This window comes from Bacteroidota bacterium (assembly GCA_016718825.1).
In the GTDB taxonomy this organism is placed as follows: Bacteria; Bacteroidota; Bacteroidia; order J057; family JADKCL01; genus JADKCL01.
Window position 1 is genome coordinate 1 of record JADKCL010000034.1, and the last position, 57,671, is coordinate 57,671.

The window sequence follows — 57,671 nt, forward strand, 5'->3', positions numbered from 1 at the left end:
ATCAATACCCGCCCGCCTGAACGCCCTGAAATCTTGAAATTGGTCACACAGCTTCCCAATCCTGGAACCGGTGCGGCTGGCGGTGTGCGGGTGGAAATCAACCAGTATCCCGAAACCGCAGGCATTACAAAGTTTCGGGTTTATCGGGCAACCGATTTTTCCAAGGCTCAGCATGTCCGTACCATGCAGGAAGCCATTGAGTCTGCCATCGGGAATTCGGCATTGGATACCTTCTCTGATCTGGCCTTCCCGCCGTATTCAGAGACCCTGTATTACCGCGTGGTGGCGTTGCGTGAGGTGAAGAATGAGCAAGGTGCCCCTGAGTGGATTCCCTCGCAGCCATCCAACCTGGTTCTTTCAAGCATGATCGATACGGTGAATCCCCCGGCGCCATCCATCACGCACTCCGTGGCAAACACCTTGAGCAGCCCAGCAAGGTTCCAATACGTTACGCTGACCTGGAATATGACGGCATGGAATGCGAAGTATTACCTGTACAAGATGAACACCAAGGGGAATTGGAACAAAATCTTCGAGATCAAGTCCAATGATCCGATGGATCTGATCTATCCTCCACAAGGAAATTTCGGCCTTCCGTTCTACCAGGAGACGGCCTTCCTTCTGAAGGAGGACGATGATGGGAACCCGATCTATCATCGGTTCAAGGTGGTGGCTGAAAATGCTTCTGGATTGCTTACCCTGAGGGATGAGGAGTTGACAATCTGAAAGGTAGTTAAATGTGGTCCAAAACCTTAGATTGATATCTCAAAGCAACAATGCTCATAAAGAGCTATGTTACCCCATTTATCCTGATTGTCCTTGGAGCGATCAAGTGTGAGGCGCGAAGGGAATAATGGGTTTTTGATTATTTGGAGTCAAACAGGCGGCCACCTCGGGGCGCGAGGTTTGTGGTGGGCTTCGTTAACCGGAGACTGCCACCGTCCAGCTTCCGCTTCGCGGAACGCGGTACCGATAGACGGCCCGTTCCCAGCGAACCTTGGATGCATTTTTTGGAATGCCCGTTTATCCGTCAGGATGCCCATTCGTCCGGAGTTGGTACCGTTCGTCCGCATACGGTATGGGTACCGGGCAAGGGCGTGAATTCAGTGTGCGTTCGAGCGCGCGTGAGGAGGGGTTTGGCTGCGCCAAATTAGCTCCCCTCTCCGCGATTTTTCCGCTAGGAAAAGTCGTGGAGAGCGGGCTGGGGGTGAGGCGATAGAAAGAGCAGGTAACGGCGCATCCGTGGTTTCAGAAGGAACATGGGTTCAAAACCAAGCGTTTGGATCGTGGAGATTTGAATGCTTGCCCGTTCATCCGGCAGGATGCCCGTTCGTCCAGAATTGGTACCGTTCGTCCAAAAGGGGTGCGCGCAAGGGCATACGGTGTGAAAGGACGAAAATGAGCCGGTTTCAGTGTGAGTTCGAGTGTGCGTGAGGAGGAGTTGGGCAGAGCCCAACGTGCCCGTTGGATAAATAGATGTGCCACTTCGTCCTTCCAGAGTGCCCGTTCGTCCATTCTTGCTGCGCGGGGTTTTGAGATGTTGTATTATTGAAACATGTTGCCCGGAGTCTGCCAGGCGGGTCCGGAAACATCATGCTGTAATACTCTTGCTAACAACTGGCTGCCACCCGAAATACTGAGGGTGGTGCGTTCTTCCGCTTCGGGTGTTATGTATCTGGAGTGACGGGTCAAACCTAGTTTGCCCATGAGCAAAATGACCTATCAAAAGGCAATGTTTTGACCACAATCATTGCGCCGTTTTACGGTGCAAAGGAGAATATTTATTATGGTCAAAATGGGTTGATATACAGTGGCATAGGCCGATCAGGAGAGGTGTGTTATTGCGGGAAAATTGAGGTGAAAAAAAATTAAAAAATATTTTCGTTTTGATGTACCATAATTGAATTCTTGGCGTATAGATTTGCAAAGAATGAATTTGAAGAAATAAACTGTTGCTGTTCTGAACTCTGGCCACTAAGGCACGAAGAACTTTTTGCCACTAAGGCACCAAGACACCAAGGTGATTTTAGCCACTAAGGCACGAAGAAAAATTGACGATATTGTGGTTTAATTAGGAAAGGAGTAAGACATGTAAATCATTGCTGGCTTCAGAACTTGCACTCCCTCTTGTAACAGCCGTTAGCCGCTCCATGTCGGCGTGATGTGGGGCATAAAAAACCAAGTTTTTTGCCAGTCGCCTTGTGTGATTCGAGCGGAATTGCTCTGTGCGTATTGGTGTTTTACTTTACCCATAAACAATTTTCATATGGGAAAGCAATTTGGAGTTGTCCATTTGAGCGGACAGTACGGTAACGTCCGCATGGTCATCGACCAAGGCAAGGGCCGCGCCCATTTGTCGGATGTTGTGACCAAGGATCGAATCATGACGGAGGAGGCATTTGCCCCGACGCGTGAAAACATGTCGGAATTCACTGGCGCAGCTTTGGCCGCGAGTGCATTGCGCAAGTGCCTTGGAAACCAAGCTACGGGATTTGGTGAGCGCTATTTGACTTCGCGAATGCAAGGCTTGATGCGCAGGATTGTGTCTCAAAGCAGTGGCATCGGCGGGGAACGTTCGGTCGAAATTGCAGCCAATGCAGCTATGGCCTACGATTTCGACCTGAACCGGGAAGAGCCATTTGCGGGAAGGTTCAAGGCAGACTATGATCTGCTGCCGAATGTGGACCGCAATATGGTGCAGTTGGATGTGCCTGTGTTTGACACGCGTCTTGACTTGGCGAAACCGCAAGGCGCAACGCATTTTCGCGTCTACCTTGTTGCCGGCCTTCTTGCAGACTACCAGTTTGTGGGCGGCACGATTCCTTATCAACCTGTCAATGCCGCGCTGAATGGATTGAAGGCATCGGACCAAACGGCGGTATTGCCTCTGCGCGGCCTGCTTGTGCCGACGAGCATTCAGCTGACTGCGACGATCGCGAACTCGCCGGTCGTGCCTGTGGACGTGAGCCTGGTCGTCGGGCTCGGCATTGAGTTCTACCGACAAATCGGCGGTACCAATACGCTGATGGGTTCGGGCAATGCCATGCGAATTGAGCGTTTGTTTTAAGCGCTGAAGAATTGGTTTTTTGCCGCTTGGCTGGCGGCTGGGTCCCGTTACCGCAAGGTGGCGGGACTTTTTCTTGAGCAGAATTTACGGAATTTGGCAGAATCAGGGTTGGTGTTGAATTGGAAGCAGGGTCTGAATCAGAATTTACGGGATTTGCAGAATTTTCGGAATTGTGTCCATTTGTATCACTGTTCATCACTTCACCACGGCAGATCTTTGATCGGCTGCCCTACTGGATTTGATGTGTTTGATCAACTTTCATTCGATCTTCATGGCAGATCTTTGATCGGCTGAAATGTTCCATTGGATGGGTTTGATCACCTTTCATTTGGATGGGTTTGATCACCTTTCATTCGAACATCACGGCAGATCTTTGATCGGCTGACTTCTTCCATTTCTTGATATTCCCCCCCCTGCGTTCCAAGGGCATTTCCCTGAATTTTGCCCAGCTCCCGCCAAACCACAGCCCGGCAATTTTGGAATCCAACAAACCCAGCAACTGCCTGAATTCCTGCTGTTCGGCGGGACTTTGGGCTTCCATCAGGTCCAGAATCTGTTGCGGCACGTTAAAATCTGCCGGCGTTGCTGCCCAATAAGCTTTGTCGCCTCCTTCGGGGGCTTGCAATGCCGGGATCAGGGTTTCACAGGCGGCCTCAAGGGCGGCGCGCTGTGCGGGGGTTACTTCAAAAGCCATTCGTCCAGAGATTATTCTGCGAATCTAAGGGAATACACATCGGAAAGGTAGTTGCTGAGGACGCTCCAGTTTTCGCCGCGATCTTCCGAGTAAAATACGTTGCCGGTGGTGCTGCCAAAGGCCAAGGTATCGGCGGTGATGTCCATGGCGTGGCGGTAGACCAAGTCGTAAGAATGCGCTTGGGGAAGGCCTTTGCGTTGTTGGGACCAAGTTTTGCCGCCATCGGTGGTATGGCAGACGCAAAGGGCCCGGTCAATCGTCACACGCATCACATCGCTGATCGCAGGTACAACCCAGGCCTCGTCGAGGTTCTTTTCGTCGGCAATGATTCCAAATCCGAAGTTTGCCGGGCCGTCTTTTTGAGAGATGTTTTCCCAAGTTGCAGCACCGTCGGTGGTGCGGTAGATCCCACAATGGTTTTGCTGCCACATGACTTCAAACTGCCCGGGATGGGCGGCGACCAAATGCGGATCCTGCCCTACTTCAATGGTCGGATCGGGCAAAAAATCGGCACTCAGGCCTTTGTTGCGCGGTTGCCAAGTTTGGCCGCCGTCAAGGGTTTCAAAAGTTCCCGCACAAGAAATGCTGATATGGACATGGTTTTCATCCGCCGGATTCACGAGGATCGAATGAATCGCTGCATAGGTGCGGCCGCCTCCAAACCAGCCCTTTTTCCGGGTCGGATGGTTCCAAAGCCCTTCATTGAGTTCCCATGTCAAGCCATCGTCATCGGAATGAAAAAGGCCGCCGGGTTCGGTTCCTGCATACAATCTGCCAGGTTGGGAATCCAATCCCGGGGTGAGCACCCAGATGTATTTGAGTGCTGCGGGTTTGTCGTCGTCGATTTCGGCACCCTCCGGGTATTGTGGAGCCGGTACCTCGACCCAACTCTTGCCACGGTCTGCAGTGAAATGGAGTTTGCAGCCCCAATGCCCATGGTCGAGGCAGGCCCACCATTTGCCCGTGCGCGGATCGGCCATCGCGTAACTGACGGGGACGCCAAGGTGGTGCTCGCTTTCAAATTCCCAGGAATTTCCAACGCGGCGGTACACAATGAGACCACGTCGCGTACCAATCAGGAGGGTGTTTTTTTTCATATCGATCGAGAGAGGTTAACCACCGGAAAGGGCTTGCAGGATGTAAACTTCGTCTTGCGGACTGATGGCATCTGCCAAATGCGTTCGGTCCCAAATCAATTCGCCACGGACGTAGACATTGACGTGCTCACGCAAGGCACCTTGGTCGTCAACGAGGTAGGATTTGATTCCAGGATGCAGCTCCTCAATGGCTTCCATCAACTCGGCCACCGAATCAGCCTCAACATTTGCCGGTGCAAGATCCGGGAAGAAGCGTTTGAGATTGGGTGTGAATCTGACCTGCGGCATTGGGGGTACTTGGACGGGTTCAAAATCAAAATAAGCAGCATTGGCAAGCCGCAGTGCTCGGGATGGAAAATAGGGAATTTTTGGAAACGCGGTGAGGTTGATGGAAAATTTGGTTGTTGCCAATTGGGATTCAACAAGTAAGAAAACCGGAATAATTCAGTTGCTGGGTGCTCAGGAAATGGAAATCAGGAACATAAAACAGAAGGAAACGAACACGGCGTGCGTCCAGAATAGCAATTCGCGGCCATCGCTTTCAATTCGGAGCAATCTGGGGAGGTGGATGAAGACGGTGGCAAGCATCGGGTAGGCTAGAAAAATCATCATCGGGATCACCCAATCGTCGAAGCAAAATCCTAAAAGGTCGGCGTCGGAACGGTAAATGCCGGTTTTCAATTCGAAGTCAAAAAAGATGAGATCGTGTTGATAGCCACGATAATAGTATAGAATTGAGCCTTTAATGGCCGTCGCAACTGTCAAAAGGAAAACGAGAGCGTTGGAGCCGTGAAGGAATACGGCACTGGTGGCTGGAGTAAGTGGACTTTCGGGATGCATCTTGCCCGAAGGTCGGGGGAATTTGCTCCGTGGAGGGTGGCAAACGGAGGGGATGTTGCCGAGAATGACCATTGGTGCTTAGGTGGATTGCTTCATCCCCTCGTCATATCGGTGGTTCTCAGGTTCGCAAGCCGGAGGCTTGCTGCAGGATCAGCGTGCGGCCGGAGGCCGCCGCTTCATCATTGGCCGCCGCTTCAAAAGCCTTATTGCGCAATCGTAGTAGCGCTTTTGGTCAGGATGGCGTGGAAGGGGACGGGTTTTGCACCTTGGGTCCATTCGCCCCAGAGTTCTGCGCCTTTGTCTACCGCCTTCACGGTTCTGAGGGTCATGGCCAATTTGCCTTTGTCGCTTTGGGAGGCCCAGTAGCTTTGGTCTTCGTTCAAATAGGCGCCGTAGACGATCATGCCGGCGTTGCTGGGACGGGTGCCGAAGTTCACGACGAAGGCTTTCCATCCGTCGGGGCCATCGTACAAGGTGCTGCCACTTTGGACGAATTCGACTTCATCGGGCATCGTGGCCAAAATTCCATTCGCGAAGAGGACAATGCTCTCACGGCTCAGGATTTGATCCAACCAATCGGGCAGCGTTCCTGAGGCGGAGGAGAGGTTTGTTGTGCTCAACTTCAGGCCTTTCTCGACGGTTTGGGTGACCTTCTTTCCGAAAATGCTGTCTGGCAAGTTGTTGACGGGGAAATTCTGCGGTTCGACTTTGACCACCTGCGGGGTATCGATCGAATCCTTGGTTTTGTCGCCGTCTTGGGTGCCACCACCGCAGCCTGATGTCCAAACGAGCATTCCGGCCAAGGCAAAAGTGGTGAGCAACACGCGTACTTGAGTCAGTTTCATTTCTTCGAATTTATTTCTGCCCGAATTTAGTCCATTCGCCCGTTTTTAAGAAAAATCCGGAAAAATTTTCGAGGCCCGTTAAACCTTCGTCTATCCTTCCCGTCTATCCTCCAAAATCCACAAAGAAGGACAATTTGAAAAGACGTTACCCAAGAACACATACGGTGGCCACCCAAGGTTCTGATGTTTGACTTCAAGATATTCACCTAGAAAAAACTAGAACTGGTATGAAAAAGCACATTTTGAAATTCGCAGCCCTCGCCACATTGATGCTTCTTTTCGTGACGTCCTGCCAAAAGGACTCCGTCGAAAGCGATGATACCCAAATCTCGGCAAGCCAAACATCGTCGGATGCAGGTGGCATGATCGAACAAATCGAAGACGAAGCCGCTTACCGGATGTCTCCTTCGACGGCCGTCACAGGGTGCCCAACGGTGACTTGGTCCGCAGACCGCAGCACCTTCCCCAACACTTGCACGATTGACTACGGCACAGGCTGCATCGACCGCCATGGTCGCGAAGTCTCCGGTCAGATCACCGTCGATGTCAGTGCACCCTATTTTGAAGCCGGTTCGGTCCGCGTCACGCATACCGAGAACCTGACGGTGGACGGCAACAGCATTGCCTTTACCCGCACGGTCACGAATCAAGGCTTGAACAGCAGCAATCAGATGTACTGGACGGTGGTGGTCAATGGCACCCGCGTCAAGGCAAGCGACAGCACCGAAGCCACTTGGTCTGCCAACCGGGTCCGTACGATGACGGCCGGATTGGAAACCGAAGACAATCTGGAAGACGATGTCCATGAAATCACGGGCACTGCGACGGGCGTTTGCCACCGCGGCAATACCTTTACAAGCACGATTACAACGCCTTTGGTCAAGCGTGGCGACTGTCAGTGGATCGTGAGCGGCGTTGAAGTCACCACCGCCGAAGGTCGCCGTGGCGAACGCACCCTCGACTTTGGCGACGGCAGCTGCGACGACAAAGGCACGATCACCCTCCGCAACGGGGATACCCGCGAAATCACTTTGCACAGGCCCAGAAGGTAAGTTCGAAGTCTGCGGAAAGTTGGAGGGGTTGGATAAACGATGGATGATTCAGAGAGCGTAGCGTTATTGAAAAACGGCCCTGCCATTGGCGGGGCTGTTTTGTTTGGGGGTGGACCGTACCGCAGGTGGTATCGCTGTCAGGGATACTCAGCGCGACGAATTGTCGCTTGAATTTCTTTCAATACGGTTTGGGCAAGTTTGTCTGGAAGGGCATTGGATGCTGCAAGTGCCCGAATTTGATCCTGCAATGCGGACCGGCCTGCGCCAGCAAAAGGTGCGTCCTTGCGCGTGCGCTCGAGCAGCAATTCCTTGCATTTGCGCAATAGGGCTTCGTTGCCACTGGCGATCGCACTGCGCAAATCCAATGCATCTCTTGTCACTTTGTCATAGATGTCTTTCCGGGATTTGATCCACGAGGAATTGTTCAAATCAAAGACCACTATAGAAACTTCGGCACGCAACCACCGCATTCCGTTGGAATTCCATTGCGTCACAAAATCGGCGGCAGGGTTGGGCCTTTCGGCAAAGGCCGGTGTAATTTCTCCAATGGGGTTGATGGCGAGGCTCTCTACATCTTCGATGACGGACGGGTCAAGGAGGATGGCGAATTCGGCAAGGTAGTCTTCGGAGGGGTCTTGAATTCTTTGCGCGCCCTTCAATACCGGGAAAATCGAACCTTTGGAGCCCTGCATGTTGACCGAGGCAGAAGACAATCGGTAATTGCTGGCTTTGAATCTCAACCAAGGGTAACCTTCGCCGGCCTCCTCCAAAAATGGCTCGATTGCTGCAAGAATCCCCTTTTTTCGGAGGTCATTGCGGTGCGTGGTGGTCAGTGAACTGAGTTTCATCTTGGGCCTGAAGTGCTCGACCTCCCGATCGCCTTTGCCCCCGATGGGCTGCTCGGAATACCAACATTTGCCTCCACCCAGACCATTGGTGCCCACGTACTGATGCGCTTCTAGCCAATCAAACAATGAAGTCCAATCACCGTCACTGTGTTGTACTTTGGCAAGGAATCGCGCCAAATCGACGTGGTTTGCCAAATCCGGATGCGGAAATCGAATGTAAATCATGGCAGGATGCTGGAGGAGGAATTGTTCATTTCTGCCAGAAGCCGGTCCACCATTTCCTTCATTTCATCGTCGGAGGGTGAGGATTCTGCAACGAGGCTGCGAAAAGTCTGACGTTCAGCAACCATGTCCAAAAACCGCTGGTAAAGCGGGTCTGTGAGACTGTCATCGTAAGACAAAGCGCCGAGTTTCTGCGTGAGAAAGGCAAACCGCTGTTCTTCCTCCGGATTCAATTCGGAGGATGCCGCCTTCCTGCTCAATGTTGCATGTTCCTTGACCGCCGCGATTGCGACTTCGCCAAAGGTGGATTGTGTCCCAAACACGTCGCGCAAAATGCCTTCGGCTCCGACCCAAAAGAGGTCTTCCTTGGGATGCCTGATGGATCGTTTTCCTTGTTCGTCTGCCTCCAGAATATACACCTGTTCGGCGTCGAGGTCCTTCAGCAGCATTGGCGAATGGGTACTCACGATAAACTGTACCTTGGGGAAGGCCTCCGACAACCGTTTCAAGGTTGCGGCTTGCAACTCGGGATGCAAGTGAATGCCAAATTCGTCGATCAAGACCACGCCTGGAACTTCCAAATTGGCAGTGGGGCCCAGATGTTTGTTGAGCAAAACGGCACGCATGCTTAACTCGGCGGCCATCAGGCAGAGGTATTGGTAGCCGTCGCTGAGTTGGTCGAAGAGGCGGATGGTTCCATCTTCAAACCGAAATGCCAAAACCCTTGCGTTGCCCTTTTTGGTGGAACTCGCTGTGATCCACTCAAAAGAATGCAAACTCGGAAGCAAGAGGCCCAAGACGTTTCGGAAAACTCCCAAAGCGGCTTGGGGAATTTGACCAAACATCGACTTGGCTATTTCGGAGGTTTGGCTTTCCTGCGCACGGCTTGCCATCCTTTCAAACCAATTGAGCAGGAAGGGTTCGATGGATTTTCCGCTCAAACAGCCATCATAGCCGAGCAATGCCTGAAAATCCTCCCCAAAACTGCTGGTATCCGTCAAGGCAACATGGACGTATTCCGTTCCGAAATAGGCGATCATCGGCAGGCGTCCCACGTTGTGCTCGGTGACCGACTTGTACATTTCCGCGGCGAGCCGATCCAAGCTTTCAAGATTTTCATTGCCGGCAGAATTCCCGGAAGTCGAATGCCAGCGTTTCCAAACCAAAGCAATTTCCTGATTCTCAATGGATCGCGTGGTGGCCTCCATTGCAAGTTCACAGATTTGGGCAATGTCAGCGATCGGATTTATCCCGACAATCCGGTGATCTTCCCTTTCAATGGACAAATCAAGACCATTGATTGCCGCCACAAACGACGACAAGCCGATGCGGATTGCCTGAAAGATCGCCGACTTCCCAGCCATGTTCTCTGCCACCAGGACATGCATGTTGAATTCGGGATTGAAAACGATCTCGAATTCATCGAAACAACGGAAATTCTTCAGTCCAAGTCGATCTATGCGCATGCAGGAAACTTTTCTCAAATATAAGGCTTTGAGCTATTTTGCAGCCATGGTAAAATTCCGCCCGAGTACCGATCATTTCATTACGAGCATCAAGTCCTTGCAGGCGTTTTTGGCGCAGGGAACGAGTTTGGCGTATTGCACCTTGCAGGATTTGGACTTTCGGGAGAATGCCATCGATTGGATGCAGATTCGGATTGACCATACCACCTTTTTGGGTTGCGAATTGAAGTCGTCTGACGAATTGATTCTTCGCGAAAAAGGAGCCTTCATCTATCCGCGGCATCCTGATTTGCCTTACAATCCCTACCGTCGGGAGCTTTATACCTGGCAGGAGTTGATGGAGGGGTATTCACCCGAATTTGACAACAGCCTCGACCTTGCGATCTACCGTCATTTTGCAGCCTGCCGCTACAATCCGAGCATCAACGAGGCGCTGAGCCAACGGATTCATGACCATGCGATTGACGAAGCCTTGCGCAGTCTGATGCGGTTTGATGCGGAGGGCATGACGGAGAAAAAATGCATCGGGATGATGGGCGGCCATGGCACGAAACGCACCGACGAATGTTATTTAAAAGTCGCGAAAACAGCCAAACTGCTCACGGAAGCGGGCTTTTTCATTGTCTCAGGCGGCGGACCGGGCATCATGGAAGCTGCCAATCTCGGGGCTTGGATGGCTGGTCGGCCGATGGAAGACCTCGGAAAGGCGTTGGCGATCCTCGGGCGCGCACCGCATTACAGGGACCAAGGCTATTTTGAAGCCGCAAAGGAGGTTTTGGCGCATTATCCGGATGGAATGGCAAGCCTGGCGATTCCGACCTGGTTTTACGGCCACGAACCGAGCAATTTGTTTGCGACGGCGATTGCCAAGTACTTCAGCAACAGCATTCGGGAGGATACTTTGTTGGCGGTGAGTTTGCACGGGGTTGTCTTTGCGCCTGGGAGCGCGGGTACCACGCAGGAGATTTTTATGGAGGCGACCCAAAATCATTATTGCACCTTCAATTATTACAGTCCGATGGTGTTTTTGGGCAGCCAACGGTATGAGATTGAGACGATGATTTATCCGTTGGTAAGGCAATTGTCATTCGGGCAAGCCTACCATGACTTGCTGCATTTGGCCGATACGCCGGAGGAGGTTTTGGCGTTTTTGAAGGTAAATGGACCACGGAAGAAGGTAGTTTGAGCTGCAACCTTCGCTGAGCCCTGAACATGGTTTTCGGAAAAAGTACGGTGTTGTGGGCTTGAATTTCAGGGGCGTTTTGCTTATTTTTGAACTAGAGGCAAGGATTTTCGTGCTTGGTATTCATTTTTAGCATGCAATTGTATGTCCACCAAAGAATTGAAATCAAAAATACAAGTGCTGATGGCATTCAATGAAAACGAGGATCTACTCTTCCGTTTTTACCAAAGTCTTTTGGAAGATGCCAAGCGAAATGAAGGCGGAGATTGGTGGGAAAACCTGACAGATGAACAGAAATCAAGGGTCGAAGCAAGTCGTGCATCTATCGCCACGGGAAAAACATATTCCAATGCCGAGGCCTTCGAAGAATCAAAGAAATGGCTTATTCAGCATTCCTAAAACAATGCCATTAAACTAGGCTTGGTACGAGGTTTGAAATTCCCTTGGTATTTGGCCCGGAGGGCCTAAACAATAGTAGCCGTGGACGAAGTCCATGGTTGAAAATACGGTTCGATTCACAAGGCCGAAGGCCTTGAACTTGTCCTCCTCGTTCAATCGTTCGCTTAAATTCAAGACCTTCGGCCTTGAAACATCGTTGGGCACACCAACCACGGACTTCGTCCGCGGCTATCGTTGTTTAAGTCCTCCGGACTATTCAGTGGTAGCCTCCAACCTTAACCTTGAAACTGAACCCCAAACCTGCCCCCCTCAATCCTGATCCCCAATCTCCACATCGTCCAAATGCAAGACGTGCATCATACGGTGCACCAGCGGCGCCAAGAGTACCGCTGCTGTGGTGAGGAAGGCAATGCCGCTGTAAAGGGCATAAAATGAGGAGAATATCTTCGCGCCATCGGAGGCCATCGGATCGACAGGACCCATGCCGGTCAAGATCATGCTGGCATTGTAAAATCCGCAGACCAGGGTGAGTCCGCCAAAGTAGCTGTAACCGAATGTGCCGATGAGCAAGGAGATTGAGACAATCGTTGTCGAATACAGAAAATACCGCAGCTGCCGCGACAAAAACTGCCGCTTCGACAGCAGGGGCTGCTTACGATGCTCCCAGCGGGTCTCGAAAAATGTGCGTTTCAATGGCTTCATTCTGCGAATATCATGACCTTTTTCCGCATTCGCAGGCCTTTCATTTCCAGCTTGAGGAGGTACAAACCACCGCTCAAGCCATTCACAGAAATTTCCGTCTGCAATTCACCTGCACATTTCCCGGCGATCTCGTCCAACACGCGTCCCTGCAAGTCGCAAAGCGTCAGCACATACGCCCCCGCAGGCAATCCCAAAGCATTCACCCGCAAATCCTCCCCCCGCTGAAAGGTAGACATCCCACACCCTTGCCCACACCCAAACCCGTCAGCGGTGCCCGCCGGTCCGACGACGACCTGCAGCAAACTCGTATCCCCTGCTGCATCCAAGTGACTGAACGCTCGCGCCGTAATCGTGCGCAATCCCAAGGTTTGCCATTGAATGTCAATGCTGTTGCTGTTGGGATTCGAAGAAACGACCGTCCCGCCATTCACCGTCCAGCACCAATGATAGCCGGGTTGCGCAGGGACAGTATAGGTCTCAATCGCATTCGGATAGGAATAGCCGATGCCCGTGATGGGACCCGTTTCCGGCTTGAGAAAATGCCAGAGAAATTCCTCGATGTCCACCAAAATCGGATCCCAATATTGTGTCGGTCCGCCAACGAAGTTGTTGGCAACGACCGTTCCCCAAACGTTGTGGCCTTCGCCGGGGAAGGGAATAAATTCGTTGTAGATGCCCAAATGGTCGAGGCGCGGGGCGATCAACGACGAACCGTAAACCTGTGGCAAGGTGAAAAGGGCGGTGAAGGGGAAGCCATATCCATACGGCACGACAGGATCAAGGTCGCCATGGAAGGAAATCATGGGTACATTTTCATTCGAAGCGATCCAGGAAGTGTCCCCGATGGCTCCCCAAGCATTGATGAGGGCCTTTACTTTGCTCGAATGGGCGTAGGAATTTCCGCTGCAATCCTTGCAACCCAAATCCGGTGCCGGGAAGGGCAATCCGGAGGCGAAACTGCTGGCTGGGCGCTCGGCTTCCGACATGTACTGACAATGCATCGCCGAAATGCTGCCTGCACTGACACCACCGGCAAAGACCCAATTGGTGTCGATGCGCAGGCTGTCTGACTTTTCCTTGAGGTAACGAATGGCCGCGCTCCAATCCTGTACGGCCCGGTAAACCGCTCTTTCTCCCGAATTGGCATCGGAGATGTTCATGCCGAGGCGGTAGTTGATGCTCGCGGTCACAAATCCCTTTCGGGCGAAGGAATCGCACAAGGCGCGCGCATCTTCATCCTCCTTGGCTCCGATCAAAAATCCGCCGCCGAAGGCAAACATCATCAAGGGCCGGCGTGCAAGCGTATCCCCGACCGGCTGATAAATGTCCATTTTCAGGTCTTGGGCGATCGTCACATTTTCGTTGATGTACACGGCCGGCATCGCGGGGGCATTGCCATAAACCACATCCGCCGACTTCTGAACCTGAAAAATGGCGGTTCGGTAGCGAAGGGTATCACATTGCTGTGCCTTCGAAGGGTCGGGAAGGATCAGCCAGAGGAACAACAAAAAGGCAAACGAACTTTTGCGCATAATTCGATGGATTGAATCGAAAATTAGCAAACTCTGGAATCAAAACACCTTTTTAACCAGCCAAGCGATGATTCCATTTTTTCCTGCCCTACCGATCAGCCAATTGAGCAACCAAGGCCGGTCGGCAATCAGTTTTTGGGCCCAATACTTTTGCCGGAGTTCTTTGGCCAGCTTCGAATGCAGTTCCTTGGAATATTCGCTGAGTGCTGCGGCGCTGAAATTTTGGGATTGAAAGGCCTTGATGGCATGTTTTGCGGCCATTTGGGCGCTCCACATGGCATTGCCGATGCCTTCGCCGGTGGCAGGATCGATCAAGGAAGCGGCATCGCCACAAAGCAAAAATCCATCGCCGCTGTTGGTCATCCACCGCGAACCGAGCGGAAGGCCAAACCCCAGCACTTTTCCTTGCATTTTGGCGCCTTCGAATCGTTTTGCAAGTGCGGGCGTTTTGCTGATGATCTCCGTCAAGGCCGGACGAAGGGCGATTTTGCGTTCGGCGATATGCTTGCTGAGCATTCCGAAGCCGACGTTGCATTCGTGTGCGTTGACCGGGAAAATCCAGAAATAACCCGGCAAGCCGTCCTTGACCAGATGGATTTCCATCGTGTCGGGCTGCAAGTCGGCCACGCCTTGAAAATAGGCCCGCACCGCCGCGCAGTGGTGGTTCGGATCCAATTCGAATGCGCCGAGTTGCTTGGACGTGACGCCATTGGCGCCGTCACAGCCGATGATGAGCTTGGCAGACAATACTTGGGCGGTGGTTTGAATGCGCCAGATCTGACCTTCCCGGGTGATGTTTTCGACGGCTTGGCCGGGGAAAAACTGCAATTCGGGATTGGCTGTGGCCGCATTCACCAGAAAGGCATCAAAATCGATTCGCCGCGCACAATAACCGGGAATGGCAAAATGGTAGGTGAATTGTTGGCCATTCGGCGCCACGACGCTGCAGGCGCGGATCGTGGTTTTGGGTGGAAATTCAGCGAATTGCTGCGCAACCTCGGGTGCAATTTCGCGCAGCACGCGTACCGCACGCGCCGGAATGGCATCGCCGCAGACCTTGTCGCGCGGGAAGCTCGACTTGTCGATCAAGGCCACGCGCAAGCCCGCGTCGCGCAACGCAAGCGCACAGGTAGCACCCGCAGGTCCCGCGCCGATGATCGCGATGTCGAAGTGTTGCACGGTGCAAGTTAATGGAGAATGGACGATTGATCATGGACGATTGATGATTGGCCGCCCTTTGTCATTCCGAAGCGTCCCTTGTCATTCCGAAGCGAAGCGAGGAATCTGCAAGCAAAGTAACACCGACCGCTTAGTTGCTCTGTTCGGCAGTGGCTTGTTACCCGGCCCGTAGATTCCTCGGTCGCTGCGCTCCCTCGGAATGACGATTGGGCTGCGCTCCCTCGGAATGACGATTGGGCTGCGCTCCCTCGGAATGACAATTGGACTGCGCTCCCTCTGGATGATCCATCCCCCATTTTGCCATCCGCCCAACCCTTTGTAATTTTTGGGCATGAAGCACCGCCTCCTCCTTTTTGCGATTTTGAGCGTCTGTCTGCTCTTTTCCTGCAATTCGCCCGATGATCATTCGGCGCCGACGACTATCGAACGGCCGGCTCCGGCAAGCATTGGGCTGTTTTCGCCGATTCAATTGCAGGCAGACTCGACGGTGATTTACCTGGAGGACTATTTCCCGAATGGGGAATGGCCGGATTCAATCGCAATGGATGCCAATCTGACCTTTGTGACCGATTCGGCGCGCAATGTCGTCAAGGTTGAAAAAGCTGGCGAAGGCTTGCCTTGGTTGTCGACCTTGGACCTTTTTTACGGCAAGCATGTTTACAATATCCTCGTTCGGCGGGCGCGGGAGGCGGATGTCACGATCACATTCGATCCCAGGGGGAAAACCTACCAAACCGTCCAAGTCGCTGGCGAAATCAATGGCTGGAACCCCGCGAATGGGCCGATGACCTTCGACGGAAAAAATTGGTCGGTCACCTTGCGCCTCAATCCCGGCCGCTACCAATACCAAATCGTCGTGGACGACAAATGGATGCTCGACCCGGGCAATCCGGTCAAAGTCCCCAATGGCATCGGCGGCGTCAATTCGGAGTTGGTCGTCGGGGAAAAGCTGGGCCGGACCGTCGAAAAAGTCACCCTGCGCTGCGGATTGGGACAAGCCGGAGGCATTTCGATTTTGCCCATTGTGACAGATTCCATCGTACATCCGTTGCCGATTGAGGACGTTTTTGCATTCTGGGAGAATGAACGTATTTCAATTTTTGAACCAAAAGACCATTCGAAGGACAACAACCTCCTGAAAATCCCCGAAGCTGCCAAGTCCATGAAACGCAGCTACATCAGGGTTTTTGCCGCGAATCGTCAATTCTGGACCAACGACGTGCTGATTCCGCTGGAGAATGGAAAACCTGTCCTCGACGCTGCCGCCTTGACGGAGTCCGATCAGCAGAAGAATGTGATCTATTTTATGATGGTCGACCGCTTCCTCAACGGCGACACCACCAACGACGCCCCGCTCAACGATCCGCGCGTGGATGCCAAGGCAGATTTCCACGGGGGCGACATCGCAGGATTGAAACAAAAAATCGAGGATGGTTATTTTGATTCGCTGGGCGTGACGATGCTCTGGATTTCGCCGATTGTGCAGAATCCCGAAGGTGCCTACCAAGAATATCCGGAGCCACGGCGCTGGTTTTCAGGCTACCACGGCTATTGGCCGGTGTCGAGCACGCATGTCGATCACCGCTTCGGGACGGATCAGGAATTGATCGACATGGTCAAGGCGGCGCATGCGCACGGCATCAAAGTCATCCTCGACTATGTCGCCAACCATTTGCACGAGGAGCATCCGATGATCAAAGCCCATCCGGAATGGAAAACCGAATTGTACCTGAAAGACAGCGTCTTGAACGTGCGCCTTTGGGACACCCACCGCATCGGCACTTGGTTTGATACCTTCATGCCGAGCTTGGACTATTCCAAGCCTGAGGTCGTCGAATTCCAGACGGATTCTGCCTTGTATTGGGTGCAACATTTTGGCTTAGATGGCTTCCGGCAGGATGCCACCAAACATATCCCGACGCATTTTTGGAGACGGTTGACCCAGAAAATGAAGCAACAATACATGCTGCCCAACGGCAAGCAGCTGTATCAAATCGGGGAAACCTTCGGCAGCCGCGAACTGATCGGCGAATATGTCGGTTCGGGTTTGTTGGACGGCCAATTTGACTTCAATTATTACTGGACGCTCAAGGGTGTCTTTTCCGGCGGCGAAAAGAACCTGCAGCGCCTGCCCGAGAGCATGGCCGCGAGCGAAACCGCCTACGGCAGCCATTCGCTGATGGGCAATATCACGGGCAACCACGACATGCCGCGCTTCATTTCCTACGCGGGCGAAGCGATCACGAACGGCGAAGACCCCAAGGAAGCGGGATGGAACCGCGACGTGCAAATCAAAAACAAGCAAGGCTACCAACGCCTGCAATTGTTGCAAGCTTGGCTGCTGATGGGTCCGGGTGTGCCGGTCATTTACTACGGCGACGAAATCGGCATGGTCGGCGCAGGCGATCCCGACAACCGCCGGGACATGAAATTCAGCGGACTGAGTCCAGAGGAGGCCGAAACGAAGGCCATCGTGAGCAAATTGGCGAATATCCGTAAAAGCAGCATGGCGGTGCTGTACGGCACCACGCAGGTTTATGTGCAAGGAAATGTCGTGGCGATGCGCCGTCAATACCTCGGCAAGCCGATTTGGCTTGTGGCGAATCTTGCTCCAAGGCCTGCAACGTTCCAATTTCCGGAGTTGACGGGGCTGTCGGAAGCCAAGATGTACTTCGGGAAAGGGATCTTGGGCGAAGGCGAGGTGCTGAAGCTGCCGGGGCTGGGCTTTGAGGTGGTGGAGTGAGGGGGAAAAATCAAATTCATTGGCTTACCCTCCCAACCCAAAAAACTTCGCGATCTTCTCGAGCAACGACGGCCCCTTCCCTTCTTTTCGCTTTGCACGGATCTCGTGCAAAAATGCGGGGGTGATGACGCTGACGCCTTGTGCCTTGGCCGCATCCACGCAGCCCGAAAGCACGGTTTTCAGAAATACACGCGGCACCCCAGCCAATTCGGCGCAGGCTGCAGGTTCCCATGTCACTGCGGGATCAATGCGGTTGGCTTGCCATAACACGGCATCGGTGGTGACGCCGTGCCCCTTGGGGACGTCGACGGGATAGGGCTTGCGGCCCTTGGTGAACCAGAAATGTAGGCTGTCCCGGTATCCGTAGTCGACGGGCAGCCTGGGAAATTCGCCGCCTTCTTGCAAGGCTTCCTTCCATTCTGCCTGCATGATGATTTTGTCGATGCGCAGGAGATAATGGTGTTCCAATCCGTTGACTTCATGCGGATGGCTGCTGTCCCAAGTGCATTCGAAGACCTGCACGGCTTCCATCACGATTTGTGGCAACGGCTGATCCGACACGCGGTGCGAAGGGCCCAAGGTAAAAATGCTATGTTCCATTTTCTCCGCGGTGGACTCTCCCGGAAAACCCAACAAGACAATTCTCCATGAAGTCCCGGTCGTCGGGGATGAAATTCAGCGTCGCCAAACCAGTCCGGCGAATGTTGTTGGCAGTATTGCTGTTTCCACGCGCAATCAGCATCATGGAGTGCTTTCCAGAAATGATATGCGGGAAACAGAGCGAATAGGGCCCCAAATTCGTCTGCCCATCTTCAGCCAAAGTGCCAACAAGCACGACCGGCATCGGAAAAAAGCTGGAAGTCTGGTAGAAGTTGTCCAACAGTGGGACGTCTTCGAAGGTATCGACGGGAGTAGTCATCGGGCAAATTCAGTTTCGCTTTCCCTTGAACATTCGCTCGGGAAAAAAAAGCACTGCGAGAATCACGATGCGCGCGCGCGTATGCGGAGGCTCACGCCTTGCCATCTGTACTCACGCCTCGACCTGCGCCAATGCGCGGGCAGCCATCGCCTTGGCCATGTGGGGACAGCCCGCTGCGACGGCGGCTTGCATGACCTCCTCGGGCACAGCCTCGGTCACCGGCTTGCGCCGATAGGAAACCCAGGTTTCTGTCGGACGGTTTGCACCCAGGTCGCGGCGCAACTGCGGATCAGGCGTTTCCAAGGTCAGGTCAAACGCCTGCAACAACAGCGCCGAAATGGTCAAAATCTCATTCAAGGCGAAGTTCATCCCCGGGCATTTGTGCACCCCGCCGCCAAAGCCGATGATGGCATTTTTGTGGTCCTTGTGGGTGCATTGCTCGGAAGAAAATCGCTCAGGATTGTATTTTTCGGGTTCAGGGAAGACATCGGGAAGGAAATGGGAGACTTCGGCAGTAATGAAGACCGGGGCTCCTTTGGGAATACAGAATCCGCCGACTTCCATGTCTTCGTCGGCGACCCTGATCATGATGTCAGCGGTCGGACGCATGCGCGAGGTCTCGTCAATCGCCCATTTGAGCTGTTTGAGGGAGGCCATGGTGCGGGAATTGATGTGTGCACCATGCGGGAAATGCGTTTGGAGTTCGGATTGAACCTTGGCGAGGTAATCGGGGTTTTGCAGCAGGTGGATGAGGGTCCAAGAGGCTTGGCCGGCCGTGGTTTCATGCCCTGCAAACAGCAGCGAAATGATCAGACCCAGCAATTCTTCGTCAGAGGCGGCGGTGCCGTCGGCCTTCGGAGTATTGATGAAGTCCTGCAAAAAATCCTGATGGCGGTCGGGATGGGCACGGCGCTCGTCGAGAATGGGTTGAAGCGTTGCGGCCATGCGTTTGCGGGCGCGGTCTCTGCGAATGAACTTGGGCAGCGGCCAATTGGAAGGAATGATCGGGTCCAAGGCTTTGCCGACCACGTTGTAGTTGGCCCAGAAGTCCTTCCCGGCCTTTTCCATGAAGTCGTCGCCGACGATGGCGCGACCGGCAACTTCCTGCACGAGGTTGTTCATCGTGTCGACGAGTTCAAATCGGCCTTCATCGGGCAGGGTTGCGACCCATCGGCGAACGGTTTCGTCCATGATCTCGAGGTAGCGCACCATCTTTTCGCGTTGGAAGGGCTCATATAAGACAGGGCGCTGATTCAAGTAGGTCTCGTGGCTCGCCACGAAGGCGACGTTGCCCAAGATTGGCTTCAGGAATTGATAAGGCTTGGACATGTCTAACGCCTTGTCTGTTTCCTTGAAAAACAAGGTCGCGAATTCCGGGCCGACCAAGATCACAGCTGCCTTGTTGGCAAGCTTGATGGAAAAAATGTTGCCGAGTTCGGCATATCCGCGTTTGAGCAGGGTGCCGCGATCTTTGGCAAATTCCAAGGCATGGCCAAGTATCGGGAAACGCTTGGAGAGCATCGGAGGAGGAAGCAAGGCTGGGGATGAAGACTGTACTTTGATCATGACCCAAAACTGAGCGGATTGCTTCCGGAAATCGACCTCCCCAACGATGCTGTACAACTAAATCAGGGGTTGGACGTCCAACTCGTTTGGAGGGTGATCAGGGGAAAAAACCCTCCGAAAATCAAAAAATTCGCGACTTATACGTCCATTCCATGCGGATTGTACTTGGACAGTGGCTTGGTCGGTTGCACCACGCGCTCAAAATAGGTAAGATTGCCCCCTTCAAACGCGTTGCAATTAAAGTCAGTTCGGTCAGGGTGGATGCCATTCTCCATATCAGCATAGCGCAATTTGTCTTTGCAGGTTTGCTTGCCGTCACAAAATCCAAGCGGCAAATGAGCGACTACGTCTTGGCGTGTTGGTTTGGGTTGATGACCATTTTCATGGTGCTCTCCCTGCTGAAAACCAAAATGCCGGATTCGATATGGGCGCAGTTGCAGTTGTTTCCCTTCTTTTTTGCCCTAGGACCCTTTTTGTTTCTTTATGTACGCGCACTGACGCAGCCCAAACCCAAACTGGAGTTCCTGGACGGCCTGCACTTGCTTCCGTTTATCGTGTTTAGCGTTTCGGCGATCACCAACGAGGCCAATGTGGACGAAGACATGCTGATCGGCAAGGCATTTCATTGGAACCGCATTACGTACGCCTTGGCCTGCTTGGTTTCGGTGGCTGTTTATATCCCACTGACGGTGGGGCTGTTACGTAGGCACCGCGACAACTTGATGGAGTACTTTTCCTACGAATCAGATCGCATCAGCTTGGGTTGGCTGCGCATGGTCACGATCGGGTTCACCGTGATGCTGTTGCTGACCTTCTTTTCGGCAGTTGTCAATGTTTTTACGGGCGAAATCACCATTCACCCCGGCGTATTCCTTTTCCTTGGATTTGCCCTTTTCGCCTTTGCCTTTACGTTTTTTGGCATTCAGCAGCCGGCCATTTTCTCCCGCAAGCCCGACGAACGTTTTGTAGATGAGATGGCGGAAGTCAACGGAGCGCAACCGACGACAACGGCCGAGGTGGACCAAACCGAACGCTACGCCCATAGTAGCCTCACCAAGGAAAATGCCGAACGGTACCTGGAGCAACTCACGGCCTACCTAGGAAACGGGCAACCCTACTTGCATCGCGACTTGACCTTGCAGGATGTGGCGCAAGACCTCGGCATTCCCCCGCACCACTTGACGCAGACCATCAACGAGTTGCTGCAAAAGAATTTCTACACCCTCATCAACGAATACCGCATCGAAGAAGTCAAGCTCCGTTTGTTGGATCCGAAGTTTGCCCATTACAACATCCTCGCCATCGCGCACGATGCCGGATTCAACAGTAAATCTGCCTTCAACATGATCTTCAAGAAGCATGTCGGGGTCACGCCGAGTCAGTACCGCAAAGAAGTCGGGGAGTAATTCGGGGCTGTCTAGGGTGTTCAATCCTCCGGCTTGAATTCCCATACGATTTGGCCTGTCTTTTCACTGACCGCCACGATGAATGTCTGGGGATCCAACAAGATGGTCTGATCGCCACGGGTGGTCACCTGCATTCCACCATAGGGATTGTCAGCGAAATTGAGCTTCAAATTCCACGATTTTTGCCCATTTGCTTTCATTGACCGGAGTTCAAACACCTTGGGGTCATCGGTTGGCAACTGCAACATGGCCCGCGAGCTGTCTTGCGAGACCAATTTGGCATCGACCAGATAGTCCTCGGGTGTGAGGCATTTGAAGTGAAAGGTTGCGGGATTGGAGGTCGATTGGTAATAAGCAAGCCGCTCCTCGGTAACCTGATACCGATTGGAAGCGAGGTCATTGAGCACATGCACCCCATCGAGCGGGCGATCACCTTCCACAAATCCTACGGAGATTCCTGCTTCGGGTGCTGCCGAATCGGTTTTCAAATGCCATAACTTGGTCCGCGCCGAACCTGATGCTTTGGAAACAAGGAAAAACGAGCCGGAAATCGGATCTTCATTCCCCCAGGGACAATTTCCCTCCTCCAATTTCTCCGTTGCAGCATCAAAACAGGCATATTCATTGAATTTGTTCCGCAGGGATAGTTTCGAACCTCTAAACCCGGAGATCGGCACATAACCTTCCAAGGGTTTCAAGCTGACCGAATCAAATTTGCCGTCTGCAGACAATGTAAAACGCTTCAAAAAGCTCGAAGCTTGGGTATTGTCGAGTGCCTGCACCACCCAAACATCGCCATCGAGCCCCAAATACAGGCTCGGATTGCTCGGCAAAAAGTCCAAATCATTGTCCATATAAGTTTTGGACAGCTCCTTCCCCGATTGCGGATCATGGCTGCGCAACTCATAGCCCTCCAGGCTCGTCCCATCGTCTTCGGAGGAATATTCCTCTACCCAAAGACTTACCACAACCAATTTCCCTTCGGTTTCGACCAAATCCATCGCCACAAAGCGTTGGTCATGGAAAAGGCGTGGAAATGCAACAATAAACCCAATCATTGCCCCAATAGCCAAAACCATCGAGCCGATGATCAACCAAGTTCGGATGACCCTTTTCTTGAATGCTGCATTCGCCTCCTCTACCTCGCGTGATACCGTCGCTTGTGTCGTGCCCTTTGCCATCTCTGAAATTTTTGATTCTAGGTCGAAGATAGTCATCGAAGCGGTTTTGTAACCGCTTTTTGAATCACAAGGCAAAAAGTGGGCAAATCCGAAGACCTTGGGTCAGTGCCAAGGTGAATTCCGATTCGAATGCGGGCCAAATGCCCAATTGGACGGATTCTGCAGGGTGCAACAAAATTCTTTTTTCATTCGCAGGCTCCCGACCTACATTTGCACCCGGTCGGCAATCGCTGACCAATGTCGAATGAGTTTTGCGAGGGAAACGATCGCCCTGATTAAAAAGGAAATGCTGCTCGAATGGAAGCAGAAATATGCCCTCAACGGCATGTTGCTCTACTCGTTGAGCATGGTTTTTGTGGTTTCGATCGGCCTGCAACGCAACCTTCCGGCTCAAGCCTGGAACGTCGTTTTCTGGATCATTTTGCTGTTTGTCTCGGTGAATGCCGTCGCAAAAAGCTTCATGGGTGAGCGTACCGGGCAATTGCTGTACCTCTACAACCTTGCCGGAGCGCGGGCCATCATTGTCGCCAAAATCATTTACAATTGCCTGCTGCTGACGGGAATTGCCTTGGTGACCTTGGTTTTCTTCCTGCTGCTGAGTGGAACCGGCAAGATCGCCGATCCGCTGCAATATGGATTGATCGTTGTCATCGGCAGTTTGGCATTTGCAGCGAATCTGACCTTGGTGTCGGCCATTGCCTCCAAGGCACAAAATCAGGCAACTTTGCTGGCTGTGCTCAGCTTCCCGATCCTCGTTCCAGAGATGCTTGTCGGCATCACCGCCTCGGGCAAGGCCATTCAAGGCTTGCCCATTGGCGCATCCATGAGCGAAATCATCTTTTCGGTGACGTTTGTTGTGATAATCGCCGCCATCTCTGTTATTTTGTTTCCGTTTCTTTGGAGGGATTAGAAGATGGATTGGAACTCAAAATCGATTGCAAGGATACTACTGGGAATCACCACAGTAGCTTGCATGTTTTACGCCATCTACGGTGGATTGAGTGCAAAAGTCCCCTATCAAAATCCGATGAATGAGCAGACGGCGCGGAATTTTTTCTTCCACGTGCCACTCTGGTTTGCTGGAATGCTCATGGGGTATACCTCGGTGGTCTACAGCATTCTCTTCCTCAGAAAACAGAATCTAAAATGGGACATCCTGGCGCATGAATCCGCCAAGCTAATGCTCCTTTTCGGCCTTCTGGGCCTGTTGACGGGTATTCTGTGGTCGCGTGTGACTTGGGGCGGCGACAAAAGCGATTGGGATCCGCAAGCTTGGTGGCCTTGGGACCCCAAGCAAACGAGCGCCATGATCTGCGTATTGATCTATGCTGGTTATATGGTCTTGCGCACGTCGTTTGACGAGCCGGGCCAAAGGGCAAAAATTGCGGGCGTTTACAACATTTTTGCGGCGGCCTCCATTTACCCGCTGTTTTATGCCATTCCGAAGGCCATGGGCGGTCAACATCCCAATACCGGTTCCGACCAAACCGCACTCAAAGGGCTCAGTTCGGCACAATTCGGGATCTTTTGGATAGCCGTACTTGGGCTGATCTGCCTGTCGATCTGGATTTTGGACATGCGCGTACGGTACCGCAAAGCCCAACTCGCATTGGAAAACCTGGAAGATGAACAATAGCCCAACACAGAAAACAGCATGATTCGCACCCAAATATCCCGTTTCAAGCGCATTCTACTGGGAATGCTGCTTTTGCTTGGCGTTTCGGCAGGCAACCTTGCCGCCACCAACTTTGCCTTGGTGGTCACCGACAGCTTTGGCAAGCCGATGGAGGGCAAACCGATCGAATTGATGATCGAGCTCACGACAGGAACCATTGACGGTCAGGCACAATATGCCGAAATGCAGAGCATTTCGACGGACGCGGCCGGCTTGGCAACCTTCGACATCGGAGCCGGAAAGCCGACGGATGCGAAGTACGTCTTTGACAACTTTGACATCGGCCAAGGAAACAACTTTCTCCGCGTCTCGCTCAAGGAGGCAAGTGGATGGCGCTTGTTGCTCAAGAGTCAGGTTCCCAACGTGCCCAAAATCAGGAAATGGCTGTTTGCGGACGAGAAAAGCAATACAGTGATCTCAGTCATGATCGTCGTCTGGCTGGGAATAGTCGTATATTTGCTGTTGTCTGGGCGCAAGCTCCGAAAACTGGAAAAACAATTGGCCGAGCTGAAACAGCGGCGCGGTCATGTGAGTTAAAAGATAAAGGATGAGCGACCTATTGGGCCGTTCGCAACCAAAAGGCTTATGAAAAGCGTGAATATTGGACTGCTCATCGGAATCGCCATTGTGGCGATGATCGGCATCGTAGTATTTTCTACTTGGGGCTCAAGTGCGAGCGTGACACAGTACGCATCCTTTGCCGAAGCCAAAAAATCGGGCTTGGATGTGCACGTGGTGGGTAAATGGGTGATGCAGGACCGTGCAAAGTATGACAATGCCGACGACCTGTTTACCTTTTACATGCAAGACACAACTGGCGAAACCGCCTTGGTCAACTATTACGATCCGATGCCGGCCAACTTCAAGTCAGCTGAAAAGATTGCAATTCAAGGCAAATACGACGGAAACGTCTTTGTCGCAGACAAGATTTTAATGAAATGCCCTTCCAAATATGGGGACGATATGCCGACTGAGCTTGAAACAGCGGCCATTCGATAAGTCGTTCTCAATGCTCAAATTCACTTCGCAGCCCCAATACGCATGATCGGTGGACAAGTCGGAATGGTCTTTGCTGCGCTCTCATTTACGGGAGCGCTTCAGGCCGCAATCGCGCTATACAAGGCTGCACAAGGCCCGGAACTAGGCCGTAAAAGTTGGCGACGCATCGGTGTTGCCTCTTGGATGATGCACTTGATCAGTGTGCTCGGCATCATAGCTACACTTTTTTACCTCATTTACACCCACGACTACCGCTTTCACTACGTGTGGAGCCATAGCTCCAACGAGTTGCCGGTGGAATACATGATTTCCTGCTTTTGGGAAGGGCAAGAAGGCAGCTTCCTGCTTTGGACCTTCTGGCACGCGATTTTGGGGACCATTGTGCTTTTTACCGCAAAAAAATGGAGCGAAATCGTCGTTTCCATCATCGCCGCAGTGAATTTGATCCTCGCTTCGATGATTTTGGGCGTCTATGTCCCCGAATGGCTGGCTAAAGTCTTCTTTTCCTTGGCCTTGTTGGTGCCTGCCGGGTACCTCGCGCTGCGATTTTATCGCAAAGAGGACAGCCTTGGCAGCAAGGGCATTTTGCCGCTCGGCGGCGTGGTGCTTGCGCTGATTTCCCTCCTCATCGTTTGGACGGACAAGGCGGGCTTTGCCAAGGATGGCCTCAAGCAGGTTTTGAGCGAAGGCGCAATTGGTCACAAGGCAGCCTTCCTGTTTGCAATTCTCGCCATTGGAACCGTCGTCGGATTTGTCATCCGGCACTTTGCCCGGACCGACAAGCAGTCGGGCGACCGCAAGGAAATCTTGTCCTTGTTTGTTTTGACGACCCTCGGACTCGTTGCGATGATGGCCGAATTTGGAACCTGGAAAATCGGATCGTCGCCCTTTCTTTCCCTCAAGGATGCCTTTCCAGATGCACCTATCTTCCAAAATGATGCGAATTTCATGCCTGCCAACGGCAAAGGCCTGAATTCGCTGCTGCAGAACTATTGGATGGTGATTCACCCTCCCACGCTTTTCTTGGGGTTTGCCTCCACAGCAGTGCCGTTTGCGTTTGTGATCGCCGGCGTTATGAAAGGAAAATACACCGAATGGATCCGCCCGGCATCGGTTTGGATGATCTTTTCCGTCGCCATTTTGGGCGTAGGCATCATCATGGGCGGTTACTGGGCTTACGAAACGCTGAACTTCGGCGGATATTGGAACTGGGACCCCGTGGAAAACTCCAGCTTCGTGCCTTGGATTTTTGGCATTGCTGCATTGCATGGCGTGATTGCCTACCGCAAAAGCAAGGCATTCCTTGGCTTTTCCATGGTGCTGATTGTCTCTGTGTTCCTGATGGTGCTTTACAGTACCTTCCTGACGCGCAGCGGTATCCTCGGCGAAACATCGGTTCACACCTTCACCGACCTCGGCCTCAGCGGTCAATTGCTGGTCTTGTTGCTGGCATTTGTCTTTGACATCAGCGCCTTGTTTACAGCACGCAACAAGGAAATACCGCGTTCTGTGAAGGTGATCCCCTTCAAATCAGCCGAATTCATGCTGTTTTTGGGTGTTTTGGCCTTGCTCTTCGCGGGTGTCGTCATCACCAACTTTACTTCGGTTCCGGTGCTGAACAAGATTCTCGGCACAAAATGGGCTCCCCCGGCGCATACAGGCTTCTTTTACTATCGCTGGACCGTGTTTTTTGCGATTGGCGTGGCGATCCTCTCCGGCATCGGGCAGTTTATGTTCTGGCGCAAGATTCGGAAAGCAAGCAAATGGAATTCGTTGCTGCGACCTTATACCTTGGCCATCGGCGTGGCGATCGTCATTTTGTTTGGCATCGCGCTGTTCACCGATTGGACCTTCTCCCTTGACGACCAACTCACCGAATGGAAAGCGCAAGCAGATGCCGAAACCAGCAGCCTGGCCGCCGGTATGCGCTACATCGGATGGGCCATTTTTGTCTTCGCGGACGAAATCCTGCTGTTTGCCTCGGTGTTCATGGTGCTCGCCAATCTGGACATCCTCATTGGCTTGCTCATGCGCAACAAACGCTCGCGTTTGGTCACGGGTGGCTCGATTGCCCACGTCGGGTTTGGCCTCATGTTGATGGGCATCTTCTTTTCCAGCGGCTATGAACAGGTGTTGACCCAGAATAGCAATCCCAACGAACTCGCAGCCCTTTCTGCCGACTCCCGCAACGACAACGTGCTCTTGCAGAAGGGATTGGCCAGAAATATCAAAGACTTTCAAGTCACGTACGTCGGCAAAAAAGAGGCCAAAGGCCCCATTTCCAAACTGCGGGTCATTCAAGAGGAATCCACTTCGTTTAAGGTTCGCTTTGAGGATGTCACCGGCGATGTTTTTGCCTTTGTTCTTCCCAAGGATGTGTTTACCGCGGCAGACGGGACGATCAACCTCGACGTTGTCACTTCCTTCTTGAATGACAAACTTGAATTCCTCAAGCCTTCGCATATCAACGAGCGCACGTTGTACGGCCTAAAATTCGTGCCGCGTCAGCGGGATTTGGTCACCAAGCAGGATTTTCTCTGGGAAAATGATGCCTTTACGGTTTACCCCGAGGCAGAAGTGAATCCGAGCATGGGATTGTTGGCACACCCTTCGCGCAAAATCTACCTCGACCGCGACGTTTATGTGCACGTTTCGACGGTCGTCAAAGAAGACGAGGAACCGAAATTCCAGTTCTACAACTTCAACCTTACTGTCGGCGACACTGCGCAGACAGGCAGGACCAAGCTGGTATTTGACCGCATCACATCCGACCCGATTGAAGGCACGGAATACGAATTGATCGCGAAGGCGCACATCCGGTTGGTGACGGATATTGGCACGGTGGTGAATGCCACGCCGATTTACCGCATCGACAAGGAAAATCGCGTGACCATCAAGGACCACTACATCGACGAATTGCATACCTCCGTGGCATTTGTCGGGGTCAATACCGAGGCAGGAACGGTCAATATCCAGGTTCAGGAGCAAGTCAATCCGCCGGATGACATCGTGGTGATTCAAGCGATTCAGAAGCCATGGATCAACCTGCTTTGGCTCGGAACCTTTGTGCTGACCTTCGGATTTGGAATGGCGATGTGGCGTCGGATCAAGGAAAACCGCGCTGGCAGGACCACAAAACCGGAGGAAGGTGACGAAGAAACCGCCTCCGAAGCCGACCCGATGGATGCCGAATCCGCTGAAAAACAAGGCGATGCCTAATATGAAACTTGCCCTGATCGGTGCGGGCAATCTCGCATGGAACCTTGCGGCGGTGCTCAAGGATTCACCGTATGAAATCGTGCAGGTTTTTTCCCGCCACATTGATTCAGCGTTTAAGATTTCGCGGGATTTTCCCGCCATCGAGGCAGCCTTTGCGCCTTCGCAACTGCGTCAAGACTTGGATTTGGTCATCGTGGCGAGCAGCGACCACGGAATCGGAGAAATTGCCGAGGCTTACTGTTCCTACAAAGCAGACCATACCGTTGTGGCGCATACCGCGGGATCGATTCCGCTCGATGTTTTGGCCCCTTTCGGACCGAATACAGGTGTTTTTTATCCCTTGCAGACATTTACCAAGGGTCACAAGGCAGATTTCCATGAAATTCCGGTGTTTTTGGAAGGCGATGAAAAGGCGCTGTCATGTTTACTCCCTTTGGCCCATCATTTGACGCGTCGCGTCAGCATTCTGGATTCGGCGCAGCGGCTTCAAGTGCATTTGGGGGCAGTATTTGCCAGCAACTTTGCCAATTTCATGTGGCTCGTAGCCGAAGACACACTCAAGGGAATCGGCCAACCCGGACTTGCTGTTTATGAACCACTGATCCGCGAATGCATGGAAAAGGCCTTGCGTTACGGGCCCGCAAGCGCACAGACGGGACCGGCGCGGCGTGGGGATGAGGTCACGATGCAAAAACATCTTCAACTGCTTGCGGAACGCGATCCCCGTCTCGAGGAATTGTACCGCGAAATGTCAGCCATGATTGCAGCGAGGTTCCATTCGCCGGAGTGAGGTTCCTCATTTCATGACGTCAACAAGGTAAATGGCAATCGCGCTCGATGTTGCTAGAAAAAACCCGAAGAGTTTTTCGATATTTACAAACCGTTGTTTTTGGCCAAAAGCCCAAGTTGCAAGATGCAGGCACCTCAAAACTTATTCGTCGCCGGAATAGACTTCTGGAACCCCTCGCTCAATGCCTTGGGGGTGGCAGCCCGATTTGCCACCCAATTCAATGGGCGCGTGCTTGCAGTTCATATCATTGAGAAGCAACATCAATACCCCGACGAACTTGCCATTGATTCCGACACGTTGGAGGAGGACCTTCAAAATGCACTACACAATCTCGTTCAACCTTTAAGCGACAACGGAGTTCAAGTCGAAATTGAAATTCGGCGCGGGGACATGTTGCGTCAAATGACGCAATTGCTGCACGATCACGAGGCCAATGCCGTTTTTCTCGGCCTTCGCAAAGGCAAGGTATTGGAAGACATCTTCATTGGTTCCAACACCTTACACATGCTCAAACACGCCGAAGTCCCTGTGGTCGTGGTTGAATCAGCTCCCGATTCCGCATCTATTACCGAACTGGTCATTCCGTGGAACCGCAGCATCGGCCTCAAAAAAGCTGTCGGATTTTTGCGTTCCCTTCAGAGTCAAATGAATGCCTCAGCGCTGTTGATTACCGGAGTATTACCTGGAGAAACTGAAGATGAGGTCCATGCTGCTGCTAACCTGCTTGCCGATGACCTCCTGCCCATGGGGGTCTCTGACGTAGAACTAGAAATCGTAGAATGCGAGGATCTTTACACGGGAATCCTCACGCAAATCAAAATGGAATCCGGTGAAAATGGCGTGGTCCTGCTGGAGCAGCCTGATTTTGCCTCTGCCGGACAATTTACCTTGGGGAGTTTCGTCGAAGATGTTTTGACGCGAGGCCGCATGCCTGTTGTTTGCCTGCCGATCAGTCGCTAGTCGCAATTTCCCAAAACCATCTGTTTTTTGCTCATTTTTTGCTCATTCACAGTGCAGATGTTGATAGTTTGCCTTGGTCGCAAAGGTAGGCTGGGTTAATTTTGACCCTTATTTTCTGCCTTTGGACATGAACGAAACTGAAAACGACGAAAACGAGATGCAGGATGGCACCATGCAAGAGGTGTTGCCTGTTTCCGGACTCTACCAAAACTGGTTTTTGGAGTACGCCAGTTATGTGATTCTGGATCGCGCGGTTCCGTACATTGAAGACGGACTCAAGCCTGTGCAACGCCGAATCTTGCATTCGATGTACGAATTGGACGACGGACGCTTCAACAAGGTGGCCAATGTGATTGGGTACACGATGCAGTATCACCCGCACGGCGACGCCGCAATCGGGGATGCGATCGTGAACCTCGGCCAAAAAGACCTTCTGATCGAGACCCAGGGAAACTGGGGAAATATCCACACGGGCGACGGCGCAGCTGCACCACGTTACATCGAAGCGCGCCTCACCAAGTTTGCGCTAGAGGTCGCATTCAACCCCAAAACCACCTATTGGCAGTTGAGCTATGATGGCCGCAAAAACGAGCCGATCACGCTGCCGATGAAGTTTCCGCTTGTCTTGGCACAAGGCGTGGAGGGCATTGCAGTCGGTCTGAGCACCAAAATTCTGCCGCACAACTTCCGCGAATTGATCGAGGCAAGCATCGCCTACCTCAAAGGTCGGTCGTTCAAGCTTTATCCCGATTTCCCGACGGGCGGCATGATCGATGTCGAGAATTACAATGCCGGCAAACGCGGGGGTAAAGTCAGGGTTCGCGCCAAAATCGACGAACTCGACAAGAAGACCTTGGTCATCACCGACATTCCCTACGGTCAAACCACGGCTTCGGTGATCGACAGCATCTTGAAAGCCAATGAAAAAGGCAAACTCAAGATTCGCAAGGTCGAGGACAACACCGCAGCCAATGTCGAAATCGTGGTACACCTGCCTGTGGGCGTGAGCACGAACATGGCCATTGATGCACTCTACGCGTTCACCTCCTGCGAGGTGCCGATTTCGCCCAACTGCTGCATCATCATTGCGGAAAAGCCTGTCTTCACGGATGTTCGCGAGGTTTTGAAGCTGAGCACTGAGCGTACCAAGGAACTGCTCCGAAGGGAATTGGAGATCAAAAAAGGCGAATTGGAAGACCGTTGGCACATGTCTTCGCTGGAAAAGATCTTCATTGAAAACCGCATCTACCGCGACATCGAGGAAGAGGAAACCTGGGAAGGCGTGATCAAAGCCATCGATTCCGGCCTTGATCCGTTCAAACACCTACTTTTCCGCGAGGTGGTCGAAGAAGACATTCTGCGCCTGACGGAAATCAAAATCAAGCGAATTTCCAAATTTGACAGCTTCAAGGCCGACGAAGCGATCAAAAAGCTGGAGGAAGACTTGGCGCAAGTCAAGTACGACCTCGAACACCTGAACGACTTTGCGATTGCCTATTTTGAGCACTTGCTCGACAAATACGGCAAAGGCCGCGAACGCCGGACGGAGATCCGCACATTCGATCAAATCGATGCCACACAGGTCGTGATCGCCAACAAAAAACTCTACGTCGACTACGAAGAGGGCTTTATCGGCATCGGGACATCGCTCAAAAGCGCGACGTACGTTAGCGACTGTTCCGACATGGACGACATGATTGTCTTCCTGAAAACGGGTGCGATGAAGGTGCTCAAGGTGGCGGACAAGGTTTTTGTCGGGAAGGGGATCATCCATGCCGGCATTTGGAAAAAAGGTGATGAGCGCACGACCTACCACCTGATTTACACCGACAAAAAGGATACCCGCACGTATGCCAAGCGCTTCCATGTGCAAGGCATCACCCGCGACAAGGAGTATTTTCTCACGAAAAGCGAGCAGCCGGGCAAGGTGCATTACTTTTCAGTGATGCCCAATGGCGAAGGCGAGACCGTGACCGTTAAGATGAAAACCGACAACAAGTTGCGCAAGCCAGTCTTTGACTTTGACTTTGCCGAGGTCGGCATCAAAGGCAGAAGCGCGGGCGGCAACTTGCTGACGAAATTCCCGGTGAACAAAGTCGAATTCAAAAGCAAGGGTGTTTCCACACTTGGCGGCATTGACATTCACTATGACGACGTCGTCAAGCGCCTCAATACCGATGGCCAAGGCGAATATGTCGGCAACTTCAAGGGCTCGGATAAGATTCTGGTGCTGTATGCCGAGGGTTGCTACGAATTGCGGACGTTTGAGGTGACCAATCGCTGGGAAGGACGGGGCAAAATCCTCGAAATGTGCAAACTTGACTTCGAAACGGTGATCACGGCCGTGCATCAAGATGGCGAAACAGGCCGCACATTTGTCAAGCGTTTCCATGTGGAAACGAGCAGCATTGATCAAAAATTCACCTTTATCAACGATGGCGAAGGCTCCAAGTTGTTGTTTGCGACGATGAAAGAAGCGCCGATCGTCGAGATCAAGTTTACCAAAAAGTCCGTGGACGACTTGGTCTTGAACCTCGAGGAATTCATCGACGTGAAGGGTTGGAAGGCAACGGGCAATAAACTCACGGATGAGAAGATCAAAAAGATCGACATGCTGAGTTTCCGCGCGCCGGAAAAAGTCAAAGCGGTCACCGCCGAACCGGCAGACGGCGACGATGACGGCGATGGGGACGACTTTGAAGGCAAAGATCCCAACGATATCCCCTTCGAAATCGTGGATGCCCGCGAGGAGGACGATGACTCGGAGGAGGACAAGTCCAAGAAGAAGCCCAAAGGCAAGGACAAGGACAACGATCAGATGTCGTTGTTTTAACCGCATATCATGGATGGTTGATCCCGAACCTTCTCCATCATGGGGAGCGTTCGGGATCATGCTTTTTGTGGCATCACGTACGATTGGGAAGCACGGCAAAAAATTGTCATTGCTTCGGGCTGGGAATAGAAGATAATTTTTGTAGCTTGGCCTTATAATTCATTCCGGCTCTAAGAAACCTATTTTCGATTGCCAGACTTTTTTTCTTTTACTGAAAACAACTTTATACACAAAGTTCCATTTCAAATGGGCTTTGCGTTTTGCATGCTCATCTCACTTTCATCATTCTCCCATGCGGCCTCGGTTCAGGGATCGCCTCGGACTTTAACTATCCAGTTGGGCCTCATTGCCAGAATGGTCCAAACGTCTTGCCAAATTCTGTTCGAGTCCTGGACAAGGCGTTTATTCGAAGCCGTCAGGGAATATCGTTTTTGCCAACAATGTTACGGGGAGATCAACATGGCAGCAAGCATCCCTGGAACTTGGGTGGTTCAGCGCCAGGTCTGAAATGATTCCAGCAGCCGGAATTTGACACTTGCCTTTCGCAGAAGATGCAAGCTTCGATTTCCTGCCTGACACGGCCTGCATCGGAACTCCCAACCCACTTCTTCCAATTGTAACAGGTGGGTCTGGCGGCACATTTTACGGGTCGTCGGCTTCCCTTGTCATCGATTCTATGACAGGAGCGATTGACCTCATCAATACCACAATGGGATTGTATTTCATTTCCTACACAGTATCTGGACAATGCCCTGATACAAAACACGACACCCTCATGATCCACGGCTATCCCGACCCCTTCTTTTCCTTTGGGGCGGATCAATATTGTATGGTCAATGGCTCGATTGTTCCAGATACCATCTCCCTGCCATCGGCAGGTTACTATTCCTACACGGGCGGTACGACGTTGGTGATCGATCCCAACACCGCTCAAATTCAACTCGCGCAATCCGCGCCGGGCATTTATTACATCGGGCACTATCTTTTGGGCGGCTGCCCGACGCAACATTTTGATACGCTGGAGATTGTTGCACCATTCACGACGGCCTTGTTTGAATATGCGGATTCGATTCATTGCCTTGCCGACCCAACATTTTTGCCAATCATCGTGGCCCCGAACAGCGTTACCTTTTCCGGTTCCGGAATCCTGATCAACAATCCAGCAAATGGCGCGATCAATCCTGCGGACAATACGGTGGGCACTTTTGTCGTCACAGCATACCATTCGGGTGTTTGTGCAGAATCTTGGAGCCAAACCATTCAATTGGTGGATTCGTCCCAAGTCACCTTGACTGCGAGTGGCGACAGCTTGTTGGCACCCGGCCCGGGAAGCAACTATCAGTGGTATTTGAACGGAGTAGCCATTTCCGGTGCCAATGATTCCACATATTTTGCAGCGACCTCGGGCAATTACGAAGTGCGCTATCACCGCGTCGGCGATGAATGCGGCACGATCGGCAGCCTCAACTACGTTGGCGTCGCCCAAGCAAATACTGGGTTCAGCAGCAGCAAATTCTTCCCCAATCCCTCCAACGGCCAAATCAAGTATGAAATTGGCTTGCAGCGCGCCGGAAAATTGGAATGGGAACTGCGCAATGCCCTTGGTAATCTGGTCACCACTGGCGCTTTCGAAGGAAATGCGCGTCAATTTGCTGGTCAATTCGACTTCAGCAGCTTGCCTTCAGGTACCTACCTCCTTCGCTTGAAGTCAAAAGAAGGCGTAGTCAGCGAGAAAATCGTCCTGCAGCATTGATTTGACCGAAATTATATGGGGGCAACAAGGGCGATTCCGTTCTTGTTGTCCCCTTTGATTTGCCGGAAAACAGCTTTCAATGGATCATTCCCCGAGTTGCTGCCAATTCAAATCCACCTCCGCGACAACACGCGCATTAAGCCAATCAAGGTCTGCTTGCGAAAATTCATTGGCGAGCTCGGGATTGTCTTCCCAAAAGGATTCGAAGGCGTCGGCGATGAAGGCCTCCTTCACTTCCTTGACCCGCTGTGAGTCTGCATTTTTCAGGCCTCCGATCTTGGAGATCGTGCTTTGCAAACGATTCGCAGTCAGGTAACGCCGCAATTCGGGAACCAAAAAAAGCAGCCTTTCCGAGGCGGAAGCTCCCTCATGGCGGTAACTCCAGGCTTGGGATTCGTGAAATTGCTCCTCCGCAAATTCCTTGTTTTTGATCTTGAAAATGGGGCGCATCGTGCCCTTTGAGGACTGGACGACAATGTTACGGTTGGGCTTCACGACGATCCCTTCGACCAAATTGGGCACGAATTCAGGCAATCCCAGCATGGCGGGCACTTTGGAATTGAAACGCGTATCAAAAAACAGCGCCTGATTCAACTTGCCGACCATCAGTGGCCGGGCGTACGGAATCCCGCAAGCCTCAAAAAAGGAAACGGCTTCGTTGTAATCGAGGTAATAGCGGTCTTGCTCACCATTTGCGGGGGAGATCGCAATGTCAAAAGCAGCAAATTCAACCGTCGGCGAATAATAAATCCCTGTTTGAATCGCTTGCACGCGCACGTCAGGCGCCACCGCGGAATGCGGATAATGCCCACCAAACAATTCGCCGTAGACCGTGGCCGAATGAAAGTCGTGATCGCGGCGAATGCGCTCAAACAGCTGCATGATCGCCTGATCGAGCCGCTCGGCAACAATTTGAAAACCAAAAAAGTCATCGGTCCAGCGTAGCAATTCCTTGCGTTTGGCATATTTCAATTCATCGCCCGAGAAGACGAAACTGAAATTGGCCCCGTGGATTTTTTCGGTTACGACCCAATCGACGGTGTCGAGGAGTTTGGTGTCGGCGAGGTCGAGCCCCAGTTTGCGGATGCTGTCGGGCATCTTTTCATACCCTTGAAAGTCGTTCATTGCTTTTGTTTCTTGGTTCGCAAAAATACGGCGCCCCCGCCTTCAATCCTTGCCATTCAAGCGTGAAATGGATGCGTTCAGGGACGAAACCATACAAATCCCTTGATTTTGCCTAGTTTTGGGCCATGGAAACGCGCCGCGACATTGCATTCGACCGAACGATCACCTTCATCCAATACCTGCTCCAATTGCCGGAATTGACTTGGGTTTGGGACCGCGAAAAACAGAAATTGAACGGGAATCTGGGCGGGCAAACATGGTCCTTTCGAATGCCCTTGCCTTGGCCGAATGCTGACAAGTCCGTTGGCCTTTTGCAGTATCTTGACAACCTTCCATCCGTTCCTCTCCCCTACTTTCTCATCATCATGCAAGCCGGCCACAGCGCCTTGGCCTACTTTGAAGATGGCGAAATGCGGCATCACAAGGTGATCAAAAAGTACATGGTGCGCGGAAATGGCAAGGCGCAGGTCGGCTATTTGCAGACAAGGGGTAAATCCAAGGCCGGTTCGCGGATTCGGTTGGCCAATACGGTCAGCTTTTTTGAAGACATCAATGAAAAACTCACTGAATGGGACGTTGCCGATGAAGCCGCACGAATTTTGGTGAGCTGCCCGATTTCGCTGCAATCACTTTGGTTTGAAAGCCGCATTCAACCCCCGTTTTCCAAAGATGATCCGCGGTTGCTCAAAGTACCGGTCGACGTGCACCGCCCGGATTTGGAGGAACTGGAACGCGTGAACAGAATCATCCAACGCGGACGATGGGAAGGTCCGGTAGCGGTGGTTGACAACTTTTTCAGCGCCCAACGCCTCGAAAAAGACGAATTCGAAGAGGACTAACGCAGCAACATCAAAGATTGGGTATCCTGTCGCAAATCAAGGTTGTTTCCTTGGTAACGAACCGTCACATAATACACACCTTCCGGGCAATCGGCTCCATTAAGCTTGCCGTCCCAACCCAGATCCAAATTTTTGGTTTGGAAGATTCGTTTTCCCCAACGGTCAAAAATGGTGATTTCCGCCTCACGGATCGACTGAAACGTCGCGGGTTTGAAAACATCGTTGATGCCGTCTCCGTTGGGCGAAAACACATTGGCCATCTCCAAATCAGGCGGGCATGGATTGACAGTGACAGCAACGGTGGCCGTTGCCGCACAAGTATCCTGATAAATTGTCACGGAATAATTCCCACCCTCCTTTACGGCAATCGAGGCAGAATTTTGGCCTGTCGACCAGCGTAGACTGTCGTAGCAAACCAGGCCCTGTGGTTGCAAAATCGCAGAATCTCCCAGGCAAATGGTTTGCTCACCACCCAAATCCGCCGTCAAACAAACTGGAGAGACCGAAACATCGTCCAGAAAGTAATAGGCACCGTAGGTGCCGGGTTGCCCTGACGCCGTTGGATTTGCAACCCGATTGACGGAATCGTCAGGAAAGAAGTTGCCGATGGTCAGGTATTCAAAGGCTTGATCCGCCTCGATGATACCGGAAATGCGCGTCCACCCTTGCACGTCCGTGACGAAACCCGTTGCTTGGATTTGGGGCTGCAAGGGCAAAACGCCGTACAGCGGCATCGATGTTGGCGTCACAGACAGGTTGGCACCGAGCCGATCGACCGCATACTCCTGGAAATCGCCCAACGAAACATAAAATGCGACTTCATACCTACGGCAAGGAATCAGCGGCGAACTCAGCCGCACTTGGACGTATTCCCGTTGATTTTGCCCTTGAATCGTAAAAAAGCCATACCCCGCCATCGTGGTTCCTGTTCTTGGCAACTGTGTACCCTTCAACCCGATCGGGCCGGGATAGGTGGAATTGGGTTGGAACAGAAAGCAACTTTGAGGAATGATCGTTGAATAAACATCAGGCGTTGCATCTGTGGGAGAATACCAATCCTGCTCAATCAAGGCCATTTCGCCCGTGATCATGATGTCACAAGGCAACATCAACAAATTTTCAAAACTCGGGTTGGGAACCAAATTCTGGGCGGGCAATGCCACATTGCCAAAAAGCAAAAGCAACAAAACCGACAACAACAACCTTCTCATTTCCAATTGATTCTTCTCCCCAAAACTACGAAATAACGGAAAAAATCCAATTTAGCATCCACTACGCATTCCTTCACATTTCATCAGTGTTGCGAGTCGCCGGAGAAGCCCAGGACTAAGTTTCAACCTCCATACTGGCAATTGATAAACTTTCAAGCGGGAATTCGGAGGCAACCGCTTATCTTTTGGCCCGTGCGCTTTCAGGGACGTCATATCGCTTTGTTTTTTTGCATCGCCTGCTTTGGCGTTTTGCCATTTGTTTTCTCCGGCCAATTACTTGATCCTGCGCGGTATCCGCAAATGGTAGTGCTTTGTGTCGGTATCGCCGCATTACTGTTGCCTTTGGCAAAACCCACGGTAGGCCAATCGGATGCGCCATCGGCGGCAGTTTCCAAAGTCTCTTTTCTGATGCTGGCATTGGCCCTGTGGACCGGATTGTCCATGTTTTGGGCGCTCAACAAAGCGGAAGCCTGGTTTTCCTTTCTGCAATTGAGTTTGGGATTCGCCTTCTTCCACCTTTCCCGAAAGGCCATTCGATATCTTCCCAATCTGCTGGAAACGGTCGTCAAAACGCTCCTCGTTTCCATGGGATTGTTGGCCATGATTGGATTGTTGCAGCGAATCGGAATTGATCCTTTGGGCCTGAGCGACAAATTGTTTACGCCCAATGCGACGATGACCAATCCTAACTTCTATGCGGATGCATTGTTGTTGGGCCTCCCATTTTGCATTTATGGCATCTTCAAACTCGACAGCCGCGTTTGGCGGATGCTTGCAGGGCTCACGATTGGATTGATTTTGGCGGGGATTGCCATTTCAAAGGCGCGGTCTAGTTTGATTCCTTTGCTTTTGGCAGCGATTTTCTTCCCACCCGTGATCATTTGGCAAAAATGGAAGGGAAAAACCCGTTGGATGGCGCTTCTTTCCTGGGCTTTATTGCTCGCGATCGCACTTTGGACGACGAATTTCATCTTTCGGAAGAAAGAAGGCACCTATAACTTCCGCTACATCTGGGAAAACGGGCATGCCATTACCCCAACCACGAGTAGCGTCGACTTCAGGTTCATCACTTGGAACCACACGCTCAACCTCGCAGTTGAAAAACCCATTCAAGGATGCGGCGCAGGCAACTGGAAAATGGAAATTCAGCGACTGGGGGTCAAAGGCTACGACGAAAATGACGGTTACGGCCTTCGCGTGCCGCTCCAACCACACAATGAATTTCTCGGCGTCTTGTCAGAGCTGGGTTTTCCCGGCTTGTTGTTGGTGCTTGCCATCGGCGGAATGGGCATCTTTGGCGCAGGACGAATGGCGTTTGATCAAACCGGAAAGCAAGACAAAGTACTGGGAACCATTTTATTGCTGGGGCTATTTTTCTTCTTTTTTGATGCGAATTTTAGCTTCCCGATGGAACGGCCGTTTCAAGCGATGATGCTCATGTGGCTGCTCGCGCTTGCTTTGCCGATGGAGAATGCGAAGACAAAAAGTGCAAGCCATTGGGTAGGAAGAATTGGATGGGCGTTGTGTCTTATCGTGTTGGTTGGCGGTGTTGCAACCCTCATTAGCCGCATCCAAGCAGATCGCGCGATGTTGCAACTGCGGCAACAAAAGGATGCCCATCAACCGCAAAAAATGCTCAAGACCGCGGAAGCTGCTGAAAATTGGAGCACGCAGCTGGACGCAGCCTCCGCGATGCCCGTCGATTGGTACCGCGCCATGGCATTCGCGGAGCTCGGCCAACTGCCCCAAGCCATTCAAGCCATCGAATCCGCCTTAAAAATCGCGCCGCACCAATTGGGCGTTCGCAGCACATACGCCAGCCTGCTCGACATGAACGGACGGTTTCAGGAAGGGATCAATGTTCTTGATGAACTCCTGAAAACCTTTCCCGACTACGACGAAGGATGGCTGAACCTTAGCATAATGTTCATCCACGCTAACCAAATGTCGACCGCCAGAAAGGCATTGAGCCGCGTTTCAATGGCATTCGATCCGGGCAAAGTTGCCCAAGTCGACCAAGCACTGAAAGCCGCTGGATACTGAATCGTACATCAATTCTTTCCTCCACATGTGATTTTGTTCTATATTGCCTCCCAAATTGCATTCTTAGATGAGTATTGATATCCGGTCGCTGTCGCCCATTGCTGTTTGGAACCATTTTGCTGACTTGAACGCCGTGCCACGGCCTTCCAAAAAGGAAGCACGCGCCATTGCCTTCATGAAAAACTTCGGCGAGCGCCTCGGCTTGCCAACGATGGTGGATCAAGTGGGGAATGTTATTATTAGCAAGCCAGCAACCGCAGGCTTGGAAGACCGGCAGACGGTGGTCATGCAAGGCCACCTCGACATGGTGCACCAAAAGAATGCCGACACCATCTTTGATTTTGACGCGCAAGGCATCGACATGTTTGTCGAAGGCGACTGGGTTCGTGCCAAAGGCACCACGCTCGGCGCCGACAACGGCATCGGTGTAGCGTCCATCATGGCCATTTTGTCTTCCACCGACATCGCGCACCCAGCCATCGAGGCCTTGTTTACGATCGATGAAGAAACGGGCATGACTGGCGCCATTGCGCTCCAAGGCGGACTTTTGCATGGCAGCATCATGCTCAACCTCGATACCGAAGACGACCGCGAACTGACCATCGGCTGCGCCGGTGGCATCGATGTTACGGGTACCGGCAGCTATGCAGCCGAATCCGTCAGTGGTTTGGCAGGCTATAAAATCACCGTCAACGGCCTTACAGGCGGCCACTCCGGTATGGACATCCACCTCGGACGCGGCAACGCCAACAAGCTCATGAATCGCATCCTGCTCCAGGGCGCGACGCAATTTGGACTGCGCATTCATTCGATCGACGGTGGGAGCTTGCGCAATGCAATTCCCCGCGAATCGGTTGCAGTCGTGGGTATTCCATCAGATCAAAAAGCTGGATTCGAAGCATTTTTTGCCCAAGAAGCCGCTACCCTCAAGGCTGAGTACAAAACCACGGATCCCAATTTGTCAGCAACTGCGGTCGCAGGCGATGGGCCATCCAATGCGCTGTCAGCAGATTTCCAGACGAAATTGTTGGCCGTGCTCGCGGCTTGCCCGAATGGCATTTACCGTATGAGCCCCGACATCGCGGGTTTGGTGCAGACGAGCAACAACCTTTCGCGCGTGCTCATCAAAGACGGCAACTATTCGCTGCAATGCCTGACCCGCAGTTCGGTGGATTCCGAGAAAATGGATTTGGCAAGAACGATCACGGCGACCATGCAAGTGTGCGGTGCCAACGTCGCTACAGCGGGCAATTATCCCGGATGGACGCCCAAACCGGAGGCTGACATCGTAAAACTGATGACGGACCTCTACAATGAGACCTTTGGTCACCAACCGCATGTGAATGCCTGCCACGCGGGCTTGGAATGTGGCATTCTCGGCCAAAACTATCCGACGATGGAAATGATCTCCTTCGGACCCAATATCACCGGCGCTCACAGCCCCGACGAAAGGGTACAGATCAGTTCCGTGCAGAAGTTCTGGGGATTGCTGCTCAAGACCTTGGAGCGAATCCCGGGGAAGTGAAAAGTGAAAAGTTATTAGTGAAAAGTGAAAAGTCCCTTTGGGGGCTTGTTTTCTTTTGCTTCGAATCGGCTTCCTAATTGTATTAACGCATGTCGATTTCTGATTTGCAGAAGGAATCATTCTGTTGATGCTTCGTACTTGCGCGATTCAGGAAATCCATATGGCTTCGTTAAAACAAAAACACCGCCCTCAGAGTGGAGTGGCGGTGTCTTTTTCCCGTGAAAAATCTAAAGAACGGACTCAAAATTCTTGAGGTGGATTCCCGGCGGACTTAAACTTGCGCTGCCGCCATGGAATTTGTTCACCTTATGAGTGGAGGACCGCTGCAACCGCCGAAGCAGGAGCAGTCCTCCGGGGGCTTTCTTTAATTCGTGACCGTGATCTGCGTTGCGCCAACCCAGTCTTTGAATTCGGCAGTGTAGTAGAGATAGGCGCTCGAAGCCGGGGCCGTGTATTGGCCTGGGATTTCGGCTTTGAGGTCCAGGTTGATCTCGCGCACTTCGCCGGGAGTCATTTGGCGATAGTAGCAAACCACATTGTTGCCGGTGATTTCATAGAAGTCGAAGACTTTCTTCTCTTGCATTTCTTTGAGCTGCCAAGGCTGTGCGCTCAGGCCCGCAGGCAGGCCGAGGATGGCCATGGTCATCGGCTGACCTTCCTTGGTGCGGTTGGTGAGCGTTGCCGAGAGGCGCACGGTGCCACCCATCGCGACCTTGTCGGCGCTGAGTTTGGTTTTCAAGCCGACCACACATTCCTTGGAGCTGTTGGGCAGGTTGGTGTGATAATTCACAGCCACGGCGTAAGGCAAAGGGTTTTTGCAGCCTTTGTATTTCACTTCCAGGGTATGCTGACCTTGGCCGATGTAGGCTTCGAGGCCCTTGATTTCCACGACCTCGCGGCGGCCGGCTTCGTAGGCTTGTTCGGCAACTTTTTTGCCATCGACATAGATCTCGATTTGACCAGCCTCGTCGGTTTTCTTGGCGAATTCTGCGTAGGTGACCAAGGCTTTGAGGCCGAGGATCGTGCCTTGGGTGGAGCCGAATCCACCTGCGCCGGAGCGGGAGGCGACGATGCTCTTGACGGCTCCTTCGAGGGCTTTGGGTTCGGGGTGCTTGCTGTGGATCATGGCGATCACGGCAAGCGAAGTGGTTTCGACCATGAGGCTGATGCCGCCGCTGCGGGTGATCGAACCTTTGGTTCCGACGAAGGTGCCGTCGCCTTTTTGCGTGCCGTACAAGGCTGCAACCGCTTGCTGACCTTTGGCATCTTGACCGAGGTTGAACATCGCATTGGCGACCAAGGCAAGCTGATAAGGATCCTTGTCTTTCATGGCATTGTCGAATGCGGCATTGGCCTCAGGCAAAATTTCCTTGTTGCCCGACTCGCTGATGGCATAAGCCAAGTAGGCATTCGTCACGTTTTGATCTGCACCGCCGAATTGATCAAGTGCGCGTGGATTGCGCTGGAAGCCACCTTTGCCGTCACGACGGCTCATCAGCCAATCAGAAGTGCGCTTGACCATTCCCTGATCCACACCGTCCATGACCTTGCTGTAGTCGTTGAATTGCATCAAGCCGTAGGCGGTCAAAGCTTCGTGACCGGGCGCCGAACCAAACCATTCGTAGCCTTTTTCCTTGGTTTCGAAGGTCGTCAGGCGCTTGTAGCCACGCTCGAGCAGGTCACCGGCACGCTTCATGATCGCAGGATCGACATTGTCTTGCGTCTTCATATAGCTCATCACCATCGCATTCGGGTAGCTGCTCATGCTCGTCTGCTCAAAGCATCCGCCCGGTTCCTGCAAAATCGATTCGACGCCTTTGACCAAATCCGTGACCACGCTCGGGAATGCCGTAAAACTTGCACTGATCGAACCGGGCACGACATCGGAGACATTGAACTTGTAGGTTTTGTTGGCCTCATTCCCTGCGAATGAAAGCGCAACGGGAAATCCTTGGGCCACAATTTTGAGTTTCTGTTCGAAGGCATCGGTATGCCCCGCACCTGCAAATGCGATGTTGAATACTTCTTCACCAGGCTGATGCTTGACCTTGTAAGCCAAATGTACCGTTTGCGCCATGCCTGCAGGAATGCTGATCACGGAACCCGTCGACACCAACGGCTCCAATCCGGAAGGCGGAATCACATGCAAAGTACCTGTGAGCGTCGTTTCGGTATTGTTCTTGAGCACAACGGGCACGACCATGTTGTCGCCACTTGCCACCTCGACGGGCACACGTGCCTGCATCGAGAAGGGCAACTGCGTGAAGAAGACCATTTCGGCACGGCCAACGGCGCCATCGCTCGAAATGCCTTCGGCAATCGCACGGAAGGAGCTGATTTCGTCGCTGTTGTAGAATTCCAAGACGGCTTTTCCCGTACGGTCAATCTTCAACGTCGGCTCCCAGAAAATCGTTTGGCGGAAGTCGCTACGCTTGTCGGGTGCCACGTAGTCCTTGCCTGCATAGACAGGCGATGCAAACTGCCGGGCACGGTGATATTGAGCCGGTTGGGCTTTGAGGTCCTCGGCTTGTTGGTCTGCCAAGCGGATGTTGTTCATGCGCAGGTCAGCCACGATTCCGTCTTCAAAATCCGCGTCACGGTCGAGGTTTTTCAATTCGGCCATCACGTCGCCTTTGGGTTCGTTGCGGTGATTGGGATCCGGATCGTGGGGTTGTGGCTCGATTCCTGGCTCGGCCAAAACTGCATTGAAGTTGTCGGCTTTGCCCTTTTTCTCGTCCTTCGCGGCAGCGAATTCCTTCGCTGGCAGACGTTCAACCGCCTTGACATTGCCGGCGGCGCCCATTGGAGCAGGACGTGCCATCGGTGCCATCGCCTTTGGCGCTCCGCCGTTGATGGCGCGCATGGGCTGGTTACGATGCGCAACGACGACGTCCACCATTTGTTCTTCTTCGGCGACACCGCCAAAATCATCGCCTCCCGCAGCTCCTTGCAATTGGTTCAGGTAACCATACTGCGTTGGATAAAGGTAAACGACCACGTCTTGGTTGTAATCGTTGACCGCAGGGGTCATTTGGGTGTACTTTTCGGCGGTCACGATCAGGGTGCGGTCAAGGGCTATGTCCATCTGGTCGATGGTGAATTTCCCGGATTTGTCGGCGATTTGCGCAACTTGGGAATTGGGCGCGGTGATGCTTGCGTGGGGTACAGGCTGTCCCGTATAAGCATCGAGCACGGTACCACGCACGATCGCACGTTCGCCATTGTTGGCCAAGGCTGGCAAATTGCCCGCGAGGACCTTTTCCCAGGTGAATCGGCGCCATCCGCTGGTAAGCATCAGGTTGTCCAACGCGGCGAGGGATTTTTCTTCCTTGCTGTCGAAGTAAAATCGGGGTTCTTCGACTTTGCCTTTGAGGTCGGGCTCCAACAAAAGCTGGCTCAGGATCGTGCCCGATTTGTCATCGGCAAAGCTCAACATTTGATCATTGACCACGGCGAGGGAGAGCTGCGCAGGCATCGGCATGCCACGTTCGTCGGTGACTTTGACGGTCATCTTGACCTTTTCGCGGGGCAGGTATTTTTCCTTGTCGGTTTTGACTTCGACCTTCAGCTGACGGTCGCGGTTCACGAATGCCAAACGTTCGCAGCGCTCGATTCCTTTGCCGTCAAACAGCGTCAATTGTGCGACTCCCATCGGAAAATTACTCACTGGAATGCTGATTTCCGTTTTTCCAGGCAAGACGGAGACTTCGCTCGCCCAGACGACATCGCCACGCACTTGGGCAACAAGGCTGACGGCTTCCGATTCGGTAGAACGGATCACAACGGCCATTTCTTTGGTGTCGACATGGTCCACGTTGAGCACAAAGCCGCGCGGCATGGGTTCGGGAAGTTCATATTCCTGGTTGATGCCTTCTGGCTTGGTGATTTTGGCTTTGAAGGTTTGTCCTTTGGCGGGGTTGAAGGCAAATGCGCCCATGCCTTGGTGAAAGGACTTGAAGTCGGAGATTTTGGATCCATTTTGGTCCAAGACAATGCCTTCGATGTCGGCAGGCTTGCCAAATTCGTTGATGGCGCGGAAGGCTACTTTGGAGCTGAGGCCCTCGACGAGGTCGCCGCCTTCGGGAAAAAATTGCAGGTCGATCTTGTTCAGGACAATGGGAACCGACCGCGAAATGGATTCGGTGAGGCCATTGTAGGCGATCATGACGTTCACGAGACCGTCGTTGGTCTCGAGTTTGGCAGGCAGGCGAAACTTCAGTTTGGCCTTGCCAAGGGCATCGGTGGTGCCTTTGAGGTCGAGGAGGCTCGTGCCGTCGATGCTGACTTTGTAGGAGAATGCATGGTCGCGCAGCGGCTGATTGTCATTGCTTTGCAAGTCGAGGCTGGCAACGACTTCGTCGCCGGCGCCAAACGCTTTGCGGTCAAAGTCGAGCTTCATTTTCAAGTTAGGCAACACGACACGCTGCACTTGAAATTCCTTTTCGAAGGCGAATCCGTCCTTGTTGTTTTCCTGCCATTTGGTGTAGGCTTTGATTTTGTACATCCCGCCGAGGACTTCCTCGTCGAGGTGAAAATCACCTTTGGCCACACCGTTTTGGGCTACCAACCTGATTTTTTGCTGGACATTGCCCTTGGGGTTGATGAGATCGACATAAAGGATGTCGCTTTTGGAGCTTTTTTGCATGGTTTGTCCGTCGCGGACGTAGGCAGCGAACCAAATGTCGTCGCCCGGATTGTAAAACGGCTTGTCAAATTGCAGATAGACCCGGTCTTCGGGCATGTGTTGGTTGAAGGCCTCGAGCTTGGTGTCGAGGTTGGTGATAAACGGATTGGTTTTGATCGGGAAGCCGCCCCCCGCAGCTGTGATCAGAACCATGACCAAAATCGCAGCCCCTGCGATCAGGCCTGTACTGAGAAATTTACGTGTTGAACCTTTCATTGTGCGCTGTATTTGAGCGTGTGAGACAACGTGATTTTCGCTGTTTTGGGGTAGAGGTGCAGGGAGTTGGGGGATTCCATACGGGGGGTGAAAAAAATCTAGAGGAACATCCATTCAGCTAACCATGGAACTAGAGGCGGCATTCGAATTGCCACTCCCCAAACAATTAAACATCTAGAAGACCTTCCCGCAAATGACCAAGCTTTTGATTACCTTTGTATTAGCGAAGATTCAAAAACAAAAAAAGATGATTCTAGAAACCAATGTCAAAAGCGAATGGGAGTACTACCTCGCCCACCAAGATGAACTTGTTCCGCTTTACAACGGGAAGTACATCGTCATGGTAGGCAAAAAGGTGCGAGGTGCATTTGATAGTTTTGGTGAAGCATGCGCATTTGGCGAATCAAACTTTGAATTGGGGACGTTTTTAGTTCAACGATGCTCACCTGGTAATGCAGACTATACCGTGAAGTTTTACTCTGGAATGAGAATCTAAAATTTTTATAAAAAACAAACACGTCAGCACCGTTCGATATGGGATGCGAATGCCTTTTCTAGAAAAGGAAATTCAAATCTTATAGCCCAAAAAAGGAACCCAAATCGCTTGCAAGGCACTTTGGGATACAGGTGCCAATGCATCGATGATCACTCGTCATGTTGTGGAGGCATTGGGCCTCGAGGTTCTATCCTATACTGATGTCACAGGAATTCATGGTACGGAAAGGCGCCCAGTTTACTCGATTACCTTAGTGTTGGCGGATTCAGTAATTTTCGAAAGGACCAAAGTGATTGGTGCAAATTCCCTTCCGGACGAGCATGAGGCTATTCTTGGAATGGATGTGATTACCTTACTTGACTTTGCCATCACGAACTTTGGAGGAAATACCACACATTCGATTCGGTATCCTTCCTTGAGAGAAATCGATTTTGAAAATGATGATGAGTGAACCCTCAGATTTTTAACTTGCAGCTTCCTCCACCCCTCCTACAATAAACCCCACCAAAAATTAGTTAATTTTGAAACGGCTTGGGCTTTGCCCCCGTGAAGATGTTGTTTCAAAGGCACAACAAAGAGCGCCAATCGATGGCGGACCTCGACCTGATCGCGCAGTACCGCGGTACAGGTGACAGTGCTTTTGTGGGTGAGCTCTTCGAAAGGTATTCGGTCCAGATTTACGCCATCTGCCGCAAATACTTCAAAGATCAAGACGAGGCCAAAGACACCGCCATGGAGGTGTTTGAGTACCTCTTGGTCGAACTCAAGAAATACGACATCCAAACCTTCAAGAGTTGGCTGGCACGTGCGACATCCAATTTTTGCCTGATGCGCATCCGCAAGACGCGGTCGATCGAGGGCAAAGCCGAAGAATTTAAAAATAATGAACTCGCGGTTATGGAATCCAGCCATGACCTGCACCCTGAAGCTGAAGCCTCCGAAAAGGAACTCGAGCTCCAACGACTCGAAGCCGCGATCGGAGGCCTCAATGCGGAACAGAAAACCTGCGTGGAGCTGTTTTTCCTGCAGGGCAAGTCGTATGACGAGGTTGCCCAACTTACAGGATACAACTACAACCAGGTCAAAAGCCACATTCAAAACGGAAAGCGGAACCTGAAAATCCGCCTGACAGAAGGCAATGAGTAAAGACCCACATATCGCCAACATATTCAGCGCAGAGGAAGAAGACTGCCTGAGCCTGGAGCAGATGACTGCTTATCAGGAGGATAGGCTTCAGGGTCAGGAGAAGCATGCGGTCGAGCGCCACCTGCTCAACTGCGAACTCTGCGCCATGACCCTTGAGTCCTTGGCTGAAAACGATGCCGCGAGCATTGCCGCCGGCGCCGAGGAGGTCAGCGACCGTGCTTGGGACCGCCTGCAAAACCGTGAGTCCCGCAAGCGTCGCGGGGCCATTTTCTGGATCGCCTCCGCTGCTTCCATTGCCCTGCTCATCACCGTCGGTTACTTTACCTTCAGCGGACCTTCGGACAAGGAAATCGGCAAAGCCTTTTCCCATGCGATGGATGGCACGCCCAAATTGAAGCCTGACTCCCAGCCCGACAATTCGATCGCGATGGTGGAAGAGCCCACCTTTGAGTCTGCTGACAATGGTCTTCTGAGCGAAGAACCTCAACGCGTTCCGGGCGATGCTTCGCCAGATCCGACAGCTTCTTCAAAATCCAAGGGCCCGGATAACGGCTTGGCCGATACCCGCAACCAGCAAACGGGCAAGGATAACCTCAAAGGTGGATCGGGAGTTGACGAATTCAAGCGTCTTGAAGCTGCGAAACCAACTCCAGCGCCTGTGGCTACGGGAGGGGTTTCGCCCGCAACCGAACTGCAGCAGCCCATCGCTTTGTCAGATTCAAGGGCCAAGGAAAGTCCAGCCAAGACGGTAAAACCTTCCTCCAAGGAAGAAAAAAATTCCGCAAAGGATGAGAAGAAAAGCGTTGCTGTGACTGAAAATGAATCGTCCATGGATGATTATGCCGGGGGCGATCTTGACAACGAAGACTTGGGTTCCTCCAATAAACAGGAGGAGATGCTGACGGATGTGGTGGTCGTAAGTTCCAAACGCGACAATGACAAGCAGGCAAAAACTGCGGAACGCTCAAAGAATATCGCTACCAAGCCTTCGGCAAATGCGGGGGTAACTGCGAGTGCTCCTGCACCCATGGCCCCCGCCGCCAATTATTATGCAGACGGCATCAGCCAATATGAACAGGGCAATTACAAGGATGCAGCCAGCAACCTCCGCAAGGCAACCGAGGCCACGCCCGGCAATTTGCAGGCCCATCTCTATGCTGCAGACGCCTATTTGCGGGTTTCGCAACCCCAGGCAGCGTTGTTCCATATCGAGCGTATCCTTGCAGTGCCGGGCAACAGCAACCTCGAAGCGGCCGAATGGTACAAAGCCCTTGCCCTGCTGCAACTCAAAGAAGGACGCAAAGCCGAAAAGCAACTCGGAATCGTGATTGCCCGGAACGGAAAGTTCAAGGCACTCGCCGAGGAAGCACTCAAGGAGCTCAAATAAGGCCCTTCATCCGTCAAAAAAAAAACAGAATCGGCCCGCAACACAGATGATTGCGGGCCGATTCCTTTCAGGCGCTTGCCGTTGCCAGTGGATCAAATCAGCTTTCCACAGTTTTGCCCTGCAACCGCTGAAACAATTCCGGATGGCGAAAGAGCGCAACCAATCCGAGGAGCAGCATCGCGACAAGTACGGGACCCGGAAACTGACCATGACTCAAATCCGTAGCCATGGCACCGCCCCAATAGCCGCCGCTCAAAACGACACCAATGGTGGAGGTGCGTGGTAAAATCAGCATCACGGCACAGAAAATTTCCAATCCTGCAAACAGGAAGCGGTTATCAAAGATGCCAATCTTGATGAATTGCTGCCCCATTTCACTGTCGGGGGTCGCTGTAATTTTCCCCATGGCGCTTCCCAAGGCCATGAATGTCAGCAGGCCCAAGAAGACCCAGCCAAGGATTTTTTTCGTTTTTGGACTCATGATTTCAATGATGAATTGTTGAATTCAGTGAATACTTTGATCAACCTGCAACTTCAGCAAGTGCCGGGTAGTCGATATAGCCCTTGGCGCCACCGCCATAGAAGGTCGAATGATCAGGGGCATTCAATTCAGCACCGACCGCGAAACGTTCAGCCAAGTCCGGGTTGGCGACGTACAGTGCCCCAAACGACACCAAATCTGCTTTTCCGCTTTGAACGGCTGCTTCGGCGCTTTCGCGATTGTATTTTCCATTGACCATCACGGTTCCGTGGAAAAGCCCACCAAATGCCTCCAAGGTATCCTTGGGCCAGGTCGGGAAGGCATCGATCGGAAACAAGGACCCCATAAGGTGCACGTAGGCGATGTCCAATTTGTCCAACTCCGTGATGAGGTAGGAGAAGGTCTTGACCGGATCGCTGTCGATCATGTTGTTGTAGGGAATGGTCGGCGAAAGCTTCACACCGACTTGTCCGTCCGTGTACACGGCGCGCATGGCACGCACGACTTCGAGGACAAATCTTGTACGGTTTTCTACCGAACCACCATATTCATCGGTGCGGTGATTGGCGCCGTCCACGAGAAACTGATTGGGCAAATAGCCGAATGCACCGTGCAATTCGACGCCGTCAAATCCAGCGCGTTGGGCGTTTTCTGCGGCTTTTCCATAATCCAACACGACTTGCTTGACTTCCTCGGTGGTCAAAGCATGGGGTGTTTCATATTCCTTGGGACCTTGGGAGGTAAAATGCTGTTGTCCCTGAATGCCAATGGCCGAAGGCGCAACGGGCAAATTTCCGCCTTTGTCGACGGAGTGGCCGACACGGCCGGTATGCCAAAGCTGCGCATAGATTTTGCCGCCTGCGGCATGAACGGCCTCCGTGACGGGGCGCCATGCTTCCACTTGCGCATCGTTCCAGATGCCCGGCGTCAGCGGGCTACCCAATCCTTGTGCAGAAATGTTGATGCCCTCGCTGATGATCAAGCCAGCCGAGGCACGTTGGGTATAGTATTTGACCTGCATTTCGCCGACGAGTCCGTCAAAAGTGGCCCGGCTGCGTGTCATCGGTGCCATCACCATGCGGTTTTTCAGGGTCAGGCCCTTCAATGAAGTTGATTCTAGTAGTTTCATTTTTTGAAATTGATACGCAAAGATATTTCGAAATTAGTTTTCTATACAACTAATTAACGAAAAAAAAGCGAAAGGGTTTTATTCGCCTTCGCGCATCTTGTCGAGCAATGCATTCAAGTGGAAAGCCTCTGAAACCGTGAGCCCGATGGCCCCTTTGGGGTTCATGTCGTGGGAAGAGGCAATCGAATCGAGCAAATCCAGTGCAGTCTGCGTCAATTGGATTTCATATTCCCGGCGGTCGGTTTCGGAACGGTTGATCAAAACAAGCCCTTTTGCTTTCAATTTGGACAAAATGCGCGTCAGGTTACTGCTGCGGTCGATCATCCGGTGGAGAATGTCCTTTTGCGCCACAGGATTTGGATGTTGGCCTTTGAGGATGCGCAAGACATTGAACTGTTCATGGGAAAGGCCAAATTGCTTCAAACTGCAAGAAACCTTGGAATGCAACCAACTCGCCGTGAACAGCACGTTGAGCATTGCCTTCAATTCTTCGCTTTGAAAGCCCTTCGACTTCAATTCATCTTCGAGACGCATGATTCATCCAACAAAATATAGATGTCGTGAAAACTATTAACCTTTCAAACCAAAGGCAAAGATAAGGCGTAGCCGGTAAGTATCAGCGTGATCCTCCAGCAGTTTCAAACCCAGACATAGTTGAAGCGTCCGTCATCGATTTTGAACAGCAGACGGTGGGCCGTCCCTTCTTCGTCCGTGAAGACCTTGCCGTCCGGAAAAACCAAAAAATTCCATTTGCGGGGGCTGTGGAGCATCTGCGAAAGGAAATTGGCCAATTCGGGTTTGAGATCGGTGTCGCCCTCCGGCTTGGAAACCATCGTCTGCCGCGGCAAACGGTTGCTTCTTCTGCCCCAAATCGCCAAAATCAGCGTGTCAAAGTACCAACTGTTGGTCAGGCCAATGGCATCCTTCATCAGGCTGTCGACAAAGGCAAAAACCGGCGAACGGAAGGTGGTGTTGAGGTCCAATTGGAAGCGAATCAGGCGTTGCTCAGCCCAGAGGGCTTGTTCGCCGATCAGTCCATTCATGCTACTTCCGCCCAAGCGCATTTCGTAAACCAAGGGACGCTCGATGACTTCCTCGGCGTAGTTGATGTCATGCAACAGCAACTGCTGCGGCATTTTTTCCATGAGACGGTCAAAAAAACCATTCTCCGGCCAATAGCTCGCGGCACCGATCGCCATGGGGGGCAAGCCTCCCCCGCCGATGCGCACCAAGGTGCCGTCACGGTAAATTTTCAGCTGAATGGTCTCCTGACCACCCAACCGCATGTTAAACGCGATAAATCCGACTTCTGATTTGCGCATGATCCAAGTTAGTTTTTAAGGGCCGAATTGCCAACTACAACTCCTGCAAAAGTGTCAGTAGCCTGTCTGGGTAATCGGTGATAATGCCGTGAACGCCAAGCCTCACCATCGCGCGCATGTCCGCTTCTTCATTCACCGTCCAAGGCACAACCTTCATGTTTTTTTCAGCTGCGAATGTGAGCATGCCTTCATCCACCAATTCCCAATAAGGACTCAGCACCTCCGGATAAAAGCCCAATTCGCTGATTTTTGCTTGATAATCTTCCTTTTCGTCGATGAGCAAGCCCAACGCGATCGTTTTGTCTTGGCGACGCGCCTCGCGCAGCCCCTCGGGATCAAAGCATTGCAAGGTGCACCGCTCGGCGACGCCTTTGTTTTGAATCACGGCCATCACCAATTCAACAAACTCAGGAATTCCCGGATGCCAAACACCAACGCCGTTGGGTTCGATTTTGAGTTCTATGTTGTAGTGGGGGATGCGTTCCGGCTGCTCGTAGTCATCGTAGGCAATTTTGCTTTCAATGGCGTCAAAGACATCGGAGAGCAAGGGTTTGGTGACCTTGAGCTTTTGTTGACCGGGAAATCGTGGATGCGGTTTGGTGCCACAGTCCCAATTTTTGACCTCCTCATAATTCATCTGGAAAATATTGGTTGGCACCGACTCTGACTCCGCCATCGGACCACCATTCAAATTCTGGCAAAAATCACCTTCAAACCAAGCCTCATGCGAGACGAGCACCTGTCGGTCTTTGGTGATGACGACATCCATCTCCAGGGTGGTCACGCCGAGGTCCCAGGCCTTTTCAAAAGCAGGAATCGAATTTTCAGGCATCAATCCGCGGCAGCCACGGTGGCCTTGGACGTCGAGGTCGATCACGCCGTAGTTGCAGGAAACCATTGTAGAAGCAAGCGTAAATAGGAGAACCGTCAGCCTACCGGTTGGCAGCATTCGGCGAAAGGTGGAGAACAAAGGCAGGGAAATCATGGGTCAAATTGGATGCGGGTATTGGCAAATGCTTTGCATGGAAGCATTTACGGGGCGATGGCAAAATGGTTGAAGCCATTCAACCACAAAAAATCCATTCGAAGGTCATCAATCATCTTCGGGCAGAATTTCAAACACGCGACCGACTTGACCGTCATCGAGTTTGACTTTGATGCCCCGGGTATGCACCGGCGCACTTGTGAGGATGGCCTTGACGATGCCTTCGGTGAGCTTGCCCGTGCGTTGGTCCTTTTTCAGGATCACGTTCACGAGCATGCCGATTTTGATGTCTGCGCGTCGGGTGCCGTTCATTTTTTCAAGCCTGCGAAGTAGGCTGTCATGGGCTTCACATAATATTCCTGCCAGCCATCGAAGTATTTCTGACCGTCACCGGCGGGAATACTCGTATGGCGGAGGGTGAATTGGCAGCCTTGCGTGCTGTCACGCAGCAGGATTTCGACTTGGCTGTCGTCGGCATCTTCGGGAAATTCATCGGTGCGCCAGGTGGTCACGATGCGGCTTTCGGGTTCGAGGCCCATGATTTCGCCACTGATATAGCCTTCCCAAGCCGTGAAATTGCTGCCTTCCTCGGCTTTGATCGTCGCACGGGCGCCGGTCATGGCGGAATGCTCCTTGCTGCTCAACCAAGCACGGTACAAAGCAGATGCCGTGACAGGCAACAAGGCAGTGACAAGAATGGATTCGGTCTTCATAGATTTTTGATTTCTGTTGGTGAAATTAGCGGTTGTGCGCCGGAAATCTAGACGGATTCATGATTTTTTTGGCGAATGAAACAGTTGGTAACCCACTGAAGTTGCAAGAAAGATGGAAAACACGATCACAGAAGCAGCACTTGAACAATTGCGCTACCCCGTCGGGCGGTGGCAACGCCCCGAATCGCTTTCACAAGCATCCTTGGAAGCTGATTTGGCAACATTGGCGGCATTTCCCAGCATTTTGCGGCCCAAGGTGGAGCAATTGGGTGATGGAATCCTGGACACGCCTTACCGCCCGGGCGGTTGGTCCGTACGACAGGTCATCCACCATTGTGCCGACAGCCATATCAATTGTTTGGTGCGGTTCAAATTGGCCTTGACCGAAGACAAGCCCACGATCAAGCCCTACGCCGAGGAGCATTGGGCCGAATTGCCTGATTATCAATTGCCGATTGCGAGTTCGTTGGAGATGCTCACGCTCGTGCACGCCCGCCTCACGCACATCATGACGCACATGAAGCCCGAAGATTGGCTCCGCGAATACATCCATCCGCAGTACGGGACGACCTTTGCTTTGTATCAGGTGGCGTCGTTGTATGCCTGGCATTGCCGGCACCATTTGGGACATGTGGAGTTGGTGGTGAAGTGAGCAGATTTCTGCATAAACGGAAACCAACAATGTGTTCGGCTCCCTCCTTCTGCTAATTTTGCCTTGAGTTAATTGATCCAAATGACGCAGACGGAAGCGCGAGAAATCCTGGAGGCCTTGGCGGATGGTTGTTCGCCATTTTCGGGGGAGGTATTGCCCGAGGATCACATTTTGATGGAGGAACCGGTGATCGAGGCGCTGTTGATCGCACTCGAGGCCCTTCGGGGCAAGTCGCCCAAGGTCATGCTGGACATCGCCGAGGAAGACATTCAAACTGCTGTCGCCGCCTTCGAATTGGCCGACATCAATCCGACGGCCAATCGGTTGGCTACATTTCTCTCCGGCACGCGTGCCTTCAAAAATCCGGAATTGATCCGCCATCCGCTGTATGGCAAATACGGGCGACTGCATTCCAAAGGCGCACTCACGGACCACATGGAGGTCTGGATCGAAAAAAACCTGAAACCCTTGCTTCCGCCAAGAGCAGAAACGGAGCCCCACCCCTATTTCAACGAACCGCATTTCAACAAACTCTCCGAAAAAGCCATTCAACAGCTCAAGGAAAAGGTGACTGCCCTTCCCATTGTGCGCGTGGAGGGCCTGAGCGAAAGCCTGATGGAACGCCGAAAGGTCTCTCCACGGTCACATGAACCTTGGCCGGAAGCGGAAATTCGGCTACTGAACATCGCTTTGGACTTCACGAATGACTTGGAATTTCTGGCGACTTGCTTCGGCCGATCTACGACTGCGATTGTGGCCCAAGGCAACAAAATTTTAGAGACAAAGTCATTCCTCAAGGAATAAGGTTTCGGGCCGGGCAGGATCGCTTCGATGTACATTTCCGCTCCGCAGCTGCAAATGTTGATGCTGTTTTGCCCTGAAATGGAGAATATTCCCCAACTTCCGAATCATCTTTTATAAAACACGACGATGAAACTTCATGTAGTTGCGCTTTGGATCTTGGGAATTATGTTTTTGGTCGCAGGAATCGGGCATTTTGTGGCTGTGGCGCAATTTGCCAAGATGATCCCAAACGATTGGCCCTTGAAACACGAGGCGGTAATCGTCACCGGATTGGTGGAATTGGCCCTGGCAGCGGGCCTGATTTGGCCGCAAACCCGCAAATTGGCTGGTGTAGGAATCTTCCTGCTGTTGCTGCTGTACACGCCCATCCATATTTATGACCTGATGCGCTATTCGCCAGTGATCGGCTCCAAAACGGTGGCTATCATTCGCTTGCCGATTCAGGCCGTGTTGCTCTACCTCGCATCGCTGATTGCTTGGCCGCGCCGATAATACCATCATTCCATTCGAGCACAAAAAATGGCAGTTCGAGTTTAAATTTCGATTCTTACACGCTTAAAAATTTGTGCATTCCATGAATTTTCCTTATTCATTGTAGTTGCAAAGCGAAATGGTGCCCCGGACAGACGTCCCGGGTTTGAAAAAAGTCTGCGTTTATTTGGTAGATAGGTTGGTCCAATGAATCAAGGTATGAAAACGAAGTCCCTCGGTCTTCTCGTTGCGCTGCTGTGCTTTTGCGGCATTGCCCAGGCGCAAAGTGCGGCCGCACTTGCAAAGCTGAATTCCCGTTACAATTTCGAGCAACTCGCCGAAATGCAGCAAAACACGCGTTACAAGTACGAAGGCTTGCTGCTGTTCTATTCCGCATCATTCCTCGTACTGGAAAATGGCCAAGCGCGCTCGGCTACGGAGCTGGAAATCGCCGCCTTGGACATCGACCAATACAATGGTCTGCGGAATCAAAAAACCTCCGTTTCTGTCCACGATGCCTCCATTGGCAAGGACTTGCAGTTGCTGAGCCGTGACGAATTTGAAAAGGTTGTGCTGGCACATTTGAGTGAGTCCGATGCCGCAGCCTATCTCGCCTACAAAGCTGCCGCGCTTTCCACCCAAGGCAAAACCAACGAATAAGGAGGCCGAATTATGAAAAGAAGTATCCTCAATTTCGCACTGTCAAGCTTGCTTTTCCTCGCTGCCACCGTGCAGGCGCAAACCTATACGCACCCCACAACGGGCGTACAGAGCACCTACAATGGTGCCTGTTTGGTATCGACTTGCTCGGGAACCTACTACGACAACGGCGGTGCCGGTGGCAACTACGCCGCCAACGTCAACAATATCTACCGCACGTTTTGCCCCAACACAGCCGGCAGGTGCTTGCGTGCAACGTTCACGAGCTTCTCGATGAACGACACGTATTTCCTCTGTTTTGGCCCCAACAGCTGCTGCGATTACCTTCAAGTACTCAATGGTCCGGCCCAAAACAGCCCTGCCCTGTACAACAACTGCACCGCAAGCCCCGGCACGATCACATCGACCGATCCCAGCGGATGTTTGACATTCCGCTTTGTTTCCGATGGGTCGGTGCAATTGGCAGGTTGGGCAGCAACGCTTTCCTGTGTCGTCTGCGGTGGTGGCCCTCCCGGAAACAACAATTCGGATTGCGCCTTTGCGACACCCGTTTGCAACAACCTCGTCATCAACGACGCATCATCCGGGCCAGGAATTGTGGCCGAAGGCTGC

General features: G+C 52.4%; 52 protein-coding genes (1 of these 52 running past the window's edge). 28 read left to right on the forward strand and 24 right to left on the reverse strand.

The window, feature by feature from the left end; translation table 11 throughout:
* The first annotated feature begins 33 nt into the window (after nt 1–33).
* Both IPN95_24625 and IPN95_24630 read left to right on the forward strand, forming a co-directional pair.
* Nucleotides 34–726, forward strand: a complete 693-nt coding sequence (locus IPN95_24625) for a hypothetical protein (protein ID MBK9452553.1) — start codon at nt 34–36, stop codon at nt 724–726.
* Between the two features lie 1,540 nt (nt 727–2,266).
* Nucleotides 2,267–3,067, forward strand: a complete 801-nt coding sequence (locus tag IPN95_24630; GenBank protein ID MBK9452554.1) for a hypothetical protein — start codon at nt 2,267–2,269, stop codon at nt 3,065–3,067.
* Nucleotides 3,068–3,416: 349 nt separating this feature from the next.
* Here IPN95_24630 and IPN95_24635 read toward each other — a convergent pair whose 3' ends face one another.
* From IPN95_24635 to IPN95_24655, 5 genes are all read right to left on the reverse strand, one after another.
* Nucleotides 3,417–3,761, reverse strand: a complete 345-nt coding sequence (locus IPN95_24635) for a hypothetical protein (protein ID MBK9452555.1) — start codon at nt 3,759–3,761, stop codon at nt 3,417–3,419.
* Between the two features lie 11 nt (nt 3,762–3,772).
* Nucleotides 3,773–4,858, reverse strand: a complete 1,086-nt coding sequence (locus IPN95_24640; protein MBK9452556.1) for a glycosyl hydrolase — start codon at nt 4,856–4,858, stop codon at nt 3,773–3,775.
* Between the two features lie 15 nt (nt 4,859–4,873).
* A complete protein-coding gene (locus tag IPN95_24645; GenBank protein MBK9452557.1) occupies nt 4,874–5,146 on the reverse strand; it encodes a MoaD/ThiS family protein in 273 nt (90 codons plus the stop codon).
* A gap of 171 nt (nt 5,147–5,317) precedes the next feature.
* Nucleotides 5,318–5,770, reverse strand: coding sequence for a hypothetical protein (locus tag IPN95_24650; GenBank protein ID MBK9452558.1), 453 nt, complete (start codon nt 5,768–5,770; stop codon nt 5,318–5,320).
* A 131-nt stretch (nt 5,771–5,901) separates the two neighbouring features.
* Nucleotides 5,902–6,543, reverse strand: coding sequence for a hypothetical protein (locus IPN95_24655; protein ID MBK9452559.1), 642 nt, complete (start codon nt 6,541–6,543; stop codon nt 5,902–5,904).
* Nucleotides 6,544–6,770: 227 nt separating this feature from the next.
* Here IPN95_24655 and IPN95_24660 point away from each other — a divergent pair, with 227 nt between their 5' ends.
* On the forward strand, nt 6,771–7,595 hold the full coding sequence (locus tag IPN95_24660; protein MBK9452560.1) for a hypothetical protein: 825 nt from the start codon (nt 6,771–6,773) through the stop codon (nt 7,593–7,595).
* Between the two features lie 137 nt (nt 7,596–7,732).
* On the opposite strand, the gene IPN95_24665 is transcribed toward IPN95_24660, so the two are convergent.
* Both IPN95_24665 and IPN95_24670 read right to left on the reverse strand, forming a co-directional pair.
* Nucleotides 7,733–8,668 (reverse strand): hypothetical protein, encoded by a 936-nt coding sequence (locus IPN95_24665; GenBank protein MBK9452561.1) that lies wholly within the window; start codon nt 8,666–8,668, stop codon nt 7,733–7,735.
* Complete coding sequence (locus IPN95_24670; protein MBK9452562.1) at nt 8,665–10,131, reverse strand: AAA family ATPase; 1,467 nt, start codon at nt 10,129–10,131, stop codon at nt 8,665–8,667. Before IPN95_24670 ends, IPN95_24665 begins: the two co-directional genes overlap by 4 nt.
* Before the next feature lie 46 nt (nt 10,132–10,177).
* Between IPN95_24670 and IPN95_24675 the strand changes: the two genes are divergently transcribed.
* Both IPN95_24675 and IPN95_24680 read left to right on the forward strand, forming a co-directional pair.
* Entirely contained in the window at nt 10,178–11,317 is a 1,140-nt protein-coding gene (locus tag IPN95_24675) for a hypothetical protein (protein ID MBK9452563.1), read from the forward strand.
* Nucleotides 11,318–11,497: 180 nt separating this feature from the next.
* A complete protein-coding gene (locus IPN95_24680; protein MBK9452564.1) occupies nt 11,498–11,713 on the forward strand; it encodes a hypothetical protein in 216 nt (71 codons plus the stop codon).
* Between the two features lie 309 nt (nt 11,714–12,022).
* Here the strand turns inward: IPN95_24680 and IPN95_24685 are convergent, their stop codons facing one another.
* Genes IPN95_24685 through IPN95_24695 form a run of 3 tightly spaced genes read right to left on the reverse strand, consistent with a single transcriptional unit; the run spans nt 12,023 to nt 15,126 of the window.
* Nucleotides 12,023–12,415 carry a hypothetical protein gene (locus IPN95_24685; GenBank protein ID MBK9452565.1) on the reverse strand — a complete coding sequence of 131 codons (393 nt, stop codon included), beginning with the start codon at nt 12,413–12,415 and terminating at the stop codon, nt 12,023–12,025.
* The gene (locus IPN95_24690; protein ID MBK9452566.1) at nt 12,412–13,947 is read right to left on the reverse strand and encodes an alpha/beta hydrolase; all 1,536 of its coding nucleotides are present in this window, start codon (nt 13,945–13,947) and stop codon (nt 12,412–12,414) included. The genes IPN95_24685 and IPN95_24690 overlap by 4 nt, the downstream gene beginning before the upstream one ends.
* A 39-nt stretch (nt 13,948–13,986) precedes the next feature.
* Nucleotides 13,987–15,126 carry an NAD(P)/FAD-dependent oxidoreductase gene (locus IPN95_24695; GenBank protein ID MBK9452567.1) on the reverse strand — a complete coding sequence of 380 codons (1,140 nt, stop codon included), beginning with the start codon at nt 15,124–15,126 and terminating at the stop codon, nt 13,987–13,989.
* Between the two features lie 331 nt (nt 15,127–15,457).
* Between IPN95_24695 and IPN95_24700 the strand changes: the two genes are divergently transcribed.
* Nucleotides 15,458–17,869: an alpha-amylase gene (locus tag IPN95_24700; GenBank protein MBK9452568.1), complete on the forward strand. Its 2,412-nt coding sequence runs from the start codon at nt 15,458–15,460 to the stop codon at nt 17,867–17,869.
* Between the two features lie 24 nt (nt 17,870–17,893).
* On the opposite strand, the gene IPN95_24705 is transcribed toward IPN95_24700, so the two are convergent.
* The 3 genes from IPN95_24705 to IPN95_24715 form a co-directional block, all read right to left on the reverse strand.
* The gene (locus IPN95_24705) at nt 17,894–18,469 is read right to left on the reverse strand and encodes a hypothetical protein (protein MBK9452569.1); all 576 of its coding nucleotides are present in this window, start codon (nt 18,467–18,469) and stop codon (nt 17,894–17,896) included.
* Complete coding sequence (locus IPN95_24710; GenBank protein MBK9452570.1) at nt 18,459–18,788, reverse strand: hypothetical protein; 330 nt, start codon at nt 18,786–18,788, stop codon at nt 18,459–18,461. The genes IPN95_24705 and IPN95_24710 overlap by 11 nt, the downstream gene beginning before the upstream one ends.
* Before the next feature lie 111 nt (nt 18,789–18,899).
* Complete coding sequence (locus IPN95_24715; GenBank protein MBK9452571.1) at nt 18,900–20,354, reverse strand: cytochrome P450; 1,455 nt, start codon at nt 20,352–20,354, stop codon at nt 18,900–18,902.
* 152 nt (nt 20,355–20,506) lie between these two features.
* On the opposite strand from IPN95_24715, the gene IPN95_24720 reads away from it, so the two are divergent.
* Nucleotides 20,507–21,760: a helix-turn-helix transcriptional regulator gene (locus IPN95_24720; protein ID MBK9452572.1), complete on the forward strand. Its 1,254-nt coding sequence runs from the start codon at nt 20,507–20,509 to the stop codon at nt 21,758–21,760.
* A gap of 20 nt (nt 21,761–21,780) precedes the next feature.
* On the opposite strand, the gene IPN95_24725 is transcribed toward IPN95_24720, so the two are convergent.
* Nucleotides 21,781–22,941 (reverse strand): hypothetical protein, encoded by a 1,161-nt coding sequence (locus IPN95_24725; GenBank protein ID MBK9452573.1) that lies wholly within the window; start codon nt 22,939–22,941, stop codon nt 21,781–21,783.
* Nucleotides 22,942–23,185: 244 nt separating this feature from the next.
* Here IPN95_24725 and IPN95_24730 point away from each other — a divergent pair, with 244 nt between their 5' ends.
* From IPN95_24730 to IPN95_24770, 9 genes are all read left to right on the forward strand, one after another.
* The gene (locus tag IPN95_24730) at nt 23,186–23,851 is read left to right on the forward strand and encodes a heme exporter protein CcmB (GenBank protein MBK9452574.1); all 666 of its coding nucleotides are present in this window, start codon (nt 23,186–23,188) and stop codon (nt 23,849–23,851) included.
* Nucleotides 23,852–23,854: 3 nt separating this feature from the next.
* Complete coding sequence (gene ccsA, locus IPN95_24735) at nt 23,855–24,577, forward strand: cytochrome c biogenesis protein CcsA (GenBank protein ID MBK9452575.1); 723 nt, start codon at nt 23,855–23,857, stop codon at nt 24,575–24,577.
* Between the two features lie 18 nt (nt 24,578–24,595).
* Nucleotides 24,596–25,153 carry a CcmD family protein gene (locus IPN95_24740; GenBank protein MBK9452576.1) on the forward strand — a complete coding sequence of 186 codons (558 nt, stop codon included), beginning with the start codon at nt 24,596–24,598 and terminating at the stop codon, nt 25,151–25,153.
* Nucleotides 25,154–25,201: 48 nt separating this feature from the next.
* A complete protein-coding gene (locus tag IPN95_24745; protein MBK9452577.1) occupies nt 25,202–25,615 on the forward strand; it encodes a cytochrome c maturation protein CcmE in 414 nt (137 codons plus the stop codon).
* A gap of 42 nt (nt 25,616–25,657) precedes the next feature.
* A complete protein-coding gene (gene ccsA / locus IPN95_24750) occupies nt 25,658–28,834 on the forward strand; it encodes a cytochrome c biogenesis protein CcsA (protein MBK9452578.1) in 3,177 nt (1,058 codons plus the stop codon).
* Between the two features lies 1 nt (nt 28,835).
* The gene (locus IPN95_24755) at nt 28,836–29,624 is read left to right on the forward strand and encodes a DUF2520 domain-containing protein (GenBank protein ID MBK9452579.1); all 789 of its coding nucleotides are present in this window, start codon (nt 28,836–28,838) and stop codon (nt 29,622–29,624) included.
* A 123-nt stretch (nt 29,625–29,747) separates the two neighbouring features.
* Entirely contained in the window at nt 29,748–30,584 is an 837-nt protein-coding gene (locus IPN95_24760) for a universal stress protein (protein MBK9452580.1), read from the forward strand.
* A 127-nt stretch (nt 30,585–30,711) separates the two neighbouring features.
* Nucleotides 30,712–33,417: a DNA gyrase/topoisomerase IV subunit A gene (locus tag IPN95_24765; protein ID MBK9452581.1), complete on the forward strand. Its 2,706-nt coding sequence runs from the start codon at nt 30,712–30,714 to the stop codon at nt 33,415–33,417.
* Nucleotides 33,418–33,952: 535 nt separating this feature from the next.
* A complete protein-coding gene (locus IPN95_24770) occupies nt 33,953–35,170 on the forward strand; it encodes a T9SS type A sorting domain-containing protein (GenBank protein MBK9452582.1) in 1,218 nt (405 codons plus the stop codon).
* A gap of 84 nt (nt 35,171–35,254) precedes the next feature.
* Here the strand turns inward: IPN95_24770 and IPN95_24775 are convergent, their stop codons facing one another.
* On the reverse strand, nt 35,255–36,295 hold the full coding sequence (locus IPN95_24775; protein MBK9452583.1) for a 2'-5' RNA ligase: 1,041 nt from the start codon (nt 36,293–36,295) through the stop codon (nt 35,255–35,257).
* 125 nt (nt 36,296–36,420) lie between these two features.
* Between IPN95_24775 and IPN95_24780 the strand changes: the two genes are divergently transcribed.
* Nucleotides 36,421–37,134, forward strand: a complete 714-nt coding sequence (locus IPN95_24780; GenBank protein ID MBK9452584.1) for a hypothetical protein — start codon at nt 36,421–36,423, stop codon at nt 37,132–37,134.
* Here the strand turns inward: IPN95_24780 and IPN95_24785 are convergent.
* On the reverse strand, nt 37,131–38,345 hold the full coding sequence (locus tag IPN95_24785) for a gliding motility-associated C-terminal domain-containing protein (protein ID MBK9452585.1): 1,215 nt from the start codon (nt 38,343–38,345) through the stop codon (nt 37,131–37,133). The two genes, IPN95_24780 and IPN95_24785, sit on opposite strands and share 4 nt — an antisense overlap.
* Nucleotides 38,346–38,537: 192 nt before the next feature.
* Between IPN95_24785 and IPN95_24790 the strand changes: the two genes are divergently transcribed.
* The gene (locus IPN95_24790; protein ID MBK9452586.1) at nt 38,538–40,388 is read left to right on the forward strand and encodes an O-antigen ligase family protein; all 1,851 of its coding nucleotides are present in this window, start codon (nt 38,538–38,540) and stop codon (nt 40,386–40,388) included.
* A 67-nt stretch (nt 40,389–40,455) separates the two neighbouring features.
* The gene (locus IPN95_24795) at nt 40,456–41,913 is read left to right on the forward strand and encodes an aminoacyl-histidine dipeptidase (protein MBK9452587.1); all 1,458 of its coding nucleotides are present in this window, start codon (nt 40,456–40,458) and stop codon (nt 41,911–41,913) included.
* A gap of 364 nt (nt 41,914–42,277) precedes the next feature.
* Here IPN95_24795 and IPN95_24800 read toward each other — a convergent pair whose 3' ends face one another.
* Nucleotides 42,278–46,813 carry a hypothetical protein gene (locus tag IPN95_24800; protein ID MBK9452588.1) on the reverse strand — a complete coding sequence of 1,512 codons (4,536 nt, stop codon included), beginning with the start codon at nt 46,811–46,813 and terminating at the stop codon, nt 42,278–42,280.
* A gap of 193 nt (nt 46,814–47,006) precedes the next feature.
* Here IPN95_24800 and IPN95_24805 point away from each other — a divergent pair, with 193 nt between their 5' ends.
* The 4 genes from IPN95_24805 (at nt 47,007) to IPN95_24820 (ending at nt 49,842) form a co-directional block, all read left to right on the forward strand.
* Entirely contained in the window at nt 47,007–47,309 is a 303-nt protein-coding gene (locus IPN95_24805) for a hypothetical protein (protein ID MBK9452589.1), read from the forward strand.
* A 145-nt stretch (nt 47,310–47,454) separates the two neighbouring features.
* A complete protein-coding gene (locus IPN95_24810) occupies nt 47,455–47,760 on the forward strand; it encodes a hypothetical protein (GenBank protein ID MBK9452590.1) in 306 nt (101 codons plus the stop codon).
* 95 nt (nt 47,761–47,855) lie between these two features.
* Nucleotides 47,856–48,455, forward strand: coding sequence for a sigma-70 family RNA polymerase sigma factor (locus IPN95_24815; GenBank protein MBK9452591.1), 600 nt, complete (start codon nt 47,856–47,858; stop codon nt 48,453–48,455).
* Nucleotides 48,448–49,842 carry a hypothetical protein gene (locus IPN95_24820; protein ID MBK9452592.1) on the forward strand — a complete coding sequence of 465 codons (1,395 nt, stop codon included), beginning with the start codon at nt 48,448–48,450 and terminating at the stop codon, nt 49,840–49,842. Before IPN95_24815 ends, IPN95_24820 begins: the two co-directional genes overlap by 8 nt.
* 97 nt (nt 49,843–49,939) lie before the next feature.
* Here IPN95_24820 and IPN95_24825 read toward each other — a convergent pair whose 3' ends face one another.
* From IPN95_24825 to IPN95_24855, 7 genes are all read right to left on the reverse strand, one after another.
* On the reverse strand, nt 49,940–50,323 hold the full coding sequence (locus IPN95_24825; GenBank protein MBK9452593.1) for a DoxX family protein: 384 nt from the start codon (nt 50,321–50,323) through the stop codon (nt 49,940–49,942).
* 40 nt (nt 50,324–50,363) lie between these two features.
* A complete protein-coding gene (locus IPN95_24830) occupies nt 50,364–51,452 on the reverse strand; it encodes an alkene reductase (protein ID MBK9452594.1) in 1,089 nt (362 codons plus the stop codon).
* 78 nt (nt 51,453–51,530) lie between these two features.
* Complete coding sequence (locus tag IPN95_24835; protein MBK9452595.1) at nt 51,531–51,986, reverse strand: MarR family transcriptional regulator; 456 nt, start codon at nt 51,984–51,986, stop codon at nt 51,531–51,533.
* 104 nt (nt 51,987–52,090) lie between these two features.
* On the reverse strand, nt 52,091–52,774 hold the full coding sequence (locus IPN95_24840) for a hypothetical protein (GenBank protein MBK9452596.1): 684 nt from the start codon (nt 52,772–52,774) through the stop codon (nt 52,091–52,093).
* Nucleotides 52,775–52,808: 34 nt separating this feature from the next.
* On the reverse strand, nt 52,809–53,723 hold the full coding sequence (locus tag IPN95_24845; GenBank protein ID MBK9452597.1) for a glycerophosphodiester phosphodiesterase: 915 nt from the start codon (nt 53,721–53,723) through the stop codon (nt 52,809–52,811).
* 144 nt (nt 53,724–53,867) lie between these two features.
* Nucleotides 53,868–54,071 (reverse strand): YwbE family protein, encoded by a 204-nt coding sequence (locus IPN95_24850; GenBank protein MBK9452598.1) that lies wholly within the window; start codon nt 54,069–54,071, stop codon nt 53,868–53,870.
* A complete protein-coding gene (locus tag IPN95_24855) occupies nt 54,068–54,472 on the reverse strand; it encodes an SRPBCC domain-containing protein (protein MBK9452599.1) in 405 nt (134 codons plus the stop codon). Before IPN95_24855 ends, IPN95_24850 begins: the two co-directional genes overlap by 4 nt.
* 112 nt (nt 54,473–54,584) lie before the next feature.
* Here IPN95_24855 and IPN95_24860 point away from each other — a divergent pair, with 112 nt between their 5' ends.
* The 5 genes from IPN95_24860 to IPN95_24880 all read left to right on the forward strand — a co-directional run.
* Nucleotides 54,585–55,124, forward strand: a complete 540-nt coding sequence (locus IPN95_24860) for a putative metal-dependent hydrolase (protein MBK9452600.1) — start codon at nt 54,585–54,587, stop codon at nt 55,122–55,124.
* 81 nt (nt 55,125–55,205) lie between these two features.
* On the forward strand, nt 55,206–55,928 hold the full coding sequence (locus tag IPN95_24865; protein MBK9452601.1) for a hypothetical protein: 723 nt from the start codon (nt 55,206–55,208) through the stop codon (nt 55,926–55,928).
* A gap of 126 nt (nt 55,929–56,054) precedes the next feature.
* On the forward strand, nt 56,055–56,420 hold the full coding sequence (locus IPN95_24870; GenBank protein MBK9452602.1) for a hypothetical protein: 366 nt from the start codon (nt 56,055–56,057) through the stop codon (nt 56,418–56,420).
* A gap of 198 nt (nt 56,421–56,618) precedes the next feature.
* Entirely contained in the window at nt 56,619–57,059 is a 441-nt protein-coding gene (locus IPN95_24875) for a hypothetical protein (protein ID MBK9452603.1), read from the forward strand.
* Nucleotides 57,060–57,071: 12 nt separating this feature from the next.
* A protein-coding gene (locus tag IPN95_24880; GenBank protein MBK9452604.1) for a T9SS type A sorting domain-containing protein crosses the window boundary here: on the forward strand, nt 57,072–57,671 show its 5' end (the start). The gene runs 909 nt beyond the window's last position; 600 of the gene's 1,509 nt are visible here — the first part of the coding sequence; it begins with the start codon at nt 57,072–57,074; its stop codon lies off the right edge, out of view.

Coding starts and splice junctions, on each gene's coding strand:
- IPN95_24875 (MBK9452603.1), top strand. CDS start 56,619: ATGAAAACGAAGTCCCTCGGTCTTCTCGTTGCGCTGCTGTGCTTTTGC.
- IPN95_24700 (MBK9452568.1), top strand. CDS start 15,458: ATGAAGCACCGCCTCCTCCTTTTTGCGATTTTGAGCGTCTGTCTGCTC.
- IPN95_24710 (MBK9452570.1), bottom strand. CDS start 18,788: ATGACTACTCCCGTCGATACCTTCGAAGACGTCCCACTGTTGGACAAC.
- IPN95_24860 (MBK9452600.1), top strand. CDS start 54,585: ATGGAAAACACGATCACAGAAGCAGCACTTGAACAATTGCGCTACCCC.
- IPN95_24835 (MBK9452595.1), bottom strand. CDS start 51,986: ATGCGTCTCGAAGATGAATTGAAGTCGAAGGGCTTTCAAAGCGAAGAA.
- IPN95_24645 (MBK9452557.1), bottom strand. CDS start 5,146: ATGCCGCAGGTCAGATTCACACCCAATCTCAAACGCTTCTTCCCGGAT.
- IPN95_24675 (MBK9452563.1), top strand. CDS start 10,178: ATGGTAAAATTCCGCCCGAGTACCGATCATTTCATTACGAGCATCAAG.
- IPN95_24820 (MBK9452592.1), top strand. CDS start 48,448: ATGAGTAAAGACCCACATATCGCCAACATATTCAGCGCAGAGGAAGAA.
- IPN95_24705 (MBK9452569.1), bottom strand. CDS start 18,469: ATGGAACATAGCATTTTTACCTTGGGCCCTTCGCACCGCGTGTCGGAT.
- IPN95_24745 (MBK9452577.1), top strand. CDS start 25,202: ATGAAAAGCGTGAATATTGGACTGCTCATCGGAATCGCCATTGTGGCG.
- IPN95_24685 (MBK9452565.1), bottom strand. CDS start 12,415: ATGAAGCCATTGAAACGCACATTTTTCGAGACCCGCTGGGAGCATCGT.
- IPN95_24660 (MBK9452560.1), top strand. CDS start 6,771: ATGAAAAAGCACATTTTGAAATTCGCAGCCCTCGCCACATTGATGCTT.
- IPN95_24670 (MBK9452562.1), bottom strand. CDS start 10,131: ATGCGCATAGATCGACTTGGACTGAAGAATTTCCGTTGTTTCGATGAA.
- IPN95_24655 (MBK9452559.1), bottom strand. CDS start 6,543: ATGAAACTGACTCAAGTACGCGTGTTGCTCACCACTTTTGCCTTGGCC.
- IPN95_24870 (MBK9452602.1), top strand. CDS start 56,055: ATGAAACTTCATGTAGTTGCGCTTTGGATCTTGGGAATTATGTTTTTG.
- IPN95_24800 (MBK9452588.1), bottom strand. CDS start 46,813: ATGAAAGGTTCAACACGTAAATTTCTCAGTACAGGCCTGATCGCAGGG.
- IPN95_24720 (MBK9452572.1), top strand. CDS start 20,507: ATGCGGATTGTACTTGGACAGTGGCTTGGTCGGTTGCACCACGCGCTC.
- IPN95_24795 (MBK9452587.1), top strand. CDS start 40,456: ATGAGTATTGATATCCGGTCGCTGTCGCCCATTGCTGTTTGGAACCAT.
- IPN95_24715 (MBK9452571.1), bottom strand. CDS start 20,354: ATGATCAAAGTACAGTCTTCATCCCCAGCCTTGCTTCCTCCTCCGATG.
- ccsA (MBK9452578.1), top strand. CDS start 25,658: ATGATCGGTGGACAAGTCGGAATGGTCTTTGCTGCGCTCTCATTTACG.
- IPN95_24755 (MBK9452579.1), top strand. CDS start 28,836: ATGAAACTTGCCCTGATCGGTGCGGGCAATCTCGCATGGAACCTTGCG.
- IPN95_24785 (MBK9452585.1), bottom strand. CDS start 38,345: ATGAGAAGGTTGTTGTTGTCGGTTTTGTTGCTTTTGCTTTTTGGCAAT.
- IPN95_24765 (MBK9452581.1), top strand. CDS start 30,712: ATGAACGAAACTGAAAACGACGAAAACGAGATGCAGGATGGCACCATG.
- IPN95_24680 (MBK9452564.1), top strand. CDS start 11,498: ATGGCATTCAATGAAAACGAGGATCTACTCTTCCGTTTTTACCAAAGT.
- IPN95_24825 (MBK9452593.1), bottom strand. CDS start 50,323: ATGAGTCCAAAAACGAAAAAAATCCTTGGCTGGGTCTTCTTGGGCCTG.
- IPN95_24690 (MBK9452566.1), bottom strand. CDS start 13,947: ATGCGCAAAAGTTCGTTTGCCTTTTTGTTGTTCCTCTGGCTGATCCTT.
- IPN95_24760 (MBK9452580.1), top strand. CDS start 29,748: ATGCAGGCACCTCAAAACTTATTCGTCGCCGGAATAGACTTCTGGAAC.
- IPN95_24840 (MBK9452596.1), bottom strand. CDS start 52,774: ATGCGCAAATCAGAAGTCGGATTTATCGCGTTTAACATGCGGTTGGGT.
- IPN95_24635 (MBK9452555.1), bottom strand. CDS start 3,761: ATGGCTTTTGAAGTAACCCCCGCACAGCGCGCCGCCCTTGAGGCCGCC.
- IPN95_24730 (MBK9452574.1), top strand. CDS start 23,186: ATGAGTTTTGCGAGGGAAACGATCGCCCTGATTAAAAAGGAAATGCTG.
- IPN95_24630 (MBK9452554.1), top strand. CDS start 2,267: ATGGGAAAGCAATTTGGAGTTGTCCATTTGAGCGGACAGTACGGTAAC.
- ccsA (MBK9452575.1), top strand. CDS start 23,855: ATGGATTGGAACTCAAAATCGATTGCAAGGATACTACTGGGAATCACC.
- IPN95_24845 (MBK9452597.1), bottom strand. CDS start 53,723: ATGCTGCCAACCGGTAGGCTGACGGTTCTCCTATTTACGCTTGCTTCT.
- IPN95_24805 (MBK9452589.1), top strand. CDS start 47,007: ATGACCAAGCTTTTGATTACCTTTGTATTAGCGAAGATTCAAAAACAA.
- IPN95_24665 (MBK9452561.1), bottom strand. CDS start 8,668: ATGATTTACATTCGATTTCCGCATCCGGATTTGGCAAACCACGTCGAT.
- IPN95_24775 (MBK9452583.1), bottom strand. CDS start 36,295: ATGAACGACTTTCAAGGGTATGAAAAGATGCCCGACAGCATCCGCAAA.
- IPN95_24650 (MBK9452558.1), bottom strand. CDS start 5,770: ATGGTCATTCTCGGCAACATCCCCTCCGTTTGCCACCCTCCACGGAGC.
- IPN95_24780 (MBK9452584.1), top strand. CDS start 36,421: ATGGAAACGCGCCGCGACATTGCATTCGACCGAACGATCACCTTCATC.
- IPN95_24850 (MBK9452598.1), bottom strand. CDS start 54,071: ATGAACGGCACCCGACGCGCAGACATCAAAATCGGCATGCTCGTGAAC.
- IPN95_24865 (MBK9452601.1), top strand. CDS start 55,206: ATGACGCAGACGGAAGCGCGAGAAATCCTGGAGGCCTTGGCGGATGGT.
- IPN95_24740 (MBK9452576.1), top strand. CDS start 24,596: ATGATTCGCACCCAAATATCCCGTTTCAAGCGCATTCTACTGGGAATG.
- IPN95_24855 (MBK9452599.1), bottom strand. CDS start 54,472: ATGAAGACCGAATCCATTCTTGTCACTGCCTTGTTGCCTGTCACGGCA.
- IPN95_24810 (MBK9452590.1), top strand. CDS start 47,455: ATGATCACTCGTCATGTTGTGGAGGCATTGGGCCTCGAGGTTCTATCC.
- IPN95_24830 (MBK9452594.1), bottom strand. CDS start 51,452: ATGAAACTACTAGAATCAACTTCATTGAAGGGCCTGACCCTGAAAAAC.
- IPN95_24725 (MBK9452573.1), bottom strand. CDS start 22,941: ATGGCAAAGGGCACGACACAAGCGACGGTATCACGCGAGGTAGAGGAG.
- IPN95_24640 (MBK9452556.1), bottom strand. CDS start 4,858: ATGAAAAAAAACACCCTCCTGATTGGTACGCGACGTGGTCTCATTGTG.